The following is a 54,527-nucleotide window of genomic DNA, read 5'->3' as shown; positions in this document are numbered from 1 at the left end:
TGCTTCTCGTCTTTCTTCATCAGCGCGATCAGCTCGGCCACGCTGTTGACGCCCAGGCTGGTCGACACCAGCAGCACGTTGGGCAGGAAGCCGATCAGCGAGACCGGCTCGAAGTCCTTGACCGGGTCGTAACCCAGGTTCTTGTAGAGGCCGGCGTTGATGGCGTGGGTGCTGATGGTGCCGCCCAGCAGGGTGTAGCCGTCGGCCGGCTGCTTGGCCACGTGGGTGCTGGCCAGGCCGCCGCCGGTGCCCGGCCGGTTGTCGACGACGAAGGTCTGCTTCAGGCTCTCGGCCAGCTTGGCCGTGATCGTGCGGCCGACCACGTCGGTGGTGCCGCCGGCCGTGAAGGGCACGACATAGGTGATCGGCTTGGCCGTGGGCCAGGCGGCCTGGGCACGGGCGCCGGTGGGCAGGGCGGTGCCGAGGGCGGCGGCCAGCGGGGCCAGGCCGAGGCCCTGCAGCAGGTGGCGGCGGGTGGTCATGGGTGTCTCCTGTGTTCTGTCGTCTGGGAAAGGGCGCGCGTCGCGCGGGGTTCAGCGCCCGGTGCGCTCGCGCCAGGCGGCGAAGTCCTGGCGTGCGGCCTCGGTGGTCGGCGGGTACAGGCCGATGACGGCGCGGCCCTTCATCACCTCCTCCTGCACGAAGTCCTCGAAGGCGGTCATCTCGACGGCCTCGGCGGCGATCTCGTCGGCCAGGTGGGCGGGGATCACGACCACCGCCTCGGCATCGCCGACGACCACGTCACCCGGCCACACGGCGACGTCGCCGCAGCCGATGGGCAGGTTCATGTCGACGGCCTGGTGCAGCGTGAGGTTGGTCGGCGCACTCGGACGCTGGTGGTAGGCCGGCATCTCGTAACGCGCGATGTCAGGCGAATCGCGGAAGCCGCCGTCGGTGACGATGCCGGCCGCGCCGCGCTGCATCAGGCGGGCGACCAGGATGCCGCCGGCCGAGGCGGCACGGGCGTCCTTGCGGCTGTCGATGACCAGCACCGCGCCGGCCGGGCACTGCTCGACGGCCACGCGCTGCGGATGGTCGGCGTTCTGGAAGACGGCGATGCCGTTCAGGTCCTCGCGCGCCGGGATGTAGCGCAGCGTGTAGGCCGGGCCGACCATGTTGGGCAGGCCGGGGCGCAGCGGCCGCACGTCCTGGATGCACTGGTTGCGCAGGCCGCGCTTGAACAGCGCGGTGCACAGCGTGGCGGTGCTCACGCCCATCAGCTGGCGGCGGGTCTCGGGGTTCATGTCGTGGGTCATCGGGGGTCTCGGGTCGGGCGGCGGGGGCGTGGGATGTGACGGTGCGCGGCGTCAGAAGATGTCGGGCTCGGGCACCGGCGGGCCGAAGGTGGTCTCCAGGAAGTCGAAGTCACAGCCCTGGTCGGCCTGCAGGATGTGCTGTCCGAACATCCAGCCGTAGCCGCGCTGCCAGCGCGCGGGCGGTGGCGTCCAGGCGGCGCGGCGCTCGGCCAGCGCCTCGTCGCTGACGTGCAGGTGGATGGACCGCTCGGGCACGTCCACGCTGATGCGGTCGCCGGTGCGCACCAGGGCCAGCGGGCCGCCGACGGCCGCCTCCGGCGCGCAGTGCAGCAGGCAGCCGCCGTAGCTGGTGCCGCTCATGCGGGCGTCGCTCAGGCGCAGCATGTCGGTGACGCCTTGCTTGAGCAGTTTGGTGGGGATCGGCAGCATGCCCCACTCGGGCATGCCGGCGCCACGCGGGCCGGCGTTGCGCAGCACCAGGATGTCGTCGCCGGTGATGTCCAGATCGGGGTCGTCGACGGCCTTCTTCAGGCTCGGGTAGTCGTCGAAGACGACGGCGCGGCCGGTGTGGCGCAGCAGGTGCGGCGCGCAGGCGCTCGGCTTGATGGCCACGCCGTCGGGCGCCAGGTTGCCGCGCAGCACGGCCAGCGCGCCCTCGGCGTAGATCGGGTTGTCGACCGGGCGGATGACGTCGTCGTCATGCACCTCGGCGCCCTGCAGGTTCTCGCCGAGGGTGCGGCCATTGACCGTCATGACGTCGGTGTTCAGGTGCGCCCGGATGCGCGAGAGCAGGCCCGGCAGACCGCCGGCGTAGTAGAAGTCCTCCATCAGGTACTTGTCGCCGCTGGGCCGGATGTTGGCCAGCACCGGCACGCGGCGGCTGAAGGCGTCGAAGTCGTCGAGGCTGACCGGGTGGCCGGCGCGGCGGCTCATCGCGATCAGGTGGATGACGGCGTTGGTCGAGCAACCCATGGCCATCGCGCAGGCGATGCCGTTCTCGAAGTGGGCGCGGCTGAGCAGGCGCGCGGGGCTCAGGTCCTCCCACACCATCTCGACGATGCGGCGGCCGCAGGCCGCGCTCATGCGGATGTGGTTGGCATCGGGCGCGGGGATGCTGCTGGCACCGGGCAGGGTCAGGCCGCAGGCCTCGGCGATGCCCATCATGGTGGCGGCGGTGCCCATGGTCATGCAGGTGCCGTGGCTGCGGGCGATGCCGGCCTCCATCTCCTGCCAGGCCTGCTCGCCGAGCTGGCCGGCGCGGCGCTGGTCCCAGTACTTGAAGGCATCGGAGCCGGAGCCCAGCACCTGGCCTTTCCAGTTGCCGCGCAGCATCGGGCCGGCGGGCAGGTAGATGAAGGGGATGCCCATGGACACGGCGCCCATGACGAGGCCGGGCGTGGTCTTGTCGCAGCCGCCCATCAGCACGGCGCCGTCGACGGGGTGGCTGCGCAGCAGCTCCTCGGTTTCCATCGCCAGGAAGTTGCGGTAGAGCATGGTGGTCGGCTTGACCATGCTTTCGCTCAGGGAGATGGCGGGCAGTTCCAGCGGGAAGCCGCCGGCCTGGAGGATGCCGCGCTTGACGTCATCGACGCGCTGCTTGAAGTGGCTGTGGCACTGGTTGGCATCGCTCCAGGTGTTGACGATGGCGATCAGTGGCTTGTTCTTCCAGTCGTCCGCGGCGTAGCCCATCTGCATGACGCGCGAGCGGTGGCCGAAGGAGCGGAAGTCGTCGGGGGCGAGCCAGCGGGCGCTGCGCAGTTCCGCCGGGGTCTTGCGGTGGGTCGGGGAGCTCATGGGGCGAGAGTAAAGCACTAATGTATTAGTGCGTCAATGCGGGGTGGCGCTGGGGGGGTGTGGGGGCGGGGTGGGGGAAGATGCCGACGGGTGGGGGTGTCGGGTGGGGTGTTTGAGTGCGTGGTTTCGGTCCTGCGGGTGGGGGTGTGCTTGGGCTTGGGTGTTGAGGGGATTGAGCGTGGGGATCGGGCTTGGGGTGGCCGGCCTCCTCCTACGGAAAAGTCGTCGGCCGGCCACCCCAAGCCCTCACCCCCTGCCACCGCTCTGGCAGCGTGTGGTGTGGCGGCACGTGGGCGGCCAGGGGTGACGGAGCCGATGCGGATGCAGGTGCTGCTGCCATGCCGGGCCGGTGTTGGCGGATGTGATGAGCGTCGACGTGCGCGGTGCTCTGCGCGCACCGGCCGCGTGCCGGTCAGCGGGGGTGGGGGGGGGGCCCCGACGACTTTTCCGTAGGAGGAGGGGCCCCCACCCCACCCCCGATGACCCCGCGGAGATCCCACTGTCGAAATGCGCGGCCAGCTCGGGCGCGCCCTTCCCCCAACCCCAGCCGATCACCGACCAACCCAAGCCCGAGGGACGGTTCCTAGAATGCAGCCCGTCATGCCGTCGCTTCCCACCTTCAAGCTCGATCGTCAACGCCACGCCGCCCCGCAGGTCTTCGAACACCTGCGCGAGATGATCGTGCGGCTGGACCTGCCGCCCGGCACCGTGCTCTCCCGCGTCGAACTGGCCGAAGCCTTCGGCCTCAGCCAGACCCCCGTGCGCGACGCGCTGATCAAGCTCGGCGAGGAAGGCCTGGTCGACATCTTTCCGCAGCATGCCACCGTCGTCAGCCGCATCAGTCTGAGCGTGGCGCGGCAGTCGCACTTCCTGCGCCGTGCGCTCGAACTCGAAGCCCTGGCCACGCTGTGCGAGGCGACCGAGGCCGCCCTGCTCGAACGCCTGCTGCCCGTCTTGAGGAGCCTGATCGAGCAGCAGCGCGTGGCCGCCGCGGCGGTTGATACCGAGCACTTCGTCGCCCTCGACCGCGCCTTCCACCAGCAGATCCTGCAGGCCGCCGGTGCGGCCGAACTCGGTGAGCTGGTCCACCAGCGCAATGGCCATGTCGACCGCCTGCGCCGCCTGCACCTGCCGGTGGCCGGCAAGATGGCGCAGATCCTGACCGACCACCTGAGGATCACCGATGCCCTGGCCGCACGCGATGCCGCCGCCTGCCAGGCCGCACTGCGTCAGCATCTGGGCGGCACGCTGCGCCATGCCGACGAGATCCGCGAGCGGCATCCGCAGTACGTCGGCGATTGACGTCGTGAGCCGGCCACCGGCGCGGCCGGCTTTCCGTGGCCGGGGCGGGTGAAGGCGGGTGAAGGCCCCAGCGGCTCAGTCGCTCAGTCGCACTGCCCGCGCGTCAACGCCACACGCATCAGGTGCATGTCCAGCGCCAGGTTGACGAAGCGCCCCTGAGATCCCATGCAAGCGCCGTAGTTCGAGGCGGCCAGACAGGCCAGCATCGCGCACTGCGAGTGCATGCGGATCGCGTCACCGCGGTCATGGCGCTTGCGGAACTGGACCAGCGTCGTGGCCAGGCAGGCCGCATTGACGGCGTTGACGTCAGCGTCCTCGTCCGCCAGTGCGCTCATGCGTGACTCCAGACGGTCGATGCGCTCTTCAAGGTCCATGCAGCCGATGGCGGGTGCGGGTGGCGGCACCAAGCCCAGGCTGACGCTCAGGATGAAGAGCCGTGACCGTACCCAGCGTGCGCGGGTGGATGGGCGGAAGGCGGTGGCGTGACAGGCCATGGTCCTGGACTCCTGGTCGGGGCCCTGGCGGGGCGCCGCGCCGTGCGGGCCGCCACGGCCCTGGCGACCGCTGACGGACGGCGCGCCGGACCGGCCCCCCGCCGGTCCATGTCATCGCCGATCCTGACGCACAGGATGAGCGTGTGCCGCCCGTGCGGCAAGCGCTGGGGCCGGCGGTCGTCCGTCAGGTGTCGGATGGCGCAGCGCCTCAGGCGTCAGGCCTCGGTCCGCAGGCTGTGGCGGCGGTTCAGTGCGGGCCTGGGCGGATGGCCTGGGGGCCTGCCTGGCTCTGCGAGGCCAGCTCCGCCGCCAGCGCCACCAGCCGCGCGATCGCCGGATGCTCGTCCGCATCGCGCGCGCGCCAGACCAGGTGCAGTTCGGAGACCACCTGGGCCGGCAGCGTGATCGGGCGGATGACCGTGCCGTCCATCTGCAGCCGTGTGGCCGAGGTCTGCAGCAGGGCCAGGCCCACGCCGGCCGCCACCAGACCCAGCAGCGCATAGGTCTGACGCACGGACTGCGCGGGGCGCGGTGCGACGCCCGCGGTCTGGCAGGCGCTGCTGATCAGCTCGTAGAGCCGGCCGCCCTGGGCGGGCTCGTACATCACCATCGGCTGCTCGTGCAGGTCCTGCAGCGTGAGCTGCGGGCGGGCAGCCAGCGGGTGATCGGCCGGCAGCACGGCGACGAAGGGCTCGCGGACCAGCAGCTGCCGCTCCAGTCCGGCGTCAGGGATGGGCGGACGCACCAGGCCGACGTCGAGCCGGCCGGCGCGCAGGGCCTCGAACTGCTCGGCCGAGCTCATGTCGCGCAGCAGCAGCTCGACGCCCGGCAGCTGCTGGCGGGCGCGTGCCACCAGCTGCGGCAGCAGCGCGAAGCTGGCGCCGCCGACATAGCCGACGCGCACCGTGCCCAGCTCGCCGCGCAGCGCCCGGCGCGCGGTCAGCTCGGCCTCGACGGCGGCCGACAGCAGGCGTTCGGCCTCGGGCAGGAAGGCACGTCCGGCCGGGGTCAGGCGCACGCCGTGCGGGCCGCGCTCCAGCAGCTGCAGGCCGAGTGCATGCTCCAGCTGCTGGATCTGGCGGCTGAGCGGCGGCTGCGTCATGTTCAGCCGGGCGGCGGCGCGGCCGAAGTGCCGCTCGCCGGCCACGGCGACGAAGCAGCGCAGCTGGCTGAACTGCAGCATCAGGCCGCACCCGGCGGCCGCGCCGCGGGCCGGGCGTGCCGCTGGCTCACGCCTCCTGCACCGTGATGCGCTCCATGCGCACCGGCGTGACCGGGCGGTCGTTGCGGTCGGTGCGGGTCTTCTCGATCTGGCGCAGCACGTCCATGCCCTCGATCACGCGGCCGAAGACCGGGTGGCGCGACGGGCCGGGCGAGAACCAGTCGAGGAAGTCGTTGTGCACGGTGTTGATGAAGAACTGGCAGGAGCCGCTGTTGGCGTCGCCGGTGTTGGCCATCGACAGCGTGCCGGGCTCGTTGGACAGCTTGGCGTCGGCCGGGAACTCGTCGGCGATGGTGCCGTCGGGGCCGTTGCCGGTGCCCGCGCGCGGGCTCTTCGGATCCCGGCTGTGCGGGCAGCCGAACTGCGCCATGAAGCCGTTGATCACGCGGTGGAAGTGCAGACCGTCATAGAAGCCGCTGCGCGCGAGCTGGATGAAGTTGCCCGCGGTCACGGGCATGCGGTCGGTGTAGAGCTCGACGGTGAAGTTGCCGAGGGAGGTCTCGCAAAGGGCGGTGGGATTGGGCATGGGCGCGAGGATAGGCGCTCGGCGGACCTGTCGGCAAGACGGCCGACCGAATCCCCGGTGCCGCGGCCCCTTGGACGCCGTCCTCGTCCGGCCCTCAGCCCGTCGGCAGCGCCACGCCCAGCCGCTGCGCCCAGTCGCCGAGCGCCGCCCAGGCCTGTGGCGAGCACTGCAGCCCGTCGGCCAGCGCCTGCTGGCGGTGCTGCTCGGCCGCATCGCCCGGCAGCCGCACCGGCCGCGCCGGGTCGACCGGCGCATTGGCCCGGCAGGCCGCGGCCAGATGGCCGGTCTGCGTGGCGAAGGCCTCGGCGCCGGCGAAGGCCTCGGGATCCATCACCTGAAGCCAGACGTTGCCACCCCAGCGCGACGGGGCATCGGCGCGGCCGTGGCCCGACAGGCCCTGGCTCAGCGCCTCGATCATCAGCGCCAGGCCGTAGCCCTTGTGGCCGTGGTCCTGGCCGCCGACCAGCTGCAGCGAGCCGCGCGGCTCGGCATGTTCGAGCACCGCCGGGTCGCGCGTCGGGCGGCCGGCGCCGTCCAGCAGCCAGGGGTGCTCGAACTGCTCTCCGCGGGCGTGCAGCTGGCGCGTCATCGAGGTGGTGGTGATGGACGCGCACAGGTCGATCAGCACCGGATGGTCGTCGGCCGGCCAGCCGAAGGCCATCGGATTGGGCGTGAACAGCGCCTCACGTCCACCGTAAGGCGCGACCCGCCGGGCGGCCGGCTCGGAGTTGCTGATCCAGGCGATGCAGCCCTGCTCGGTGGCCAGGCGCACCAGCGTGGCCAGGCTGCCGATGTGGTGGCTGCGGCGGATCGCGAGGCAGGCCACGCCATGCTGGAGCGCCCGCTCGACGCCGCAGGCGATCGCCTGCTCCATCAACCACAGGCCCGGCAGGTAGTGGCCGTCCCAGACGGCGGTGACGCCGCGGTCGCTCACCACCTCGATCTGGCCGCGGCCCTGCAGGCCGCCGCGCGCCATGTCGGCCAGGTACAGCGGCGCCATCGCCAGCCCGTGGGTGCGACGGCCGAGGGTGTCGGTCTGCACCAGCAGCCGGGCGACGCTGGCGGCCTTGTCGGCGTCCATGCCGGCGCGCTCGAACAGGCCGCAGGCGAAGGCCTCGAGCGTGGCCGGGCTCAGGCGGGGGACGGAAGTCGTGTCGGTCATCGGCTACGGTCCTGCTCAGCTGGTGCCGGCGATGGCGCCGCCGGCCGCGCGCACCACGGCGCGCCAGCGTTCGCGCTCGCGGCTGATGTGGGCATCGGTCTCGGCCGGCGTGCGCGTCTGCACCTCCAGCCCGGCCTGCACCAGCGGTGCGCGCAGCGCGGGCGAGCGGATCAGACCGACCACCAGCGCATTGAGCTTGTCCAGGTGCTCGCGCGGCATCGAGGCCGGCGCCATCAGCCCCTGCCAGGTGCCCGACTCGAAGCCCTTGAGCCCCTGCTCGGCCAGCGTGGGCACTTGCGGCAGCAGCGGGCTGCGCGTGGCCCGGCTCACGCCGATGGCCTTGAGCCGGCCGGCCTGCACCAGCGGCAGCGTGGCCGGCATGCCGTTGAGCACGGCCTGCGTGGCGCCGGCGGCCGTGTCGGCCACGGCGGGCGCGCCGCCGCGGTAGGGCACCGGCGTCCACTGCAGGCCGGTGGTCTGGGCGATCTGCACCGTGGCCAGGTGGTTGGGCGTGCCGCCACCGGGGATGGCCACCGACACCGGCGTCTTCTTCGACAGCGCGACCAGCTCCGCCAGCGTGGCCGCCGGCACGCCCGGGCTGACCACCAGCAGATGCGGCGCACTGGCCAGCAGCGTGACGCCCTTGAGGTCCCGTTCGGGGCTGTAGCCCAGGTTGTCGAAGATCACCGGTGCGATCGCCAGCGAGCCCACGTCGGCCAGCAGCAGCGTGTGGCCGTCGGTGGCCTGTGCCACCGCCTGGGCGCCCAGATTGCCGCTGGCCCCGCTGCGGTTGTCGACCACCACCGGCACGCCCAGCGCGTCCTGCAGCGGCTTGCTGATCAGCCGCGCGATGATGTCCGACGTGCCTCCCGGCGCATTGGGCACGACGATCTTCAGCGGCCGCGACGGCCAGGCGGCGGATTGGGCACGGGCCAGGCCGGAGGCCAGCCCGGCGGCCCCGGCCAGCAGGCCGAGCGCCGCACGACGGCGGTGGGATTGCATGCAAGTCTCCTGTCGATGGCGGACGTCATCACGCGTCCTGACAGGCATTGCAGCAGAGGGGGACGATGCGCGTCCAATGCGCATCGGGGATGGGGTGATGCGGGGATTGGATCGTCAGGACGCTGTGGCTTTGGCGTCGGCGGGAGGTGCCGGTGGGTGATTCAGGCCCATGCACCACGGCGGGTCTCCAGCTTGGCCACCCAACGGGTCATCGGCCACAGCAGCAGCAGATACAGGCCAGCGGCCAGCACGATGGGCGAGGGGTTGTAGACCAGCGATTGGGTGTCGCGCGCGGCGCGCAGCAGTTCGGGCATCCCGACCACGCTGGCGATGGTCGTCATCTTGACCACCTCGATCGCGTTGCCCACCAGGTCGGGCGCCACCTGCCGTACCGCCTGTGGCAGCACCACCCAGCGCAGCGATTGCGCCAGTGAAAGACCGGTGGAGCGGGCTGCCTCCATCTGGCCTTGGGGTACCGCCTGGATGCCGGCGCGGAAGACCTCGGCGAAGTACGAGGCGCTGTTGAGCACGAAGGCCAGCACGATGGCCACCAGCTTGGGCACGTCGCCGCCCAGGAAGGGCAGGCCGAAGTACAGGAAGATCAGCAGCACCATTGGAGGGAAGGCGCGCAGGAAGTCGATCGCCGCGATCACGCTCCAGCCCAGGCCGCGGCGATGCGTCTGGGTCTGCACCAGGGCCAGCGCCAGGCCGCCGGCGGCCCCCAGCGGGATCACCAGGGCCGACAGCCACAGCGTGGTCCAAAGGCCGCGCAGCAGGTAGGGCAGCACCTGCTGGTAGACGGCGAGGTTGAAGAAGTTCTCGAGCAGGGCATCCATGTCGGGACTCTCAGTGCGTGCGCGCGCGGCGTTCCAGCCAGCGCGCCAGGGCGACCACCGGCACGAACACCGCGAGGTAGGCCACCGCCGCCAGGGTCAGCGGGGTGGGGTTGCCGGCGGTGGCCGAGGCCGCCTGGGCGTTGCCCAGGATCTCGCTGAGCGCCACCACCGAGCCCAGCGCGGTGTTCTTGGTGGTGGAGATGATGCGGTTGGTCAGCGGCGGCGTGGCGTGGCGCAGGGCCTGCGGCAGCAGCACCAGGCGCATGGCCTGCCACCAGCTCAGGCCGGTGGAGCGGGCCGCTTCCATCTGGCCTTTGGGCAGGGCGTTCAGGCCGGCCCACAGGCTTTCCTGCGCATAGGCGGCCAGCACCAGCGACAGCGTGGCCCAGGTCGCGGTGAACGATGACAGCGGCCAGCCGAGCGAGGGCAGGCCGAAGTACAGCACCATCAGGATGACCAGCGGCGGCAGCGAGCGCAGCACGTCGCTGTAGATCACCACGGGCACGCTCAGCAGACGCCGGCCGCCGGCCCGGGCGATCGCCAGGCCCAGACCGCACAGCACGCCGGTGATCACCACCGCCAGGCCCACGCCCACGGTGACCAGGATGCCGGCCGCCACGTCCGGGCCGTACTGCAGGGCCATGGCCGGGTTGAAGAAGGTGAACCACAGGCCCGATGGGGCGCTGGCGTCGGCGCTCATGCGGCCACCGTGCGGGGTGAGGCCAGCGCGCCGGTGCGGGTGTCGGTGTAGCGCCCGATGAAGGCGCGGGTGCGCGGGTGGCGGGGCTGCTCGAAGATCTGCTCGGCGCTGCCTTCCTCCGCCACCACGCCTTCGTCCATGAAGACCACCCGGTCGGCCACCGCGTGGGCGAAGGCCATCTCGTGGGTGACCACCAGCATGGTCATGCCGCGCTCGCGCAGCTGGCGCATCACGCGCAGCACCTCGTCGACCAGCTCGGGGTCGAGCGCACTGGTGGGTTCGTCGAACAGCATGATCCGGGGCTTGAGGGCGACCGCGCGGGCGATGCCCACGCGCTGCTGCTGGCCACCCGAGAGCTGCCCCGGAAAGGCGCCCGCCTTGTCGGCCAGGCCCACCTGCGCCAGGGCGGCCCGTGCCAGCTCCTCGGCCTCGCGGCGGTCGAGCCGCTGCACATGGCGCAGCGCGAGCGTGATGTTGTCCAGCACGCTCAGGTGCGGGTAGAGGTTGAAGTGCTGGAACACCATGCCCACCCCCTGGCGCACCGCGTTGATGTCGACGTCGGCGCGCAGGATGTCCCGTCCGTCGATCACGACCTGACCGGCGGTCGGCACCTCCAGCCGGTTGCAGCAGCGCAGCAGCGTGCTCTTGCCCGAGCCCGAGGGGCCGATCACGCAGACCAGCTCACCCTCGCGCACGCGCAGGTCCACTCCGCGCAGGACCTCGTGGGAGCCATAGGCCTTGCGCAGGCCCACCAGTTCAAGCAGAGGAGCACTCATCGTCGATTCGGCCAAAGGTCACACGGTGCGTGCTCAGGAGCACTTGGGGGTGACGGGCGTGGGGTCGTAGTGCTCGGTGCCCGGCACGCCGTGGCCCGGCGACACGGTGCGTTCGACGCTGCCGGCGGCAGGCTCGTAGCCGTACCACTTGAGGGCCAGCCTGGCCAGGGTGCCGTCGAGCTTCATGCACTTCAGCGCGTTGGACACCTGGTCGCGGCCGGCCTTGTCGTTCAGGCGGAACGGGATCGCCCACACCAGGCCGGTCTTGATCGTGTGGCCGGCCACCAGCTGCGGGTTCTGCTTGGCGGCCCAGCCGGCCACGGTGCTGCCCGCCAGGTTGAAGTCGGCGCGGCCGGACAGCACGGCCTGCAGCGCGTCGGCATTGCTGCCGTAGACCTCGAACCTGAAGCCGTACTTCGCCATGTTGTCGCGGGCCCAGCCTTCGTAGTTGGAGCCCTTGTTCACGGCCAGGGTCTTGCCCTTGAGGTCCTCCAGCGCGGCGAAGGCCGGCACGCCCTTGCGGCCGATGAAGGTGTAGTTGGTCTCGGTGTAGCCCTCGGTGAACAGCAGGGCCTTGGCGCGCTCGGGCGTCACCGTGACCGGCGCGAGCAGGAACTCGTACTTGCCGCTGTTCAGGCCCGGGATGAGGCCCGAGAACTCGGTGGTCTCGACGTCGAGCTTGCGGTTCAGGCGCCTGGCCAGTTCCTCGCCCAGGTCGACGTTGAAGCCCTGCACGCCGCCACCGAGCTTGATCATGGCCTGCGGCGCGAAGGTCGGGTCCAGGGCGGTCCTGATCGGCGCGCCCGGCTGGGCGCCGGCACCGCAGGCTGCCGCTGCCAGGGTCAGGGCGAGCAGCGGAGACACGAAGGGACGGGTGGCGTTCACGGTGGGCATGCGAGGGGCTCCGGTCAGGGTGGGGTCGATGGCTGGATGTTCACGGACGGCCCCCCGGCCTGTCGCTTGCCAAATCACATGCACCCCTTAACCGGCGGTTAATGGCGTGAGTCGCCCGTGTGCATCGGCGCCTGGGTGCACCCGGCCGAGACACGGTGCGGCATGTGGTGAGGCACGGCACCGACCCATAACCTGTGGACACGGGTGACGCACATGTGCGCAATGGCGCCCGCCCGCGCCGACTTCTAGACTGGACTTCATCCGGGCCCGCCGCACCGACCCTGATGGACGTGATCCAGGTGGGCGCCTTCCTCCACCTGTTTCACCGAGTCCTTGACCATGAACCGTACCCTCACGGTCGCCGCCGCCCAGATGGGGCCTCTGCAGAAGTCCGATGGCCGCGATGTCGCGGTGGCCCGCATGGTGCGGCTGCTGGAGCAGGCTCACCACCGCGGTGCCGAGGTCGTCGTCTTTCCCGAGCTGGCGCTCACCACCTTCTTTCCCCGCTGGTACCACGAGGACCTCGACGAGGCTGACCAGTGGTACGAATCGGCGCTGCCGTCGCCGGCCACCGCGCCGCTGTTCGCCGCCATCCGTCGCCTGCGGCTGACGGTCTACCTGGGCTACGCCGAGATCGCCCACGAGCCCGACGAGCACGGCGTGCTGCGCAAGCGCCGCTTCAACACCTCGGTGGTCATCGGCCCGGACGGCGAGATCGTGCTCAAGTACCGCAAGATCCACCTGCCCGGCCATGTGGAGTACGCCCCGAACCGCCGCGTGCAGCATCTGGAGAAGCGCTATTTCGAGGTCGGCAACCTGGGCTTCCCGGTGGTGCGGGCGCCGGCGGGGCGGCTCGATGGCGTCAACATGGGCATGCTGATCTGCAACGACCGGCGCTGGCCCGAGTCCTGGCGCGAGCTCGGCATGCAGCAGGTCGAGCTGGTCATGCTGGGCTACAACACGCCCAGCCTGAACATGGAGAACCGCGGCTTCGAGGCCCATCACCTGCGGGTCTTCCACTCCGAGCTCTCGGTGCAGGCCGGCTGTTACCAGAACGCCTGCTTCGCCGTCGCGGTCGCCAAGGCCGGCAGCGAGGACGGACACGAGCTGCAGGGGCACTCCATCATAGTCAACCCGCAAGGTGAGGTGATGGCCCGCACCACCCGCTGGGTGGACGAGCTGGCCGTGGCCGACTGCGACCTCGACATGTGCCGCCTGGGTCGCGAGACCATCTTCAACTTCGCCGCCCACCGCCGGCCCGAGGCCTACACCCACCTGACCGCCCATGCCGGCAGCGTGGCCCCCGCCGTTTGGTCCCCGAAGTGAGGAGCTGCCATGTCCACCATGTCCGCCACCCTGGTCAGTGGCCTGTCGGCCAGCGAGCGTTCGGGCACCCGGGGCGCCTTGCCCGAACGCATCGACCATGAACTGCTGGGCCGTCTGCGGGTGCCCGACCTCGACGACGTGCAGCGCGCCGCGAGGGCCATCGCCGGACAGGTGCGCCGCACGCCGCTGCTGCGTTCCGAGGCGCTCGATCAGGTCGCCGGTGCGCCGGTGTGGCTGAAGACCGAATGCCTGCAGGTCACCGGCTCGTTCAAGGCCCGCGGGGCGCTCGCCGCCTTGCTGGCGCTGTCACCGCAGGCGCGCGCCCGTGGCGTGGTGGCCTACTCCACCGGCAACCACGGCCAAGCCATCGCCTGGGCGGCCCGGAGCCTGGGCGTGCCCGCCACCGTGGTGATGCCGGCGGATGCGCCGCGCAACAAGGTCGCCCGGGCCCTGGCGCGCGGCGCCCGGGTGGTGCACTACGACCGCCGCAGCGAGAGCCGCGAGGCCATCGGCATGCGCCTGCTGGCCGAGACCGGCGGCACCCTGATCCCGCCGGGGGACCACCCCGACGTGCTGGCGGCCCAGGGCACGGTGGCCCTGGAAGCGCTGGAGGACCTGCCGGCGGACGCCCGCGCCCGACTCGGGACCTTCGCGGCGCCGTGCGGCGGTGGCGGTCTGATGGCGGGCTGCGGCCTGGTGCTGGGCGCGCTCGCCCCGCAGGTGCGTCTGGTGGCGGCCGAGCCGGCCGGCTTCGACGACACCGTGCGTTCACTGGCCGATGGCCGGCGGCTGACGAATCCGCCGGGCGCCAGCTCGCTGTGTGACGCGCTGCAGGCGGTGACTCCGGCCGAGCTGCCCTGGAGCATCAACGGTGCGCTGCTGGACGCGGCCGTGGCCGTCAGCGATGCCGAGGTGCTGGCGGCGATCCGCTTCGCGCTGGAGGAACTGCACCTGCTGGTCGAACCCGGCGGCGCGGTGGCCCTCGCCGCTCTGCTGCACGGCCACCTGAGGCTGGAGGGGCGCGACGCGGTGCTGGTGCTGTCCGGCGGCAACGTCGACCTGCCCGTCCTGGCGCCGCTGCTGATGCCCGCGGCCTGAATCCCGACCGGGCACGCCTTCTGCGTGGGTGTGCCCGGCACCCTTGATGTTGGATGTTGTCCAGGAACCCTGCCATGAGCAAGAAGCCCCTGTCTGCTGCTGTCGATCTTCGTCTGGCCCGTGGTCTGAGTCGCCTTGGCGCGGCCGTGCTGTCCCTCGGCATCGCGCTGCCTGCGCTTGCGGCCTACCCTGAGAAGCCGATCACCCTGATCGTGCCCTTCAACACCGGCACCACGCCGGACATCGTCTCGCGCCTGCTGGCCGATGCCATGGGCCGGGAGCTGGGCCAGACCGTGGTGGTGATCAACAAGGTGGGCGCTTCGGGCCTAGTGGGTACCCAGGCCGTGGCCACCGCGGCGCCGGACGGCTACACCATCGCCTACGCCAACGTGGCGACCATGGCGATCAACCAGTCGCTCTACAAGAAGCTGCCCTACGACGCGGACCGCCAGTTGGTGCCGATCGCGCTGACTGGCTCGGTGCAGAACGTGCTGGTGGTGCGCAAGGAACTGGGCGTGAAGTCGGTCGCCGAGCTGGTGGCGCTGGCGCGCAAGCAGCCCGGCAAGTTGACGGTCGGCTCCGGCGGCAAGGGCACCACGGGGCACCTCAGTGCCGAAATGCTCAAGAGCATGGCCGGCATCGACCTGCTGCATGTGCCCTACAAGGGCGGCGCCGAGGCCGACTTGGCCCTGGTGCGCGGCGAGGTGGACATGGTGTTCGAGAACATCACCTCGATCAAGCCGCACCTGGCCAGCGGCAAGCTGCTGCCGCTGGCGGTCACGGGCGTGCAACGCGATCGCCGCATGCCGGAGCTGGCCACCATGGCGGAGCTGGGCTTCCCGCGCTATCACGCGGTCGCCTGGAACGGCTATGTCGCCCCGGTCGGCACCGAGGCCGCACGCATCGCCGTGCTGAACAAGGCCTTCAACAAGGTCCTGGGCACGCCGGAGATCGCCAGCCGCCTGGAGACCATGGCCTATGAGCCCACCCAGTCGAAGCCGGCGGCCCTGTTCGAGCTGGCCGTCAAGGAGCGGCCGGTGTGGGCCGAGGTGATCCGCGCCGCGGGTCTCGAGAACGACTGACGCGCGGCCTGTACCCTGGCGGCCAGCTGGCGTGGGCCCGCCGGTCGCTGTCCTTCCACGGGCCGTGCGCCCACCCTTCAACCGCCTCGACCATGAACGCTCCCACCTCCGCCCTGTTCCACTTGGCCTTCAACGTGACAGACCTGAACCTGGCGCGCCGCTTCTACGGCGATGCCCTGGGCTGCCGCGAAGGCCGCAGCACCGAGACCTGGGTAGACTTCGATTTCTTCGGCCATCAGATCTCGTTGCACCTGGGTCAGCCTTTCGCCACCGCCGCCACGGGCAAGGTCGGTGACCACCTGGTGCCGATGCCGCACTTCGGTCTGATCCTGGCGCAGCCGCAGTGGCAGGCCCTGGCGGACCGCCTGACGGCCGCGGGCATCGACTTCGTGCTGCCGCCGCAGCTGCGCTTCGCCGGTCAGCCGGGCGAGCAGTCGACGATGTTCTTCCTCGACCCGTTCGGCAACCCGATCGAGGTCAAGGGCTTCGCGCGTTGGGAACAGGTCTACGAGGCCTGATGCCGGCCGTCAGGGCCTCCGTGGTCCTGGCGGTGGCTCAGTCGGCGAGCTCGGGCAGCAGACGGCGCATCCAGGCCGGCTTGCCGGACGTGGGTGCCGGCAGGGCTCCCGGGCGACCGCGTACGATGAACCGGCCGCTGCCGGGCGCCACCTGCAGCGCGGCGTCGCGCACCACGCAGCGCCCGCGGCTCCAGACCTGCACCGGCCAGCCGGTCAGCTCGCGGCCTTCGTAGGGGCTGTAGCCGACGCGGTCGTGCAGCTGCTCGGCACGCACGGTGGTGCGGCGCGTCGGGTCCCACAGGGCCAGATCGGCGTCGGCACCGAGCACGATGTCGCCCTTGCGCGGCGCCATGCCGTAGAGCTCGGCGTGGCGCGTGGCGGTGAGCTGCACGAACTGCTGCGGGCTCATGCGCCCGCCGACCACCGCGTCCGAGAACAGCAGCGGCAGCCGCAGCTCCAGCCCCGGCACGCCATTGGCCATCTCCTTGAAGTGGGTGGCCGGACCCTTGGGTAGCTTGCCGCTCTCGTCGAAGCGGAAGGGCGCGTGGTCACTGCTGTAGAGGCTGAGCGTGCCGTCCATCAGACCATCGAAGACGGCGGCCTGGCCGGCGGCGTCGCGTGGCGGCGGGCTGCAGCAGAACTTGGCGCCCTCCAGGCCGGGCCGGGCGGTGTCCTCCGCGGTCAGGTAGAGATACTGCGGACAGCTTTCGCCGTAGACCGGGGCCCCCAGGCGGCGGGCGCTGCGGATCATCTCGATGCTCTCGGGGGCCGAGACGTGCACCAGCATCACCGGCACCTCCAGCAGACGCGCCAGGGCGATGGCGCGGTTCGTGGCCTCGCCCTCGGCGCTCGCGTCGTGCGCCACGGTGTGGAAGCGCGGCGCGCGGTGGCCATGCCTGAGCAGCTGCTCCGCGATCCAGCGGATCATGTCGTGGTTCTCGGCATGCACCATCACCAGCGCGCCGTGCTCGTCTGCGCAGGCCAGCACCTGCAGCATCTGGTAGTCGTCGAGCTTGAGCTTGTCGTAGGTCATGAAGACCTTGAGCGAGGTGATGCCGTCGCGGATGGCCTGCGGCAGATCGGTGCTCAGCGCCTCCTCGGTCGGGTCGGCCAGGATCAGGTGGAAGCCGTAGTCGATGACCGACCTGGCCGCCGCGCGGCGGTGGTAGTCGGCCAGTACCTCGGGGATGGCCATGCCGCGGTGCTGGGCCGCGAAGGGCACGATGGTGGTGGTGCCACCGAAGGCCGCCGAGACACTGGCCGACTCGAAGTCGTCGGCGCACATCACGCCGGCGCTGCTGAGCTGTTCGACGTGGCAGTGGCTGTCGACACCGCCGGGCAGCAGCCACAGGCCGGTGGCGTCGACATCCTCGCGGCCGGGCGGCAGGTCCGGGGCCAGCGCGACGATGCGGCCGTCGCGCACGCCGACATCGACCCGCAGCGCGGAGCGCGAGGTCTGCACCAGGGCGTTGCGGATGGTCAGATCCAGGGTCGGAAGGGGCGTCTCGTGGGGGGCACTCATGAGGGGCTCTCGCAACAGGGGGTGGGACTCAGCCGCGAGGGCCGCCGAGATCGATCGTCTGGGGGCCGCTCACGTCCAGCCGCAGGCCGACGCGGGCCACGGTGGCTTCCAGTTCCTGCCGGGTGATCGGATCGAGCGTCATGCCGGGCGCGCGCAGGTGGTCGCTGCCGAGTACGCCGCGGCGCAGGTAGACGTGCTTGCGCAGCGCCAGGCCGATGCGCGGCTGGAACTCGTAGCGGATCAGCGGCAGGTAGCGGTCGAACAGGGCGGCGGCGCCGGCCACGTCCCCCGCGGCGTGGCAGCGGTGGATCGCCACCAGCACCTCCGGAAAGGCGAAGCCGGTCATGGTGCCCACGGCGCCACGCTGCAGCTCCTCGAAAAAGTAGACGCCGCCCAGGCCGCCGAAGATGCGCACGCGGTCTCCCGACAGGGCCCGGATGCGGCTGATCTTCTGGCCCACGGGGGGCTCTTCCATCTTGATCAGGTCGACGCCGCCCTCGAGGGCCAGCCGGGCCACGACCTCGGGACGGATCTCGGTCTCGAAGGAGGCCGGGAAGTCGTGGATCACGACCGGGATCCGGACCGCGCGCGCGATGGCCGCATAGTGGTCGAACTGCAGCGCGTCGCTGGCGCCGTCCAGCGGCGCGGCGAACACGGCGGCTGCACCCACGTCCTGCGCCTGCATCGCCTGCTCGACCACACCGGCGGTGCCGAGTGCGCGCACGCCCACCCACACCGGAAGGCTGCCGGCGGCGGCCAGGTAGCGGTGGATCACCGCCTCGCGCTCGGCGTTCGAGAGCTTGTGGGCCTCGCCCAGGAAGCCCAGCACCGCCAGGCCGGCGACGCCGATGGCGGCCTGCAGGGCGACCAGGCGGTCGATGGCCTCCAGGTCCACGTGGCCGTCCTCGGTGAACGGGGTGGGGCAGATGGTGAACACGCCGCAGGCGTCACGGGCGCTGGCGACGTGCGAAAGGGAAGGGATCAAGGCAGTGGCTCCGCGCCCGAACAGGCGTCAACAGGATGGGTCCATGTTGAGCGCAGGCCCGGGGGGCTGTCGCGTGCCGATTCATCGCGAGGGCATAACCCCTCGTTAACGCCTGCTGCGTGATCAGCCGCAGGCCGCGGCGAGCGCGGAGGCGCTGGCCGGCGCCTGGCCGTACCGGTCCGACGGGGCGAATCCCTCCGCCCGCAGAAGGCGGCCGAGGATGTCCACGAAGGCTTGGGCACGCTGCGACAAGGGCTCGAAGCGCGAGTGCAGCAGGTTGGCCGGGAAGGTCGGCGCATCGGCCAGCGGCCGCACCACGAACTCGCCGCTGGGCCAGCTGTAGGCCGAGAACTCGTCGACCAGTGCGATGCCCACGCCCGCCTCGACCAGCGCGCAGGCGTTCTGCGGTGAGCCCACGGACACGGTGGTGCGGAGCTCCAGACCGGCCTGCTCGTACATCGTGCCGAGCATGCGTCCGAACGGCGTCTCGCGGTCGTAGCCGATCAGGCCATAGGGTGCGAGGTCGTCCAGCCTCAGCGTGGCCTTGCGTGACAGCGCGTGGTCGTAGGGGCACAGGCAGACCATGCGCCCCTCGCCCAGGGCGCGCACCTGCAGGTTCGGGTGGTCCACCGGCATGATCAGCAGGCCCAGGTCGGCCTGCTGCTGGGCGACGCGTTCGAGCATGGCGGCATAGGGCACGAACTCGAAGGTCACCTGGGTGTCCGGGTGGGCGGTGCGGAACTCGGACAGTGCCCTGGGCACGAGCCGCTGCCCGAGGCTGGGGCTGGCCAGGATCTGCAATGCACCACCCTGGCGCAGCGAGAGGTCGTGCGCCAGCTCGTTGACGCGCTGCACGCTGAGGTAGACCTCTTCCACGCTGATGAACAGGCGCTTGGCCTCGGGCGTGGCGAACAGGCGTCCCTTGACGCGGTCGAACAGGGCGAAGCCCACCCGGGTCTCGGTGTGCGCCAGCAGACGGCTGACCGCCGGTTGGGAGACGTGCAGCAGGCGCGAGGCGCCGCTGATCGACCCGGTGCTCATGACGGCCCGGAAGACCTCGATCTGTCGAAGGTTGATGCTCATGCGCAGGTCTCTTGGGAAACTGGCGGACGACCTCGCACGGGTCGTCCGTTCGTGGAACGACGGTCAGACCCTAGGCAAGATCGGGACCCGATCGGCGCCCGCACCCATAACCGAAGGGCAAGTGCGACCCACGAACCGGCACTGCGCAGCGGGGGGCGCGCTGCCTAGACTGGGCCATGCCCAAAGATCACGCACCGCCCACGCTCTACATCCTCAATCCGAACAGCACGGCGGCCGTCACCGCCGGGCTGGATGCGGCGCTGGCGCCGATGCGGGGGCACAGCCACATCCCCATCGTCTGCCTGGACCTGCCGGGTGGCCCGCCCGGGGTGCAGACCCAGCAGGACATCGCCCGGGTGACGCTGCCGCTGCTGGCGCAGGCCCAGGCCCTGGTACCGAGCGCGGGGGCCTTCGTGATCGCCTGCTTCAGCGACCCCGGGCTGGCGCTGCTGCGCGAGCAGCTGCCGCGGCCGGTGCTGGGCATCGGCGAGGCCGGCGTGCTCACCGCGCTGACCCTGGGCCAACGATTCGGGGTGGTGGCCATCCTGCCGGGCTCGATCCCGCGGCACCACCGGCGCTGGGCCGAGATGGGCGTGGCCGCCCGGCTGGCCGGCGAGCGCGCCCTGGGTCTGGGCGTGACGGAGCTGGGCGACCGTGGCCAGACCCTGGCGCGGGCCCTGGCCGTGGGCCGGCAGCTGCGCGACGACGATGGTGCCGAGGTGCTGGTGCTGGGCTGTGCCGGCATGGCCTGGCTGCGCGAGCCCCTGCAGCAGGCCCTGGGCATGCCGGTGGTGGAGCCCACGCTGGCCGCCGCCGCCATGGCTCTGGGCCGCATCAGCTGGCGTGATGCCGCATGACGCCGGCCCATCTCGATGCGCTGGTCGCTCTGGTGGGGCCGGCAGGCCTGAGCGTGCAGGACGTCGGTGGCCGGGCTGCGGCCGTGGTCGCCCCTGCCGACCGGGACCAGTGTGCGGCCGTGCTGCGCTGGTGCCACGAGACCCGCACTCCGCTGGGCCTGCCGGCATCGGCCCGGGACGCCGGCGAGCCCGCCCCGCAGCTGCGGCTGCGCATCGACCGCATGCAGCGGCTGCGTGCCGTGTCCGCCGCCGACGGGCAGCTGGTGGCTGACATCGGTGCCCCGCTGGCCACCCTGCAGGCCGCCGCCGCCGAGCGGGGCTTGGCCCTGCCGCTCACCCTGACCCGCACGGGCGCCATGACGCTGGGCGAGGCTCTGCACGCGGCCGCCTGGGGCTCCGCGGTGCTCGCCCTGGAGGTGGTGCTGCCGCATGGCCGGATCTGGCAGGGTGTTGCCGATGCGCAGGCCAGCGCGAGCAGCGCCGCCCTGGGCGCGCTGTTCCTGGCAGGGCAGGGATCGCTGGGCGTGGTCACCGGCGTGACGCTGCATCTGGCGCCACCGGAGGCGGCCGGGCCTGCGGATCGCACCGGCCCGGTGGTCCCCGGGCCGCGTCCGCTGGCGCAGCCGCCGGTCGATGACGTGGCCCTGCTGGCCCGCATCAAGCGCGCCCTGGACCCCAACCACCTGCTGGATCCGGGGCGCTGGCTCTGAGTCGTGGGTGATCCCGTCACGCGCCCGGATGGCGCGCCAACTTCGCCGGAAGGGTGGCAAGGACGCGTGCACGGCAGGGCCTTTGCCCCCGAGGCCCGCGGGCCCACGCATCCGACCGGATAATGGTTGACAATAACAACCATATACCCGCGAAGCCTGCCATGTCCACCAGACCGGAACACCTCAAGGGCGACCCTGCCGCCCCCACGACGCCACCACCCAACCTGCCCCTGATCCTCTCCGGCCTGATGCTGTCGATGGTCCTGGCCTCGCTGGACCAGAGCATCGTCAATACCGCGCTGCCGCGCATGGCCAGCGAACTGGGCGGTCTGTCGCACCTGTCGTGGGTGGTGACGGCCTTCATGCTGACCTCGACCATCGGCACGCCGATCGTCGGCAAGCTCAGTGATCTGTATGGCCGGCGGCGGCTGTTGCTGGCGGCCATCGCGCTGTTCGTCGTGGCCTCGGCGCTGTGCGGGCTGGCGCAGTCGATGGGGCAGTTGATCGGCTTCCGGGCGCTGCAGGGCATCGGGGCCGGCGGCATCATGACGCTGGTGCAGACGGTCATCTCCGACGTGGTCGGTGCCCGTGAACGTGTGCGTTATCAGGGCATCTTCACCGGGGCCTTCGCGCTGTCGGCCGTGGCCGGTCCGTTGCTGGGCGGCGGGCTGACGACGGCCTTGAGCTGGCGCTGGGTGTTCTACGTCAACCTGCCGCTGGGTCTGCTGGCGTTGTGGCTGGTGTGGCGCGCGTTGCCGCGCTCGGGGCCGGTGGCCCGGCACCGCATCGACGTGGCCGGTGCGCTGCTGCTGTCGGCCGCGGCCTCGCTGGCGCTGCTGCTGTGCAGCTTCGGCGGCAGCGCCTTTGGCTGGTGGTCATGGACGGCGCTCGGCGGCGTGGCCGCGGTGGCGGTGCTGATGGCGCTGTTCATCGCGCAGGAGCGGCGGGCGAGCGAGCCGCTGCTGTCGCTGGCCCTGTTCCGCATCCGCTCGTTCACCGTCGGCTCGGTGACGATGGGCTGCATGGGCTTCGCGATGATGAGCGCGATGGTGTTCCTGCCGCTGTATTTCCAGCTGGTGCTGGGGCTGGATCCGGCGCAGGCCGGCTACATGATGCTGCCGCAGATCGCCACCATGCTGCTGAGCTCCATCCTGGGCGGCAAGCTCTCGGCCGACAGCGGCCGGCCCAAGGTCTTCATGGCCACCGGCATCGCGCTGGAGGCGGCCAGCCTCAGCGCGCTGGCCCTGCTGGCGCACCAGGGCGCGGCCATCCCGTGGTTCCTGGCCGCGCTGGCGCTGCTCGGTCTGGGCATGGGCATCGCGATGCCCAACGCCACGGCCATCGTGCAGAACGCGGTGCCGCAGGCCGAGATGGGCGTGGCCACGGCCAGCATGTCCTTCATCCGCTCGCTCGGCGGGGCGCTGGGCGTGGCGGTGTCGGGCGGGGTGATGGCCAGCCGGCTGGCCGAGGACATGGCCCGGCATCCTCAACTCGATGCCCAGGCCATTCTCAGCGGCGGCATGGACGCGATCCAGGGCCTGCCCGCCGCGCTGCTGCCGGTCGTCCACGACGCCTTCCGCGACGCCATCACCGCCAGCTTCGAGATCGGCGGCGGGGTGATGGCCGTCGCGCTGCTGGTGGCGTTGACGCTCAGGGGCACGGCGTTCGAGCCGCAGGAAGCGGCCGTCCGCGAGGCGATCTGAACACCGGCAAGCTGTCGCGATGGACGTTCAAGCGGCCGGCGTGACAACGGCCAAGCCAATACCAATACCCAATACCGAGGCCGAGCGCTCCGTCCAGGTGTCCAGAACAGCCAGGGCGTTTCACGGCGCCGCGCATACCCAGGTTGGATGAGCGTTGCGACGGCGCGTTTGACGCAGCGCAGCGGCACCGTCGTCGATCGGTGGCTTGATGGCGTCGCGGGGGCGTCGCCCCCCTGCGCGGGGCAGGGGCGGTCAAGAAGCGTCCGTGACCACCAGGAGTGAACATGAACCGTTCGTGGACCACCGTGGGCTGTGTGGGGCTGGTTGCCTGCTTGGCGGGTGTGCCGGCGCTGGCCGTGACACCGGATCCTCCCGCACCGCCGCAGGTGACGGTCGGCGACCCGGTCTGGAGTCCGGGTCTGAAGCAGTGGAGCTGGTCGATCCAGGTCGGTGGCGAGCCCGGAATCGCCAGCATCCATGTCACGCCAGTCGGCGCGGTGGGCCCGATCATCCCCATGGATCTGCCGGATTTCGAGTACCGCTACATCGAGGATCTGCTCGGCGAGCAGCCGCCTTACAACTGGCAGACGCCGGGTGCCACGCCGGAGACCGGGAACTTCCACGGTGATTTCGACCTGCGCTTCCGCTCCCCACAATTCAACGGCGGGGAGCGCTTCACGCTGAGCTTCGACTACCTCTGGCCCTACGATGACCCGCAGACCGGCCAGACCACCGTCTACCGCACCGAGTTCCTGCCGCCGGCCTCCATCCTCTCCACATCGGTGGTGCCGGAGCCGGCCGGTGCGGCACTGCTGGCCTTGGGGGCGCTGTGCCTGGTGCCCATCGTCAGGCGCCAGCAGGCTCGCGCCTGAGGCGCGGGTACGACCTTGCCCGCGACCCCGGCCGCAGGCGTGCGGCGGCCTTGTCGGTGCCGCGGGTGCGACTCAGCGCACCGGGATCGGCGTTGCGCGGTCCACCGGCACGGCCGTCACCGCGTTCTGCGGCGAGCCTTCGATCAGCTTGTCGGTGTAGGTCAGGTAGACCAGCGTGTTGCGCTCGCGGTCGACCATGCGGATGACCCGCAGGCGCTTGAACAGCAGGCTGCGGCGCTCGCTGAAGACCTCGTCCTGCTCCTTGAGTGGCTCGGCGATGCGGATCGGGCCGACCTGGCGGCAGGCGATCGACGCGTCCGACTTGTCCTCGGCCAGGCCGAGGGCGCCCTTGATGCCGCCGGTGCGGGCGCGCGAGACATAGCAGGTCACGCCCGTGACCTTGGGGTCGTCGTAGGCGTCGACGACGATCTTGTGGTCGGGGCCGATCAGCTTGAAGACGGTGTCGACCTCGCCGATGGTCTCGGCCCGGGCGCAGGGCAGGGCGCAGAGGGCGGCTGCGGCCAGCAGCGCGCAGGCACCGGTGCGACGGAGGAGGTGGGCGGGCGTGCGGACGGCGGTGGACAGCGGCTTCATGGTGCGGGTCGGGTTGAGGGACGGGTTGGGTGACGGGCTCGGTGGCGGTGCCGGGGGGCGGCAGCCGGTGGCCGGTGGCCGCGGCGGGACGGCGTCAGCTTACCCAAGCGCGGCGGCGAGAATCGCCACGGCAGGCTCGCGGGTGTGCAGGAGCGGGCGTTCGCCGGGCTGGCGTCGCCCGTCCCGTCCGTTCTGTCCGGGCGCTCTTCCCGTCCTGCCCGCCCGTCCTGCCGACCCACTCCTCGCCGACCATGACCGCCACCCGTCTGCCCTGCCTGCTCCGCGACCTGACCGGGGCCCGCCGATGAACGCGGCCCTGCTGCGCCTGGTGATCTGCCAGGGCCTGTTCCTGACCAACAACGTCACCTTCATCGCCATCAACGGCCTGGTCGGCCTGCATCTGGCCCCCGTGGCGTGGATGGCCACCCTGCCGCTGATGGGCTATGTGGTGGGCGGGGCCCTGGCCACGCCGCTGGTCGCCCGCCACCAGCGGGCCTGGGGCCGGCGCCGGGCCTTCCAGGCCGGCCAGGCGGTCGGCATCCTCAGCACCCTGGCCTGCGCCGCGGCGGTGACGATCGACAGCTTCGGCCTGCTGCTGGCGGCCACGCTGTCGGCCGGTTATTACAACGCCCATGCGGGGCTCTACCGCTTCGCCGCGGCCGAGCTGGTCGGGCCCGAGGCCCGCACCCGCGCGATCTCGTGGGTGATGACCGGCGGCCTGATCGGCGCCGTGGCCGGCCCCAATCTGGCCAACGCCGGCCGGGATCTGCTGGCCATCCCGTTCGCCGGGGCCTACTACGCGCTGGCGGTGCTGGCGGCCGTCGCGCTGCTGATCCTGGCCACCATCCCCTTCCCGCCGCTGGAGGCGCCGGATCCGCAGCGCCCCGGCCGCAGCCTGCGCGAGATCGCGCGCCAGCCGGCCTTCATCGTCGCGGTGGTCGCCGCGGCCATCGGCTACGGGATGATGAACCTGCTGATGGCCGCCACGCCGCTGGCCATGGCCGGTTGCGGCCATCCGTTCGAGCGCACGGCCCTGGTGCTGGAGGTGCACGTGATCGGCATGTTCGCGCCCGGTTTCTTCACCGGCGCGCTGATCCGGCGGTTCGGCACGCTGCCGGTCATGGCCACCGGCGGCGTGCTCTACGCCCTGTGCGTGGCGGTGGCGCTGTCGGGCGTGCAACTGCCGCACTTCCTGATCGCGCTGGCCCTGCTGGGCGTGGGCTGGAACTTCATCTACACCGGCGCCACCACGCTGCTGACGCAGACCTACCGCCCCGAGGAGAAGACCCTGGCCCAGGGCGCGATGGACTTCTGGGTCTACGTCACCATGGCCTTCACCTCGCTGGGCGCGGGGGCGCTGGTCACCTCCAAGGGCTGGACCTGGCTGAACCTGGGCTCGATCGGCCTGCTGCTGGTGCTGGCTGCGGCCTTGTGGTGGCTGGCCCGGCGGGGGGCGCCTCAGCCGGCCTGACGCAGGGTGCGCACCAGCAGATCGTGCAGGCGTGCGGCGGCCGGGTTGGCGCGCGCCTCGCGGCTGCGGTAGACGGCGACTTCCATCGGCGCCAGCGGCCCCAGCCCCTGGGCCGCGCCCAGGACCTGCAGATGCGGCGGCACGCTGCAGCGGGTCAGCGCGGCCACGGCCAGGCCGCTGTCGACCGCCGCGATCTGGCCGGCCAGGCTGGAGCTGTTGTAGACCGTGCGGTAACGGCGGCCCTGGCGGGCCAGCGACTCGATCGCGCCGCGGCGCGCCAGGCTGGCCTCCTCGTAGACGGCGATCGGCAGCGGATCACGCCGCCACAGCTCGAACTGCGGTGAGCCCACCCACACCATCGGCTCGTGGAACAGCAGGCTGCCGCGGCGGGCGTGATCGCGCGAGACCAGGGCCAGATCGAGCTCGCCGCGGGCCACGCGCGGGATCAGCGCGGTCGACTGCTCGCAGTCGAGCTCGATCTGCACCCCGCCGTGGCGCGCGGCGAAGCGCCTGAGGACGGGCGTCAGGTAGGTGGCCGCGTAGTCGTCCGGCACGCCCAGGCGCACATGGCCCGACAGCGCCGTGCCCTGCAGCGCGTCGCGCGCCTCGGTCTGCAGATCCAGCATGCGGCGGGCGTAGCCCAGCAGGGTCTGGCCATCGGCCGTGAGCTGCAGCCGGCGTGGCCCGCGGTCGAGCAGGCGCAGACCGACCGCCTGCTCCAGCTTCTTGATCTGCATGCTGACGGCCGAGGGCGAGCGGTGCAGCTCCAGCGCCGCGGCCGCCAGCGAGCCGGCATCGACCACCGCCACCAGGCAGGCCAGCCAGTCGATCTGCAGGTCGTCTCGTGCCATCGGGCGGCCGTCCTCGCCGGGGTTTCCGCCGCCGGGCGGGCGACGCATCCTCGCGATTATCGAATGGCTGCGTGCCGCTCCTTGCGCTTGTCGCCGGGCTGGCGGGCGGGCACAGTGCGCGCCATGTCCTCTTCTCCTGAACATCGATGTCCCGGCCCGGCCGTGGCCGATCCCGCGGCCGTGCTGGCCACCGACCGCCACGCGCTGTACGCCGGCTTCCGGCAGATGCTGCCGATCAGCGTCTTCGTCGCGGTCTTCGGTGCCGCCTTCGGTCTGGCGGCCACGCAGCACGGGCTGGCGGCCGGCTGGGCGGTGCTGATGAGCACGCTGGTGTTCGCCGGTGCCGCGCAGTTCGCGGCACTCGACCTGTGGCAGCCCCGCATCCTGCTGCCGCCGCTGCTGCTGACCGTCTTCGCGATCAATGCCCGCCATCTGCTGATGGGCGCCAGTCTGTATCCGTGGCTGCGCCACCTGCCGCCCGCCCGGCGCTACGGCGTGATGCTGCTGGCCTCCGATGCCAACTGGGCGCGGGCCCAGCAGGCGCTGGAGCGCGGCCAGCCCGGCTTCGGCCTGCTGGCCGGCGGCGGGCTGGCGCTGTGGCTGGGCTGGGTCGTCGGCACCTGGCTCGGTGCGTTGGCCGGCGACCGCCTGCCCGATCCCCACCGCCTGGGTCTGGACATGGTGATGGGCTGCTTCCTGCTGTCGATGGCGTTCGGCGGGCGCATCGATCTGCGCCGCGTCGTCATCTGGGCCGTGGCGGCCGCGGCCGCGCTGGCCGCGCTGCGCTGGCTGCCACCCAACAGCCACGTGGTGGCCGGTGCGCTGGCCGGTGGTCTGACCGGGTTGTGCTGGCCGGAGGAGGCCGACGATGTGGCTTGAAACCTCGGGCTGGGGCCTGGCCGGGCTGATCGCGGCCATGGCGCTGGTGACGCTGGCCACCCGCTGGGGCGGCGTCTGGCTGATGCGCTGGGTGCCGTTCGGGCCGCGGGTGCGGCGCTTCATCGCGGCGATGTCGGGCTCGGTGCTGGTGGCCGTGCTGGCGCCGGTGGCGCTGCGCGGCGATGCCGCGGCCCGCCTGGCCCTGCTGACCACGGCGGCCGTGCTGCTGATCTCGCGCCGGCCGCTGCCGGCGATCGCGGCCGGCATCGCGATGGCGGCGGCGGTGCGGATGTTCTGAGCGCGGTGCGTCGCGGGGCTCGGCCGTCATGGCCTGCGGTGACAATCCGCCCCCCTTCGTCATCGCCACGCGAGCGTCCCCATGAGCACCCTGCCGCCCTGCCCGAGCTGCGCCTCGACCTTCACCTACACCGACGGCACGCTGCTGATCTGCCCCGAGTGCGCGCATGAGTGGACGGCCGGCGGTCCGGAGGCCGCGGTGGCCGACAGCGGCGAGCGCGTGATCCGCGACGCCAACGGCCAGGTGCTGCAGGACGGCGACACCGTGACCGTGGTCAAGGACCTGAAGCTCAAGGGCTCGTCGCAGGTGGTCAAGGTCGGCACCAAGGTCAAGAACATCCGCCTGACCGACGGCGACCACGACATCGACTGCCGCATCGACGGCATCGGGGCGATGCAGCTGAAGTCGGCGTACGTCAAGAAGGTCTGAGCGCGGGGCCTTTCAGGCCCGAGCCGGCCCGAGCCGCTGGATGCCCGGATGATCCCCGTGCCGGCGTCCCTGGGTGGCACGGGGGCTCTGGTGGGGTGGGCCTTGCCATCCGTGCAGCCCTGGAGCCGGCCCGGGCCCGTGTCGTGACGCCGGCCGAGGTGCCTCACCCGCACGGGCTGCACCCCATCACGCCGAACCCGGACCCGCATCCCATCGCGCTGTTGCCCAACGCCCGGTGCCCGGTGCCCGGCGCGGTCAGTGCGCACCCGTGGCCACTGTGGGTCAACGTGGTGACGGTCCGGTAGCCGCTGGGTCAGCCCGCGTCGACCTTCCGCCCCACGATCACCGTGTCGGCACGGCCCTTGACATCCAGCCGCCCCTGCGCCTCCAGCGTCACGTCCTGTCCCAGGATCTCGATGCGGCCGTCGTGGTGCAGCACGATGCGGGCGGCGCCGCAGCGCAGCTCCAGCCGCTCGGTGGCCTGGACGGTCACGGCCCTGGCCTCCAGGTGCAGGTCCTGGCCGACCACGGTCCGGGCCTGACCCTCGATCCGCACGGCCTGGCTGCCGCCCACGCTCAGCGTCAGCTGGCTGCCGATCCGGGTGTCACTGGCGCCACCGATGCGCAGCTGTTGGCCGCCGGTGATCAGCAGGGCGTCCTGCCCCTGGATGGTCTGCTTGCGGTCAGGCATCGGCGGCTCCGGTGCGCGGCGGGGCCGCGGCGAACAGGCCCCCGTCGGTCAGCAGCACCGCCGCCGTGCGCCGGTAATGCCCCTGCAGCAGCGCCACCGCCTCGTCGGCCTGGCCGGCCAGGGCGGCATCGCAGATCGCGCGGTGCTCGTCCAGCACCGGGCGCTGGCTGGCCGAGCGGCTGGCGGCCAGGCGGCGATAACGCTGGTGTTGATCGGTCAGCTGCTCGCAGAAACCCAGCAGCCAGCGGGAGCGGCAGCCGCTGATCAGTGCGCGGTGGAAGGCGCGGTGCATCGTCTCCCACTCGGGGTTGAAGGCGTAGCCGGCCTCGGAGGCCGAGCGCGGTGTGCGCTGCAGCCGGTGCAGGGCCAGCACCAGGCCTTCCTCCCAGGCCACGTCGCGGTGGTGGATGGATTCGCGCAGGGCGGTCTCCTCCAGCCAGCAGCGGGTGCGGGTGATCTCCTCCAGATCGGCGGCGCTGATGCCGGCCACGGCGAAGCCGCGCTGTTCGCGGCGTTCGACCAGGCCGTCGGCGATCAGGCGGTTCAGCGCCTCGCGCAGCGGGGTGGCGCTGGTGGCGTAGCGCTCGGCCAGGGCCTCGATGGCGAGTTTGCTGCCGGGGCGCCACACGCCGTCGAGCAGGTCGTTGCGCAGTTCGTCGGTCAGGCTGGTGGCGCGGGTGGCGGCCGGGGCGATGCCGGGGGCGGTGTCGGCGGCGGGCAGGGCGGTTCGGGATGGGCGGGCCATGGTCGCGCGAATGTACACAGCCGCGGGAGCCTGTCAATCATGTCAAAGACTGGTGTTGAATCATGTTTTGTATATAAACTGAGCTGCAACACGATTTCGCATCAGGAGTGACGATGAGCGGACTGACGCTGGCCCAGGCCCGGGCGGTGCTGGACGGGGCGCTGGCGGCGGCGCGCGCGGCGGGCTTCCGGCCGATGGGCGTGGTGGTGGTCGATGCGGCGGGCCAGCCGGTGGCCAGCGCGCGGGAGGACGGCGCCACCGCGCTGCGGCTGGAGATCGCGCTCGGCAAGGCGGGCGCGGCCATCGGCATGGGCGCGTCCAGCCGCACGCTGGCCGAGCGGGCGCAGGGCCTGCCGGCCTTCTTCCAGGCGGTGGCGGCCACCGCCTCGCAGCCCTTCATCCCGCAGACCGGCGCGCTGTTGCTGCGCGATGCGCAGGGCCGCGTGCTGGGTGCGGCGGGCGCATCCGGCGGCACCGGCGACGAGGACGAGCAGATCGTGCGCGCCGGGGCCGAGGCAGCCGGGCTGGGCACGGCCTGAACGGAGCCCGCAGATGGCCACCGCTTCCCCGCCCGTTCCCCCGTCCGTTTCCCCGCCCGCTTCCGCCCTGCGGCCGGTGCCCGCCGCCGGGCTCGGCGCCGGCCTGGCCGACGGGCCGGCGCCGTGCGCCTGCGGCCTCGACATCCATGCCCATCTGGTGCCGGCGCGCTTTCCGGCCGACGTGGCGCGGCTGGGCACGGCCGACGCACCGCCGGCCCGCGGCCTGTGCCAACGCCAGATCCTGGTGGACGGCCGCCACTACCGCACGGTCGACGAGCGCTGCTGGTCGGCGCCGCGGCGGCTGGCCGATCTGCCGGCGATGGGGCTGGGGGCGCAACTGGTCTCGCCGATGCCCGAGCTGCTGTCGTACTGGCGGGATCTGGCCGAGGCCGCGCCGCTGATCCGCTTCCTCAACGCCCACACGGCCGAGGTCTGCGCCGATGGCGGCGGGCGGCTGCTGGGGCTGGCGGCCGTGCCCTTGCAGGCGCTGGATGCGGCCGTGGCCGAGCTGCGCCGCGCCGTCGAGGATCTGGGCCTGGTCGGCGTGGAGATCGGCAGCAACGTCAACGGCCGTCCGATCGGCGATCCGCACTTCCTGCCCTTCTTCGAGGCCTGCGTGGCGCTGGATGTGCCGGTCTTCGTCCATGCCCTCAAGCCGACGGGCATGGACCGGCTGCTGGGCCCGGCGCCGCTGCAGCAGGTGCTGGCCTACCCGACCGACGTCGGCCTGGCCGCGGCCTCGGTCATCACCGGCGGCCTGCTGGCCCGCTGGCCCGGCCTGCGCCTGGCCTTCAGCCATGGCGGCGGCACGCTGGCGGCGCTGCTGCCACGGCTGCAGCAGGGCTGGCAGGTGTTCCCGGCGCTGCGCGAGACCATGGCCGAGCCGCCGGTCGAGACCGCGCGCCGGCTGCACGTGGACACCCTGGTCTTCGATGCCGCACAACTGCGCCTGCTGGCCGAGCGCTTCGGTGTCGAGCGCCTGCTGCTGGGCACCGATCACCCGTTCAACTTCCACGAGCCACGGCCGGTGCAGCGCCTGGCCGAGGCCGGCTTCACGGCGGCCGGGCAGGCGGCGATCGCGTTCGGCAATGCCGCGCGCTGGCTGGGCCCGCGCGGCCGGGCCCGCCTGCCGGCCGATCTGCGCGGCCTGCTGGCCGACCGCGGTGCGGGCTGACCTGCGTCCCACCGTCTCCTGACTTTCGTTGTTCGACACCTTCCGGAGCCCCACCACGATGAAATCCCCGTGGATCGAAGCCCTGCGCAGCGTCGCGCTCACCGTGCCCGACCTGGCCGCGGCCGAGGCCTTCTACACCGGCACCTGGCAGCTGACCGTGGCCGACCGTGCCGACGGCGTGGTCTGGCTGCGCGGCAGCGGTGCCGACCACCATCTGCTGGCCCTGCACCAGGCGCCCGGTGTGCCGCGCATCCTGAAGGTCACGCTGCGCGCGCGCAGCGCGCAGGCGCTGGCCCATGTGGCGCAGGCGGCCGTGGCCGCCGGTGGTCGGGTCGAGGCCACGGCCGGCCCGGCGGCGGATCCGGCCGGCGGCCAGCGCGTGCTGCTGCGCGATGCCGATGGCCGGCGCTACGAGGTGGTGCACGGCGACGCCCGTCGCCCGGCCGACGTGCCGCCGCCGCCCGACCAGCCCCAACGCCTGGCCCACGCGGTGCTGAACGCGCCCTCGGTCGACGCCGCGCGCGCCTTCCTGGAGCCGGTGCTGGGCTTCGTGCTGGCCGACCGCACCCGGATCATGGCCTTCATGAACTGCGACCGCGACCACCACACGCTGGCGCTCGGCGATGCCGACAACGCCGCCCTCAACCACATCGCCTTCGTCATGCCGACGCTCGATGCGGTGATGCGCGGCGGTGGTCGCATGAAGGATGCCGGCCTGCCGCCGCAGTGGGGGCCGGGCCGCCACGGCCCCGGCGACAACGCCTTCAACTACTTCGTCGATCCCTTCGGCATCGTCATCGAGTACACGGCCGAGGTCGAGCAGATCGACGACAGCTACGTGCCCGGCGGCCCCGCCGACTGGACCTGGCCGCCCGGTCGTGTCGACCAGTGGGGGCTGTCGGCGCCGCCGAGTGCCGCGCTCAAGGCCGCCCAGCGTGCGGTCGTCTTCCAGGACGACATCGGCGCGCTGCGGGTCTGAGCGCCGCTCGAAAGAGCGATCCAGCGGAAATTCCGATCACCTCACACAACCCGTCATCTGAACGGACCATCTTCATGCGCTACACCACCTTCATCGATCAGGGCGAGGCCCGTCTGGGCGTCATCAGCGGCGACGAGATCGTCGATCTGGCGGAGGCCGTGCCCGGCGCGCCGTCGGACCTGCGCACCGCGCTGGCCCAGGGCGCCGATCTGGGCGCGCTGGCCCGCCGCGCGCTCGAGAACGCCGATGCCCCGCGCCACGCGCTGGCCACGGCGCAGCATGCGCCGCTGCTGCCCGAGCCGGGCAAGACCATCTGCCTGGGCCTGAACTACTTCGACCATGCCAAGGAAGGCGGCCGCGAGAAGCCCGAGTACCCGTGGTTCTTCTACCGCGGCAAGAGCTCGCTGATCGGCCACGGCCAGGCCGGCGTCTGCCCCAAGGTCTCCACCCGCTTCGACTACGAGGCCGAGCTGGCGGTGGTCATCGGCCGCACCGTGCCGCGCCACACGGCCGAGGCCGATGCGCTGCAGTACGTGGCCGGCTACAGCTGCTTCAACGACATGTCGGTGCGCGACTACCAGAAGCGCACGCCGCAGTGGACGATCGGCAAGAACTTCGATGCCACCGGCGCCTTCGGCCCGTTGCTGGTGACGGCCGACGAACTGCCGCCCGGGGCCACCGGCCTGCGCATCCAGTCGCGCCTGAACGGCCAGGTGATGCAGGACGCCGACACCACCGACATGATCTGGGGCGTGGCCGAGACCATCGCGCTGCTGTCGCAGTGCATGACGCTGGAGCCGGGCGACGCCATCATCATGGGCACGCCGGCCGGGGTCGGCCAGGCGCGCACGCCGCCGGTATGGATGAAGCCGGGCGACGTGGTCGAGATCGAGATCGAGCGCGTCGGCCTGCTGCGCAACCCGATCGTGGCGGAGGCCTGATGCCGGCCGCCGCGCAACCCGACTACGACGTCGCCATCGTCGGCTACGGGCCGGCGGGCGCGGTGGCGGCCGCGCTGCTGGGGCAGGCCGGCCACCGCGTCCACGTCTGTGACCGGCTGACCGACGTCCACGAGATCCCGCGCGCGATCGCGCTCGACCACGAGATCCTGCGCGTGTTCCAGGGCCTGGGCATCGCCGATGCGGTGGCCGCACACTGCGAGCCCTTCACCGACAGCGTCTACCACGGTGTCGATGGCCAGGTGATCCGCCGCATGACGATGCTGGACAAGCCCTGGCCGCAAGGCCATGTGCCGTCCATCGTCTTCACCCAGCCGCCGGTCGAACGCCTCCTGCGCCAGCGCATCGCGCAGATGGCCAACGTGACGGTGGCGCTCGGCGTCGAGTGCACGGCCGTCGAGCAGCACGGCGACGAGGCCCCCGGCGGGCCTGGCGTGACGCTGACCGTCGATGGCCGGCCGGTGCGCGCTCGCTGGGCGATCGCCGCCGATGGCGGCAGCTCGGGCCTGCGCGCGCTGCTGGGCCTGAGCCTGGAGGATCTGGACTTCGACGAGCCCTGGCTGGTCGTCGATGCCCTGGTCAACGAACGTGGCCTGGCCCGCCTGCCGGCCACCAGCGTGCAGTACTGCGAACCGGAGCGGCCCTGCACCTTCGTCATCGGCCCGGGCCACCACCGGCGCTGGGAGATCAGCCTCAAGCCCGGCGAGGATCCGCGCCAGGCCGCCACACCCGAGGGTACGTGGGCGCTGCTGCAGCGCTGGATGGGGCCGGAGGACGGCACGCTGTGGCGCCAGTCGTCCTATCGTTTCCATGCGCTGGTGGCCGCGCAGTGGCGCGCCGGCCGCGTCTTCCTGGCCGGCGACGCGGCCCACATGCAGCCGCCCTTCCTGGGCCAGGGCATGTGCCAGGGCGTGCGCGACGTGGCCAACCTGGCCTGGAAGCTGGACGCCGTCCTGAGGGGCACGGTGCAGGGTGCAGCGGCCGATGCGCTGCTCGACAGCTATGGCGCCGAGCGCAAGGCCCATGTGCGCGAGCTGACCACGCGCATCAAGGCGGTCGGTGCGGTGATCTGCGAGCGCGATGTCGAACGGGCCCGGGCCCGCGACGCGCGCCTGCTGGCCGAGGCCGGCGGCCCGGTGCGGCCACAGCCGCGCCAGGACGTGCTGCCGCCGCTGACCGGCGGCCTGTGCGATGGCTCGGCCGGCGCGGGCACGCTGTTTCCGCAACCGCGGCTGCAGGCGACCGCGACCCGGCCCGAGGCCTGGATGGACGCGCGCCACGGCAGCGGCTGGCGCCTGGTCAGTGACGGCAGCCTGCCCGTCGACGTGCCGGCCGGCCTGTGCCACATCGACCTCGCGCGCGAGCCCGAGGCCGAGGGCGTGGTCGCCGCCTGGCTGGCCCGCCACGGCGCCCGGGCGGCGCTGCTGCGGCCCGACCACTACACGCTGGGCAGTGCGGCCGATGCCGCCGGCATCGAGCGCCTGATCGCCGCCTGGCGGCGCGGCGGCGTGCCGGCGGCCTGAGCCCGCGGCCTGATCCTGACGGCGGGTGCCCCGGGTGCCTGCCGGACGCGCCCCGCGTCACACCGCCCCGCGCCCGGGCGCCGATGCGGATGTCTGCCCAGAGACCGGCTCCAGCCGGCCGGCAGCGTCCGTGCCCGGGCGATCCGTCCTTCCCTGACCCGACGAACGAGGAGACACCATGCGTCGTCGTCATCTGCTGCAGGCCCTGCCGGGCTGTGCCTTGCTGCCCGCCCTGTCCACCCTGTCCAACGGGTCGGCCCGTGCCGCCACGGCATCCGCTCCGGCCGGCTGGCCCCAACGCCCCGTCACCTGGATCCTGTCGCAGCCGCCGGGCTCGGGCCCGGACAATGTCGCCCGGCTGCTGACCGAGCGCCTGGCCCGCCACTGGGGCCAGGCCGTGGTCGTCGACAACAAGCCCGGTGGCCAGAACACCATCGGCGCCCAGGCCGCGGCGCGGCTGGCACCGGATGGCCACGGCTTCTACTTCGCCACCACGGCGGCGCTGGTCACCAACCCGCTGCTGTTCAAGAGCCTGCCCTATGACCCGCAGCGCGATTTCACGCCGGTGGCCTTCGTCGCCCGCAGCCCGTTCGCGGTGCTGGTGGCCGGCGATTCGCCGGTGCGCACGCTCGATGAGCTGATCGCCCGCGCCAAGGCCCGGGGCGGTGCGCTGGCCCTCGGCAACGAGGGGCCGCGCACGTTCAGCGGCATGATCGCCCGCCTGCTGAACGCCCGCAGTGGCATGAACGCCAACCTGGTGCCCTATGCCAGCGTCGGCGTCGGCACGCAGGACCTGATGGGCGGCCATGTCGATGCGATGGTGGCCGATCTGGCCGCCACCGCCGCGCTCGCCCGACAGGGCCGGCTGCGGGTGCTGGCCACCACCGCCGGCCGCCGCGTCGCGGGCTGGGAGTCGGTGTCCACGCTGGCCGAGCGCTGGCCGGGGCTGGAGATGGTCGGCTGGTTCGCGCTGGTGGCGCCGGCCGGCAGCCCGACGGCCGTCATCGAGCGCGTCAACCGCGACGTGCAGGCGCTGCAGGGCGACGCGGAGCTGGCCACCCGCATCGCCGCCATCGGTCCGTTGGTCGAGCCGGGCCTGGATCTGGCGCAGACCGCGGCCGTGCTGCAGACCGAGCGCCAGCGCTGGACCGCGCTGGCGCGCGAGATCGGCGTCCTGCCCGAATGAGGGGCCGGCACGCGAGCCCGTGCCACCCGACGCGATGCCCGAGGCGTCGCCCTCGCATTCCCGATGCGAGTCCCTTGCATCACCCTTGAGGAGACTTCAGATGCCTGTCCTGCCCGGCGCCGATGCGCTGTTGCGCCGCCTGTCCGATGCGGCCCACGCCGTCACCGGCTGCACCATGACCCTCACGACCACTCCGACCTCCGCGGCCGACGGCGCCTTCGCCGTCAGTGCCTCGACACCCACCGATGCGGCGCGCCGCCACTGGCTCAAGACCGGCGTGGCGCTGGCGGCCGGCCTCGGCCTGGGCGGCTGTGGTGGTGGTGACGATGGATCGTCGGCCGACGCCTGGTCCTGGCCGGCCGGCCTGGACGGCGGACGCGACTGGCTGCCGGCCACCGGCACCCTCCGGCCGACCGCCGTGGCCGGCAGCGGCGGTGCCGTCTCCGGCGCGGACGGCCTGCTGACCGACGGCAGCTGCACGCTGAGCGTGGCCGAGTCCGGCCCCGGCCACGTGCTGCTGGACTTCGGCCGCGTGGTCGGCGGTCTGCCGGTGCTGGAGGTGGTCAGCTACACCGGTCAGCCGGTGATCGTGCAGGCCTTCAGCGAATCGTCGGCCTGGGCCGAGACCGGGGACGCGACGCTGGTCTTCTCCATCGCCAGCGAGCCGGATCGCCGCACGCGCTGGCCGGTCGAGGCCACCGGCGTGATGCGCGGCCGCGTACTGCAGGGCGGCCAGCGCTGGCTGCGACTGTCGGTCGAGGGCAGCGGCAGCGTCACGCTGCGCGCGGTGGGCTGCGAGGCGGTGACGGTGGCCGCACCCGCCAACCCCGCGGCCACCGGCTGGTTCCGCTGCAGCGATGCGCTGCTGCAGCGGATCTGGACGGCCGGCGCCTACACCAGCGCGCTCAACGAGATGGCCGCCGGCAGCCAGCCCATGCCCTGGCTGCTGGAGGCGGGCGGCGCCGACATCGGCCCCTCCGGCCTGGCGCTGCATCAGGGCGGCAGCGCCTGGACCACGGGCGAGATGCGCTTCACCGTGACGGTCAGGCGCGGCGGCATCGGCTGGGTGGTGCGCGGCTCGAAGCTGACGCGGCTGAGCTTCACGCTGTGCGCGGCCGATGATGCCGACCATCCGGACACGCTGCTGATCGAGACCGGCAGCATCTTCATCGGCGGTGCCCGCACGCTGCAGCGCGTGGCCCTGCCGGCCCCGCTGGCGGTCGGCGCGACGGTGGGGGTGCGCACGGTGGTGGGCGCCAGCACGGTGGACGTCGAGATCGACGGGCAGGCGGTGGCCAGCGTGGCGGTGGCCGCCATCGGCTTCCTGCCGCCGGGCAGCATGGGCTTCTTCAACCGCAGCGGCTGCTCGGCCCTGGTGCGGGATCTGAGCGTGACGGCGGGCGACGGCAGCGTGCTCTACACCTCGACGCTGGGTCTGGCCGCGGCCGACGAGGTGCGCCGCAGTTTCCCCGTCGGCACCAACCCCCGCGCGCTGATGACCGACGGGGCCAAGCGCGAGCGCCAGGTCTTCTCGATGGACCTGGTGGCGGCCGCGCCGACCCTCTGGTGCACCAGCGGTGCCGCCGATCATGTGGCCGGCACCTTGCGCCTGCTGACCGATCATGTGACGACGGGTGGCCAGATCGCCTCCTCGGTCGATCCGGCCGTCAGCAGCCCGCCGCTGGACGGCAGCACGGCACCTCAGATGCGCTGGTATTCAGCGTCCTATTCCACCCACGCCATCATGGGCCTGGCCGAGTACTGGCGCCAGACCGGCGACCTGAGCCTCGCGGCCGAACTGTGGGACCGTGTCACCGGTGAGCTGGCCTGGGTCGCCACGCTGGTCGGCAGCAACGGGCTGGTGCAGACGGACACCAGCAATGGCCTGGACTGGCATCCGCAGTTCGGCGGTCCGCTGGCCGGTTCGGTCAGCCTGATGAACCTGGTCTACGTGAAGGCCCTGCGTGATGCGGCCGCGCTGGCCACCGCCCGCGGCGTGGCGGCCCAGGCCACGGCCTGGACGGCCCAGGCGGATGCGGTGCAGACCGCGCTCGACGCCGTGCTCTACAACACCCGCACCGGCGTCTACGACATCAGTGACAGCCTGCGCGGCAGCATCGCCCAGGACGTCAACGCGCTGGCCGTGCTGTGGGGCCTGATCGACGCGGCACGTGTGCCGACGGTGCTGGATGCGCTGGACAGTGCGCTGGACACGACGTACGGCCACCGCGCGTTCTCGGTCGACAGCGGCTGGTCGACGGTGATCAGCCCGATGGTCAGCGGCTTCGAGGTCGGTGCGCTGCTGCGGGCTGGCCGCGGTGAGGCGGCGCTGGCGCTGATCCGCAAGGGCTGGCGCATGATGATCGAGGACAGCACCCATGCCTGCGGCACGGTCTGGGAATCGATGACCGATGCCGGTGTGCCATCGGAGGCCAGCGTGAGTCTGGCCCATGGCTGGTCGGCCGCACCGACCGCGCTGCTGTCGCGCCATGTGATGGGCCTGCGGCCGACGGCCGCCGGCTGGACACGCTGGCTGTGCAAGCCGGTGCTGGCCGATCTGCAGTGGGCCGGCGGCCAGTTGCCGACGCCGCTGGGCGCCTTCGGTGCCCGCTGGCTGCGGGCGCCGGCCAGTGGCCTGGCCTGGGTGCTGCAGCTGGAGGTGCCGGCCGGCAGCCAGGGCGTGGTGGCCGTGCCGCGTGCGCTCGGCCTGGGCGCCGTGCGTGTCAATGGCCGCATCGCCACGCTGCGCGATGCCGATGCCGCCGACAGCGATCTGGACACCAGCGCCTGGCGTTATCTGGATGTCACGGCCAGCGGCAGCGTGCGCATCGAGCTGGCGACGGCCTGAACGACCGCAGCGCCGGCCTGACGGTCGGCGCGTTCCGTACACAGATGCTTTGCAGGTCCGCCGCTTGCCGGCGGACCCGCGGGGCCGCACCATCACCGTCCATGAGCATGAGCCCCGACATCGCCGACGCGCTGCGCGCCCTCGGCACCGGATTCAACCTGCCGCAGGTGCAGGCCCTGTACGCCCCCTTGCTCGCGCAGCAGCCGCGCGAGGGCGTCGAGCGGCTGGCCGACCAGGCTTACGGCCCGCATGAGCGGCACCGCTGTGATGTCTACCGGCCGCAGGCCGCCCCCACGGCCGCACCGGTGGCCGACCGCCCGGTGCTGGTCTGGCTGCACGGCGGCGGCTTCATCCGCGGCGACAAGGCGGCGCGGGCCAACATCGGCTGGTGGGGCGCGGCCCAGGGCTTCGTCACCGTCGTGCCCAACTACCGGCTGGCGCCGGACGGCCGCTGGCCTTCGGGGCCGGAGGACGTGGTGCGGCTGTGGGCCTGGCTGCAGGACGCGGTGGCCGCCCACGGCGGTGATCCGCGGGCCATCGTGCTGGCCGGTGAGTCGGCCGGCGCGGCCCATGTGGCCGCCGCGGTGCTGATGCGCCGCTTCCAGCCCGCGCACTGGGCGCCGGCCGGCGCCGTGCTGTGCTCGGGCCCCTATGACGCGCGGCTGGAGGGCCTGGCCCGCGAGGCCTTCGGCATCGAGACGCCCGACCCGCGCAACGAGGCCTACTTCGGCCCCGAACCCGCCGCCTGGGATGCCGCCAGCATCGTCGACCACATCGACGCCGCGCCGCTGCCGCTGTGGATCAGCTGGGCCGAGCGGGACCTGCTGCAGATGCAGGTGCAGGGGGCCGAACTCTATGCCCGCCTGGTCTCGCGCCACGGCTGGCAACCGCAGCTGCGCTGGGTCGCCGAGCACAACCACTATTCCGGCGGCTTCAGCATCGGCACCGCCGACGACGGCATCAGCGCTCCGCTGGCCGATTTCGTGCGGACGTGCGCCCGGGCCGTGCCGCGCTGATCGTCAGGCCAGCCGCTCCTGCCAGCGCTGCAGGCGCGGACGGATCACGAAGGCCATCAGCAAGGCGATGCCCAGGCCCACCGGCAGCGCGCGCAGCGCGGCATGGGCGACCTGGCCGGGCAGGTCGGTGCTCAGCCCGTGCTGTCCGATGACGACGATGCCGCCGATCAGCGTTTCCATCACCAGCGCCGTCACCAGCGCCAGCGTCAGCTTGAGCAGCAGCGGCGAACGCGGGCCGAGCACCGGGGCCAGCACGCGGTTCATCCGGCCCATCACGATCATGCCCACCGGCAGCACGGGCAGGGCGGACAGGAAGTTGCGTGCCCAGCGGGCGCCGAAGTCCGGTGCATCGGGCGCCACCAGCCAGGTCAGCACGCCGCTGAGGATGCTGCAGATCACCGGCGGCACGATCAGCAGCGGCAGGTAGCGGCGCCAGCGGCGCGCGGTCGGGGTCCGAGGGTTCTTCATCTGTGCGTATTGGTTGACAAGATCAACAATGTAGATCTGGATGGTTGTTGATGTCAACCAGTCGCCCGTCAGGGCCGACATGGCCGCCGACCGTGTCCCGCCCCGGGTGAACCGCGGGCCGGGGCCAGGGCCGGGGTCAGGGCTGTCGGCCCGCAGGCCGTCGCCCGCTCCGGCCGGCGGTCGGTCTTCAGACCGGCTTCAGCTTCGTCCGTACGCTCGCGCCGATGCCCTCCGCACGTCCTGTCGCTGCCCCTGCCGCCGCCGCCCGCCCGGCCCGTCTGCTGCTGTCCGTCGAGGCCCTGTGCCTGATCGTCGCGCTGTTCTGGCTGGCCTCGGCCAACCTCGGTTTCCTGCGCGCGGCGATGGCCGCCTCCGGTGGCTTCGGCCTCGCCACGCTGCCGCTGGCCGTGGGCCTGTGCGGCGTCGTGTTCGCGCTGCATGCGCTGTTGCTGCTGCTGCTGGCCACGCGCCGTACCCTCAAGCCGCTGCTGTGGCTGCTGCTGCCGGTGGCCGCCGCGACGAGCTGGTTCGCCGGCCAGTTCGGCGTGCTGATGGATCCCGGCATGGTGCGCAACGTGCTGCGCACCGACACGGCCGAGGCGCGTGAGCTGCTGAGCCCGGCCCTGCTCGTCCATCTGGCGCTGTTCGCCGGCCTGCCGCTGCTGCTGCTCAGCCGCGTCGAGCTGCGCGCCCGGGGCAGGGGGCGGGCGCTGCGTCAGCGGGCGCTGGCCCTGCTGGCCGTGGTGGTGGTGCTGATCGGTGCGCTGCTGGCGGTGTTCCAGCCCCTGTCCTCGCTGATGCGCAACCACAAGGGCCTGCGCTACCAGATCACGCCGGCCAATGCGGTCTGGTCGACCGGCTCGGTGCTGGCGCAGCAACTGCGTGGCGCGGCGCGGCCGCGTGAAGCCATCGGTCTCGACGCGCGACCAGGCCCGTCGTGGGCCACCGCCCCGCGGCCGCGGGTGCTGGTCCTGGTCGTCGGTGAGACCGCGCGGGCGGCCAACTGGGGCCTCAACGGCTACACCCGCCAGACCACGCCCGAGCTGGCCGCGCTGCCGGTGATCAACTTCGGCGCCGTGCAGTCCTGCGGTACCAACACCGAGGTCTCGTTGCCGTGCATGTTCGCGCCGGTGGGCCGCCGTGACTACGACGAGGACCGCATCCGCGGCCAGCAGTCGCTGCTGCACGTGCTGGCGCGCGCCGGCGTCGGCGTGGACTGGCGGGACAACCAGAGCGGCTGCAAGGGCGTGTGCGAGGGCCTGCCCGCGACCACCGTGACGGCCCAGGACTTCCCCGCCGCCTGCGAGGGTGGCCGCTGCCTGGACGAGGCCCTGTTCGCCGACCTCGGCCAGCGGCTGGACGCGGCCCAGGGCACGCAGATCTGGGTGCTGCACATGCTGGGCAACCACGGCCCCAGCTACTTCCGACGTTATCCGCCCGGCTTCGAGACCTGGCAGCCGGCTTGCGCCAGCGATGACCTGCGCCAGTGCAGTACCGCCCAGATCACCAAGGCCTACGACAACGCGCTGCGCTACACCGACCACCTGCTGGCCGCTGCGATCCGGCAGCTGCAGTCGCGTGCCGGGCGCGTCGATTCCGCGCTGATCTATGTCTCCGACCACGGCGAATCCCTGGGCGAGATGAACCTCTACCTGCATGGCGTGCCCTATGCGATGGCCCCTCGTGAACAGCGTCAGGTGCCGATGGTGTTCTGGCGCAGCAGCGGCTTCGAGCAGGGCGCCGGCCTGAAGCCGGCCTGCCTGGAGCCGACCTTGCGCCGCCATGCCCAGATCGGCGACGTGCGCCACGACCACCTGTTCCACACCGTGCTGGGTCTGCTGGATGTGCGCACCGCGCTGCATGAGCCGGACTGGGATCTGACCCATGGCTGCCGCGACGCGACGGCGGGGCCGGCGCCAGGGCCGGCAGGGCTTGCGAGTGCCCCGGCCGCCGGCACCGGGCGCTGAGCCCTGGCTGTACCCGCACCCGCACCCGCACCCGTACCGGATGCCCGCCCGATGACCGCTCCTGCCGTGCCCCGTGCCGTGCCTGACCTCCCGGCGCTGCAGATCGCGCGCCGTCGTGCCGACCTGCGCCGGACGCTGCTGAGCCTGCTGGCCATCGGCGCCTGGGAGCTGTCGCGGCTGGACCTGCGCGTCAGTGCGCTGTTCGCCACCGCCCAGGGCTTCGCCCTGCGTGACCAGTGGTGGCTGTCGGTGGTACTGCACGACGGCGTGCGGCAGGTCTCGCTGGCGATGCTGGTGGCCGCGCTGCCGCTGGCGCTGCGGGCGGCCCGTCCGCTGGCCGTCCCGGTGGCGGCGGATGTCGGCCTGTGGGCCGCGCTGCAGGCCCTGCCGCAGCGCCTGCGCCTGGGCTGGTGGGGCGTGACCCTGGCGCTGGCCTTGCTGATTCCGGGGCTCAAGCGCTTGAGCCACACCAGCTGTCCCTGGGATCTGCAGGCCTGGGGGGGCCGTCTGGCCTGGGTGCCGCACTGGCAGCTCGGCCTGCGCGATGGCGGCCCCGGCCACTGCTTCCCGTCCGGTCATGCCGTCAGTGCGGCGGCCTGGTTCACGCTGTACTTCCTGCTGCGCGGCCTGCACCCGGCGACCGGTCGTCGGATGCTGATCGGCGTGCTGCTGGCCGTCGCCGTCTCCGGCCTCGTCCAGGTGCTGCGGGGCGCGCATTTCGTCAGTCATGTGCTGTGGAGCGCCTGGCTGTGCTGGGCCGTCTGCGTGGCGGCCGATCGTGCGCTGGCCGGCGTGGACGGCCGCGGTGCCGCGGACCACGGCCCGGCGCTGCAGCCGCTGCGCTGACGCCAGGGCCGCGAGGCTGGCGAGACCGGCCGGCCCCGGCTCGCCTACCATGGCCCCGGTCTGCCCCACCCGTCCCGCCGATCCGTGATGAGTGATCCCGCTCCAACCACCCTGCAGCCCTTGTGTGCGTCCCTGTGCGAGTCCTTGGCCGCGCTGGAGCCGCTCTACCACGCCGCCTGTCCGCAGGCCAGCCTGGCCGACTTCGACCGCTGCGTGGCCGACGGCTTCTGGGAGATCGGCGCCAGTGGCCTGCGCTACGACCGGGCCTGGGCCCGCCAGGCGCTGGCGCAGCGGCCCGGCGTGCCCCCTGACGCCCACTGGCGCTGCGAGGACTGGCAGCTGCAGGCGCTGACGTCCGACCTGATGCTGCTGAGCTACCGGCTGATCCAGCCCTGGCGCAGCTCCGAGCGCATCACGCTGTGGCAGCGCTGCGGCCCGCCGGCACAGCCCTGGCTGGCCGTCTTCCACCAGGGCACGCCGGTGCTGTCCGGCACCTGAGGTTCACCGTCAGGGTGCAGCTCGGGCGCGTCAGTCGAAGCGCGGCGTGCGCTTGTCCAGCCGGGCGCTGATGCCCTCGGTCTTGTCGGCCGTGCCGAACAGCGCGGCGAAGCGCTGGCGCTCATATGCCAGGCCGGCGGCCAGCGGCATCTGCGCACCGGTGCGCACCGCATCCTTGATCGCGCGGATGGCGGCCTGCGGGCCGCCGGCCAGGCGGCCGGCCCAGGCCAGGGCCTCGTCCTCGACCGCCGCGTCGGGCAGCACCGCACTGACCAGGCCCAGGCTCAGCGCCTCGGCCGCGGGCACGGGCTGGCCGCCGAGCAGCAGGCGCATCGCCGCATACGGGCCGATCGCCCGCGGCAGGCGCTGCGTGGCGCCGCCGCCCGGCATCAGGCCGATCAACACCTCGGGCTGGCCGAAGCGGGCGGTGTCGCCGGCCAGGATCAGGTCGGCATGCAGGGCCAGTTCACAGCCGCCACCCAGCGCATGGCCGCGCACGGCGGCGATCACCGGCTTGCGGCAGTCGGCGATCGCGTCCCACAACCGGCCCATGTCGCGGGCCTGGATCTCGGCCGGCGTGGCGTCGCGGTACTCGCCCAGATCGGCGCCGGCGCAGAAGGCCCGCTCACTGCCCGCCAGCACCACCACCCGCACGCCGTCGTCCGCGTCGGCGGCGCGGAAGGCGTCGGCCAGCGCGTGGCGCAGGCGCAGGTTCAGCGCGTTGAGCACCGTCGGGCGGTGCAGCCGCAGCAGGCGCACGCCCGGGGCCGGGTGCTCGATCAGCAGCGGGGCTTCGGCAGCGGTGGGCGCGTCATGGGGGAACGGTGCGGTCGACATCGGGGATCCTCGAAGGGGGCGGGGGTGATCGGCGCTGCGCGCGGCGTGGTGACGGCGTCAGCGCCCCGTCCACACCGGGGCGCGCCTGGCGAAGAACGCGGCCAGGGCCTCGTGGTGATCCTCGGTCTGGTGGGCATGGCCCTGCAGTGCGGCCGCGGCCTCCAGCGCCTCGTCCAACGTGCCGCTGCGCGCCTGCCACAGCAGCTGGCGCGTCCAGCGCAGCGCCTGTGGCGGGTTGGCGGCGATGCGCTGGGCCAGTGCCAGAGCCTGCGGCAGCAGGTCCTCGGCCGCCACCACGCGGCTGACCAGGCCGATGGCCAGCGCGCGTTCGGCGTCGATGGTGTCGCCGGTCAGCGCCAGCTCGGCGGCGGCGCTGGCGCCGATCACGCGCGGCAGCAGCCAGCAGCCGCCGTCGCCCGGAATGATGCCCAGCTTGACGAAGCTCTCGGCGAACTTCGCCTGCGGGCTGGCGATGCGGATGTCGCACAGGCAGGCCAGATCGTTGCCCGCGCCGATGGCCGGGCCGTTGATCGCCGCCACCATCGGCACGCGGCAGCGGGCGAAGGCGCGCGGGATGCGCTGGATGCCGGCGCGGTAGCGGGCGGCGATCTCGTCGGGCGTGCCGCTGAACATGCCGGTACGGTCGCGCATCTCGGCGATGTTGCCGCCGGCGCAGAAGGCGCTGCCGGCGCCGGTCAGCACCGCGGCGCGCACGTCGGTGTCGGCGTCGAGCGCGGCCAGCACGGTCTCGAAGGCACTGAACAGGTCCTCGCCGGACAGCGCGTTGCGGGTCTCGGGGCGGTTGAGCGTCAGCAGGGCCACCGGGCCGTGGCGTTCGACGAGCAGGGGGGCGGTGTCGTTCATGGGGTGGGTACGGAGGTGTGTGCGGATTCAGACCCGCTCGATGGCCAGCGCGATGCCCTGGCCGACGCCGATGCACATCGTGCACAGCGCGCGCCGCCCGCCGGTGCGCTCCAACTGGCGCAGCGCGGTCAGCACGAGGCGGGCGCCGCTCATGCCCAGCGGATGGCCGTAGGCGATGGCGCCACCCTGGGCGTTGACCTGAGGCGCATCGTCGGGCAGTCCGAGCGCGCGCAGCACGGCCAGTGCCTGCGCCGCGAAGGCCTCGTTGAGCTCGATGACGTCGAAATCGGTGATCGCCAGCCCGGTGCGTGCCAGCAGCTTGCGCACCGCCGGGACGGGGCCGATGCCCATCACGCGCGGCGCCACGCCGGCGGTCGCCAGGCCCAGCACGCGGGCGCGCGGTTGCAGGCCATGGCGCTTCAGCGCCGCATCGCCGGCCAGCATCAGGGCGGCCGCGCCGTCGTTGACGCCGGCCGAGTTGCCGGCCGTCACGCTGCCGCCCTCACGGAAGGCCGGGCGCAGCGCGGCGAGCGCCTCCAGCGTGGTGCCGGCGCGCGGGTGCTCGTCCTGCGCCACGCGCGGTCGCTCACCCCGGCGACCGCCGTCGACCGTCACCGGCGTGATCTCGACCTCCAGCCAACCGGCGGCCTGAGCGGCCGCGGCGCGCTGCTGGCTGCGCCAGGCGAAGGCGTCCTGGTCGGCGCGGGCGACGCCGTGCTCGTCGGCGACGATCTCGGCCGTCTCGCCCATCGCGTGGGTGCCGTGCAGCGCATCCATGCGCGGGTTGACGAAGCGCCAGCCGATGGTCGAGTCATGCACCTCGGCATGGCGCGAGAACGCGGCCGTCGGCTTGGGCATGACCAGCGGCGCCCGGCTCATGCTCTCGACCCCGCCGGCCAGCACCAGATCCAGCTCGCCGCAGGCGATGGCGCGTGCGGCGCTGCCGATCGCGTCCAGCCCCGAGCCGCACAGCCGGTTGACGGTCGAGGCCGCCACCGTCACCGGCAGGCCGGCCAGCAGCGCGGCCATGCGGGCCACGTTGCGGTTGTCCTCACCGGCCTGGTTGACGCAGCCCAGCGTCACCTCGTCGAGCGCGTCCCAGTCCAGGCGGGGATGGCGGGCCATCAGGGCCTGGATCGGCAGCGCGGCCAGGTCATCGGTGCGCACGCCCGACAGCGCGCCGCCGTAGCGGCCGATCGGGGTGCGGATGCCGTCGCAGATCCAGGCGGAAGAAGGGTGCATGGACGCCATCATCAGGGGCTCCGGTGGGTGGCGATGGGATGGACCGTGGCGATCACAGGCCCAGCACGCGTTCGGCGTTGCCGTGCATGATCTTCTCCATCACCGCGTCGCTGTAGCCCAGCTCCTGCCATTCACGGAAGATGCGCTCGTAGGGCAGGCTGGGGTAGTCGCTGCCGAACATGATCTTGTCCTGCAGCCGTCCGCGGATGTCGACCTTGAGGTTGCCGGGGAAGTGCTTGGGCGCCCAACCCGACATCTCCCAGTAGACGTTGCCCTTGTGCAGCGCGACGGCGGTGGTCTCCTCGACCCAGGGCCAGCCGGGGTGGGCCATGATGATCTTGAGGTTCGGGAAATCGGCGGCCAGGTCGTCGATGGCGCCGGGGTGCGCATGGCGGATGCGTGCGCCGTGGCCGCCGGGCATGCCCGCGCCCATGCCGGTGGTGCCGACGTCGATCATGACGGCCGCACCCAGCGAGGCGATCTCCTCGAACAGCGGGTAGTGGCGGGTGTCGTTGACCGCGAAGTGCTGCATGATCGGATGGAAGTGGAAACCCACGAATCCGAGCTCGCGCACCGCATGGCGCACCTGGCGGATCGCGATCTCACCCTTGGCCGGCTCGACCGCGCCCCAGCACTGGATGATCCGGTCCGGATGCCGCTTCCAGATGCCGTGCACGTGGTCGTTGTCGCACGGCGGCGTGGCGATGGTGGTCTCCAGATCCAGCGCCACCAGGCAGGCCTGGACGTTGAACTGCGTGAACTCGGCGATCACCTCGTCCTCGGTCTTGGCGACCCAGTCCTTCTTCCAGTAACGGGCGAGTTCAGCCGGATACGGCCCCTGGGCGTCGATCCAGCGTTGGGTACCGGGATAGCAGTGCAGGTCGATGATGCGCATGATGTGTGTGCTCTCGTGTCGGGTTCAGTTCAATTCACGTCCGCTCGTTGATGGCGTGCTGTCTGGCGGTAGGGAGGGGCGCCCGGCGGAGCGTTCGCGGCGGACCGGGGTGTCGTGTTCCGCTCATGTCCCCCGGCGGGCTGCGCCCGCCTCCTCCTTGACTTCGCTGCACACGACACCCCGATCCGCCGCTCGGCCACCACCGCCCACCGCCGTCGCTGGCGCTTTCTTCGCGTGCGGATGGGGTGGCAGACGGCGTGGGGCGTGGCATGCCCTGGGGCGAGGTAAAGGAGGAGGAGGCCGTAGGCCGACGGGGGACACGAGCACCAGGGCATGCCGCGCCCCGCGTCGTACGCGCAGATCGCAGCGAGCCCAACCCCTCCCGCCCGATCACGATGCGACCGCAGGCGCGGAAGCAGCAGCCGACGCCGAAGCCGCCGCCCGCTCCGCCTCCACCATCGCCGCGATCCGCTCCGCCAGCGCCTTCTTCGACACCTTGCCGAAGGTCGACACCGGGAAATCGGCCACCACCTCCAGCCGCTCCGGCAGCTTGAATTTCGCGATCTCCTGACCCATCAGGAACGCGACCAGCTCCTGCAGCGACAGCGCCTGACCCGCCCGCAGGATCACCCACGCGCACATCTTCTCGCCCATCGCCTCATCGGGCATCGGCACACAGGCCACGTTCTGCACCGCCGGATGCTGCAGGATCAGGTTCTCGATCTCCTCCGCGCTGATCTTCTCGCCCCCGCGGTTGATCAGATCCTTCTTGCGCCCCTCGACGATGTAGTTGCCGCTGGGGTGCCGCCGCATCAGATCGCCCGAACGGTAGAAACCGTCCGCCGTGAACTGTCGCGCGTTGTACTCCGGCACCGCGTAATAGCCCCGCAGCGTGTACGGCCCCCGGCAGGCCAGCTCGCCCACCTCACCGTCCGGCACCTCACGTCCCTCGTCATCGATCAGCCGCACCTCGTCGTCCGCGCACACCGGGCGGCCGCAGGTCTCCAGCTGCACCACCTCCGGATCGCCCGTGCGCACGAACATCAGCAGCCCCTCGCTCATGCCGAAGTTCTCCTGCACGAAGGCATTGCGGAACAGCTGCCGCGTGCGCAGACGCACCTCCGGCTGCATGCGCTGGCCGCCGCTCTGGATCTGCCGCACCGACGACAGATCCGCCTGCTGCACCGCCGGATCGTTGATCAGGCGGATCAGCAGCGCCGGCACCACCTTGATGTGCGTGACCCGATGGCGCGCGATCAGCGCCGCCATCTCCGCAGGCCGCGTGTTGGCATGCACCACCACCGTCGCACCGTTCAGGATGAAGCCCTGGATGCCCGGGCAGGCCAGCGGCAGGTTGTGCGCGATCGGCAGCACCAGCAGCAGCACCGAGTCCTGCGCCACGCCGGCCACCTCGGACGCCACCTTCGAGTTGTAGGCGTAGTCGTTGTGGGTGCGCGGGATCAGCTTGGGGATGCCCGTCGTACCGCCCGAGAGCTGGAAGATGCAGGGATCGGTCGGCCCGAAGGCCAGCGTGGCCAGATCGCTGCGCGGGCGGCGTGCCGGGCGCTCGATCAGGTCCAGCAGGCTGTGCTCGCCCGGACCGGCCTGGCCCAGCACGATGCGCAGCTGCAGGCAGGCGTGCTCGGCCTGCACCCGCTCGATCACCGGACCGAAGCGGAAGCTGCCGCCGCTCTCGCGCACCTGGTCCGGATAGACCGCGCAGCGGGCCTGCGACAGGCGGGTGAACTGGTTGAGCTCGGCATGGCGGTGCGTGACCAGCGCGGCGATCGGGATGCAGCCGATCTTCTGCAGCGCGAAGTACAGGATCACGAACTCGGCCACGTTGGGCAACACCGGCAGCACGCGGTCCAGCGGCTGCAGGCCGATGTCCAGCAGGTTGAGCGCCAGGTTGGTGCTGGCCGCATCGAGCTGGGCATAGGTCCAGCGGCGCTCGCCGTCGATCAGCGCGGTGCGTGGCGCGTGGCGGACGAAGGCGGCGCTGAACTCCTGAGCCAGCGTGCGGTCGGCCCACCAGCCGCGCGCGCGGTAGCGCTCGGCGAACTCGGGCGGGAAGGGGACGAAGCCGTCGAGCATGTTCGTTTCTCCTGTTAGGGGTCCGGGGGCAGGGCGGGCGTCGCCTCAGGTCGAGGCGGTGAAGCCGCCGTCGATCACCACCACCTCGCCGTGCACGAAGCGGTTGGCCGTCAGCAGGTTCAGCATCACCTCGGCCACGTCCTCGGCCGTCACGCAGCGCTTGAGCGGCGTGGCCTTGGCGCGCGCACCCATCAGGCCGTCGTACTTGTCGCCCAGCATGCGTTCCATCCAGTCGCCCTCCATCCAGCCCGGGGCCACCGCGTTCACACGGATGTGCGGGCCCAGGTTCCAGGCCAGGGTCTTGGTCAGGTTGACGACGGCGGCCTTGCTGGCGGCGTAGGGCAGCGGCTGCGGACCCGGGCGCAGGCCGACGATGCTGGCGGTGTTGACGATGGCCGGCTCGCCACCGGCCTCCCGCGACTTCTTCAGCAACGGCACGGCGGCGCGGGTGACCTGGAAGGTGCCGCGCACGTTGACCGCGAAGGTGCGGTCCCACTCGGCCATGTCCAGGCTCTCCAGATCGCGCGGCGTCCAGTTGGCCGTCGTGCCGGCGTTGTTGACGAGGGCGTCCAGATGGCCGAAGGCCTCGCCGATCTCGGCCAGCGTGCGGCGCACGGCCGCGTCGTCGGCCACGTCGCAGGACCAGGTCAGCACGCGGGCGCCGAGGGCCTGGGCATCGGCCGCGGTGGCCTGGGCGGCGGCCGCCGAGCTGCCGTAGACGAGTGCGACGTCGAAGCCGGCGCGGGCCAGGGCCAGCACGGCGGCACGGCCGATGCCGGTGGCGCCGCCGGTGACGAGGGCATGCTTGCGGGGAGTGCTCATGGTGGGGCTCCTGTGGATGGAGGTTGGGTGGATGGCGCGGGCAAGGCTGCGCCGTGACCGGCGGACGGGGCCGTCGGTCAGCAGACGTTCGGGAACGGAAGCGGACGGGGTGGGGCCGGCAGGCGGTCCGGCTGGCGGCTCAGGCGGGCCGATCCGGGGCGTGGTGCCTCACTGGGCCTGCACGCCCAGCTCCGCCACCAGCCGGCGCATCGCCTTCTGCTGGCTGGCGAAGAACTCGCGGGCGCCGGCCACGCTGTCGCGCCGCGGATAGATGCCCAGCTCGCCCAGGCGGCTGACGATCTCGGGCGTGGCCAGGATGCGGTTGACCTCGGCGTTGACCTTGTCGATCACCGGCTGCGGCGTGCCGGTGGGCGCCAGGATCTGGAACCAGCCCACGAGCTCGTAGCCGGGGAAGGTCTCGGCCACGGTCGGGATGTCCAGGCCCGGCAGCCGTTGGCCGGAGGTGACGGCCAGCGCCTTCAGCCGGCCCGCACGGATGTGCGGCAGCAGGCCCGGCAGCCCGTCGGCCGTCAACGTGACGTCGCCGGCCAGCACCGCGCTGACGGCCTGGGGCGGGCCGGGATAGGGCACGGTGTACAGCGCCAGATTGCCGGACTTGGCCATCAGTTCGCCGGCCAGGTGGGGCAGCGAGTTGGGTTGCGGCGCGGCGAAGTTCAGCTGGCCCGGCCTGGCCTTGGCCGCCTTGGCCAGATCGGTCAGCGAGGTGATGCCGCTGCCGGCGGCCGTGACCAGCACCAGCGGGCTGGTGCCCACGGTGGCCACCGAGGTCAGCTCGGTCTCGGGGTTGAACTGCGGGTTGCGGTAGACCAGCGGCGTGATCGTGCCCATGGCCGCCGGCACGAAACCCAGCGTGTAGCCGTCGTTGGCCGAGCGGGCCAGTGCCGACATGCCGGGAATGCCCCCCGCGCCGGGCCGGTTGTCGACGATCAGCGACTGGCCCCAGGCCGCGCCCAGGCGCTCGGCCAGCAGGCGGGCGATCACGTCGGGCGCGGCACCGGCGGCGGCCGGCACGATCAGGCGCACCGGCTTGGCCGGCCAGGCCTGGGCCGCGGCAGGGGCCGGTGCCACGATGGTGGCGGCCGGCACGGCCAGCGTGGCAAGGGTGGACAGCGCGCGGCGCAGCAGGTGTCGGCGGTCGGTCATGGTCAGGTCTCCTGTCGGGGCGGCCGTGGCCTGCATCGGGCCGGGCTCGGTCGTTTCGGGGGCCGGTGCGGTGGACCGGAGCGCCACCGCATGGAGATGCAGTGTGTCCACCCCGGTGATGACCGGATAGATCGCAAGATGATCGGACCGATAACATTCCAGTCATCGGGACAACCCGGACGCCATCGGCGTGGCCCGGGCCATCACTGGGTCATCACCGAGCGTCAGAGGGCAGGACAGGGCAGGACACGATGAAGCTGTCGCAATTGCGCGATCTGGTGGCCGTGGTCGAACACGGTGGCCTGCGCGCGGCCGCGCGCCAGGCCGGAGCGGCCCAGCCACTGCTCACCCGCAGCATCCGGGCGCTCGAGCACGAGCTCGGCCATCCGCTGTTCGACCGCAGCGCGCGCGGCATGACGCTGACCCCGGCCGGCACCGCCTTCTACCGCCGCATCCAGGCGGTCATGCGCGACCTGCAGCGGGCCGAGGACGCGCTGCGCCAGGCCCATGGCGAGGACAGCGGCGAGGTGGTGGCGGGCCTGTCCATCATGCCCCACGTGGGCATGCTGCCGCGGGCCTTGCCGGCCTTCCGCCAGCGCTGGCCGGCGGTGCGGCTGCGCCTGATCGAAGGCCTGCTGCCGGCCCTCGAACCCGGCCTGCGCGAGGGCCGGCTGGACTTCTATCTCGGCGCCAGCCCGCAGCAGGCGCCCGGTGGCGGCCTGGTCGTGCGCGAGCGCTTCCACAACCGGCGCACCGTCGTGGCGCGGCGGGGCCATCCGCTGGCCGGTGCGCGCCGTCTGGCCGATCTGGCCGACCAGGACTGGGCCACCACCTCGGTCGACTACCGCGCCGACGACGATCTGGCCGCGCTGTTCGAGCGTCAGGGGCTGCCCGCACCGCATGTCGTGCTGCAGGCCGGCAGCGCGCTGTCGCTGATGGTGGCGCTGGCGCGCACCGATCTGCTGGCCATGCTGCCGCAGCAGTGGGCCGGCTTCGAGCTGACGGCCGGCGCGCTGGTCACGATCCCGCTGGACGACGACCTGCCGGCGCCCGACATCGTGCTGGTGCACCGGGCCGACCTGCCGCTGACCCCGGCGGCCGAGCATCTGGTGGATCTGATGCTGCGCGAGGCACCGCAGGGCTGAGCGGCCGCTGCGGTGCGAGCGCTCAGCGGGTGTCCTGGGGCGCGTCGGCGGTGGACTGCCCGGCCACCATCTGCCACGGCAGGATGCGCTGCTGCCCCATCACCGGCTGCGCCTGACCCCTCAGGATCAGGTCCACCGCTTCCCAGCCCATCTCGTGCAGCGGCTGGCGCACCGTCGTCAGCCGCGGTGTGACGATGCGGGCCACGTAGGAATCGTCGAAACCGGCGACGGACAGATCCTGCGGCACCCGCAGGCCCAGCTCGGCCGCCACCTGCAGTGCGGCGGCGGCCATGTCGTCGTTGGCGCAGAAGACCGCGGTCGGGCGCTGGCGACGGCCGAGCATGGTGCGCAGCGGCTCGATCGACTCCTCGAAATGGAAGGAGCCGCAGGCCAGCAGACCGGCGTTCGGACGGATGCCGGCTTCAGCGAGCGCGCGCAGGTGGCCTGCGCGGCGCTCGTCGGGTTGCGGATGCCCCTCGGGCAGACCGGCCAGAAAGCCGATGCGCCGATGGCCGGCGGCCAGCAACTGGCGCGTCATCGCCGCGGCGGCCGTGTTCTCGTCGAAATAGACGCGCGCCGACGGATCGTCCAGCCCCTGCGGCGCGATGCGCACGAAGGGTGTGTCGCGGGCGCGCAAGGCCTCGCACAGCGCGGGGGAGATGCTCAACGGCAGCGTCAGCACCAGGCCGCGTGGTTGCAGCTGGTCGACGATGCCCAGCACCTCGTCGACCAGCGCGTCACCCGTGTGCTGGCAGGCGTGGACCGACAGCAGATGACCGTCCTGCCGGCAGCGTTCGACCGCGCCCTGCTGGATCGGGTGGATGTAGTGGATGACCGGGTTCTGGTAGAGCAGGGCCACCCAGCGTGAACGCCCGCTGCCGGTGCTGCGCGCCGACAGGTTGGGCCGGTAGCCGATGGCGGTGATGGTCGCCAGCACCGAGTCGCGTGTCTGCGGCTTGACCGCCGGATCGTCGTTGAGCACGCGAGAGACCGTGGCGATGGACACGCCGGCAGCCTTGGCCACGTCGTAGATGGTGGGCTTCTTCATCGGAGGGGCAGTGAGGAGCGGTACCCCGTGTCTGTTCCCCGAGCCTGCGGATCACGGGTTTTCACGGGCTGTGTAAGCGCTTTCGGGCTTCCAGAATGTAAGCGCTTTCTGTAAGAACTTTCGGTAGATGCTAGCGCAGACGGCGCTGCACCGGCCCCACGGGTGAACCCGTGATCGCCGCCGCCGTCCGCCCGGCCGTACCGCTCGGGCCGCCCCTTGCACCGGGCGCGCCCCAGACACCCGGAGTGAGACCATGACCCATCTGAACACCTGCCCGATCCCGACGTCGATCCCGTCGCACCTGACGGGATCCATCTTCCGTACACGGGCTCATGCGATGAGCCAGCCGGTGTGTGCCGTCGTGGCCCGCCTGGCCGTCACCGCGGCCCTGCTGGGTATGACGGTGGCCGTGCAGGCCGCCGAGGCGGCGAAGATCGCCGTCGACAACCCCTACGGCCTGCAGGCGCTGTGGACGCAGAGCGATGCGGTGGCCAAGGCCGTGCTGCTGATCCTGCTGGTGATGAGCATGGGCAGCTGGTACGTGATCATCACCAAGCTGCTGGAGCAGGCGCGCATGAACCGCCAGGCGCGTCAGGCCGAGAGCCAGTTCTGGGGTGCCGGCACCGTCAAGTCGGGCTCCGAGCAGCTGGCCGACGGCTCGCCCTTCCGCTACATCGCCGAGGCCGGTCTGGATGCCTCGCACAAGCACGCCGGCCTGCATGCCAAGGTCGACTA

At 72.2% G+C, this 54,527-nt stretch carries 53 protein-coding genes and 1 pseudogene (1 of these 54 running past the window's edge); 26 read left to right on the top strand and 28 right to left on the bottom strand.

Annotation, left to right across the window (positions count from 1 at the left end; genetic code table 11):
* The 3 genes from AACH11_RS11575 to araD all read right to left on the bottom strand — a co-directional run.
* Positions 1-482, bottom strand: the 5' end (the start) of a protein-coding gene (locus AACH11_RS11575; protein WP_341374386.1) for a Bug family tripartite tricarboxylate transporter substrate binding protein. The gene continues 517 nt to the left of window position 1, outside the view; the window shows 482 of its 999 coding nt (coding positions 1-482); the start codon lies at positions 480-482; the stop codon falls past the left edge of the window.
* A 51-nt stretch (positions 483-533) separates the two neighbouring features.
* Positions 534-1,244 (bottom strand): ribonuclease activity regulator RraA, encoded by a 711-nt coding sequence (locus AACH11_RS11570; RefSeq protein WP_341374535.1) that lies wholly within the window; start codon positions 1,242-1,244, stop codon positions 534-536.
* Between the two features lie 63 nt (positions 1,245-1,307).
* On the bottom strand, positions 1,308-3,050 hold the full coding sequence (araD, locus tag AACH11_RS11565) for an L-arabinonate dehydratase (RefSeq protein ID WP_341374385.1): 1,743 nt from the start codon (positions 3,048-3,050) through the stop codon (positions 1,308-1,310).
* 600 nt (positions 3,051-3,650) lie between these two features.
* Here araD and AACH11_RS11560 point away from each other — a divergent pair.
* Entirely contained in the window at positions 3,651-4,352 is a 702-nt protein-coding gene (locus AACH11_RS11560) for a GntR family transcriptional regulator (RefSeq protein WP_341374384.1), read from the top strand.
* An 83-nt stretch (positions 4,353-4,435) separates the two neighbouring features.
* On the opposite strand, the gene AACH11_RS11555 is transcribed toward AACH11_RS11560, so the two are convergent.
* From AACH11_RS11555 to AACH11_RS11515, 9 genes are all read right to left on the bottom strand, one after another.
* Positions 4,436-4,846, bottom strand: a complete 411-nt coding sequence (locus AACH11_RS11555) for a hypothetical protein (protein ID WP_341374383.1) — start codon at positions 4,844-4,846, stop codon at positions 4,436-4,438.
* A gap of 247 nt (positions 4,847-5,093) precedes the next feature.
* On the bottom strand, positions 5,094-6,029 hold the full coding sequence (locus tag AACH11_RS11550; RefSeq protein ID WP_341374382.1) for a LysR family transcriptional regulator: 936 nt from the start codon (positions 6,027-6,029) through the stop codon (positions 5,094-5,096).
* A gap of 46 nt (positions 6,030-6,075) precedes the next feature.
* Positions 6,076-6,594: a peptidylprolyl isomerase gene (locus AACH11_RS11545; protein ID WP_341374381.1), complete on the bottom strand. Its 519-nt coding sequence runs from the start codon at positions 6,592-6,594 to the stop codon at positions 6,076-6,078.
* A gap of 94 nt (positions 6,595-6,688) precedes the next feature.
* Positions 6,689-7,756: an Ldh family oxidoreductase gene (locus AACH11_RS11540; RefSeq protein ID WP_341374380.1), complete on the bottom strand. Its 1,068-nt coding sequence runs from the start codon at positions 7,754-7,756 to the stop codon at positions 6,689-6,691.
* 15 nt (positions 7,757-7,771) lie between these two features.
* Entirely contained in the window at positions 7,772-8,758 is a 987-nt protein-coding gene (locus tag AACH11_RS11535; protein ID WP_341374379.1) for a Bug family tripartite tricarboxylate transporter substrate binding protein, read from the bottom strand.
* Positions 8,759-8,919: 161 nt separating this feature from the next.
* On the bottom strand, positions 8,920-9,594 hold the full coding sequence (locus AACH11_RS11530) for an amino acid ABC transporter permease (protein WP_341374378.1): 675 nt from the start codon (positions 9,592-9,594) through the stop codon (positions 8,920-8,922).
* A gap of 10 nt (positions 9,595-9,604) precedes the next feature.
* The gene (locus AACH11_RS11525; RefSeq protein WP_341374377.1) at positions 9,605-10,294 is read right to left on the bottom strand and encodes an amino acid ABC transporter permease; all 690 of its coding nucleotides are present in this window, start codon (positions 10,292-10,294) and stop codon (positions 9,605-9,607) included.
* The gene (locus AACH11_RS11520; protein WP_341374376.1) at positions 10,291-11,070 is read right to left on the bottom strand and encodes an amino acid ABC transporter ATP-binding protein; all 780 of its coding nucleotides are present in this window, start codon (positions 11,068-11,070) and stop codon (positions 10,291-10,293) included. The genes AACH11_RS11525 and AACH11_RS11520 overlap by 4 nt, the downstream gene beginning before the upstream one ends.
* Positions 11,071-11,103: 33 nt before the next feature.
* The gene (locus AACH11_RS11515) at positions 11,104-11,964 is read right to left on the bottom strand and encodes a transporter substrate-binding domain-containing protein (protein WP_341374375.1); all 861 of its coding nucleotides are present in this window, start codon (positions 11,962-11,964) and stop codon (positions 11,104-11,106) included.
* Between the two features lie 339 nt (positions 11,965-12,303).
* On the opposite strand from AACH11_RS11515, the gene AACH11_RS11510 reads away from it, so the two are divergent.
* From AACH11_RS11510 to AACH11_RS11495, 4 genes are all read left to right on the top strand, one after another.
* Entirely contained in the window at positions 12,304-13,290 is a 987-nt protein-coding gene (locus tag AACH11_RS11510; RefSeq protein ID WP_341374374.1) for an N-carbamoyl-D-amino-acid hydrolase, read from the top strand.
* Between the two features lie 9 nt (positions 13,291-13,299).
* Complete coding sequence (locus tag AACH11_RS11505) at positions 13,300-14,388, top strand: threonine ammonia-lyase (RefSeq protein ID WP_341374373.1); 1,089 nt, start codon at positions 13,300-13,302, stop codon at positions 14,386-14,388.
* Between the two features lie 74 nt (positions 14,389-14,462).
* Entirely contained in the window at positions 14,463-15,470 is a 1,008-nt protein-coding gene (locus AACH11_RS11500; RefSeq protein WP_341374372.1) for a Bug family tripartite tricarboxylate transporter substrate binding protein, read from the top strand.
* 92 nt (positions 15,471-15,562) lie between these two features.
* Entirely contained in the window at positions 15,563-15,988 is a 426-nt protein-coding gene (locus AACH11_RS11495) for a VOC family protein (RefSeq protein WP_341374371.1), read from the top strand.
* A gap of 37 nt (positions 15,989-16,025) precedes the next feature.
* On the opposite strand, the gene hydA is transcribed toward AACH11_RS11495, so the two are convergent.
* The 3 genes from hydA to AACH11_RS11480 form a co-directional block, all read right to left on the bottom strand.
* The gene (hydA, locus tag AACH11_RS11490) at positions 16,026-17,510 is read right to left on the bottom strand and encodes a dihydropyrimidinase (RefSeq protein WP_341374370.1); all 1,485 of its coding nucleotides are present in this window, start codon (positions 17,508-17,510) and stop codon (positions 16,026-16,028) included.
* Between the two features lie 28 nt (positions 17,511-17,538).
* A complete protein-coding gene (locus tag AACH11_RS11485) occupies positions 17,539-18,495 on the bottom strand; it encodes a dihydrodipicolinate synthase family protein (RefSeq protein WP_341374369.1) in 957 nt (318 codons plus the stop codon).
* A gap of 123 nt (positions 18,496-18,618) precedes the next feature.
* Entirely contained in the window at positions 18,619-19,578 is a 960-nt protein-coding gene (locus AACH11_RS11480) for a LysR family transcriptional regulator (protein ID WP_341374368.1), read from the bottom strand.
* A gap of 176 nt (positions 19,579-19,754) precedes the next feature.
* On the opposite strand from AACH11_RS11480, the gene AACH11_RS11475 reads away from it, so the two are divergent.
* The 4 genes from AACH11_RS11475 (at position 19,755) to AACH11_RS11460 (ending at position 23,720) form a co-directional block, all read left to right on the top strand.
* Complete coding sequence (locus AACH11_RS11475) at positions 19,755-20,435, top strand: aspartate/glutamate racemase family protein (RefSeq protein WP_341374367.1); 681 nt, start codon at positions 19,755-19,757, stop codon at positions 20,433-20,435.
* On the top strand, positions 20,432-21,145 hold the full coding sequence (locus AACH11_RS11470) for an FAD-binding oxidoreductase (protein WP_341374366.1): 714 nt from the start codon (positions 20,432-20,434) through the stop codon (positions 21,143-21,145). The genes AACH11_RS11475 and AACH11_RS11470 overlap by 4 nt, the downstream gene beginning before the upstream one ends.
* Positions 21,146-21,306: 161 nt before the next feature.
* Entirely contained in the window at positions 21,307-22,848 is a 1,542-nt protein-coding gene (locus AACH11_RS11465; protein WP_341374365.1) for an MDR family MFS transporter, read from the top strand.
* A 284-nt stretch (positions 22,849-23,132) separates the two neighbouring features.
* Positions 23,133-23,720 carry a hypothetical protein gene (locus AACH11_RS11460; protein ID WP_341374364.1) on the top strand — a complete coding sequence of 196 codons (588 nt, stop codon included), beginning with the start codon at positions 23,133-23,135 and terminating at the stop codon, positions 23,718-23,720.
* A 72-nt stretch (positions 23,721-23,792) separates the two neighbouring features.
* Here AACH11_RS11460 and AACH11_RS11455 read toward each other — a convergent pair whose 3' ends face one another.
* A complete protein-coding gene (locus AACH11_RS11455) occupies positions 23,793-24,314 on the bottom strand; it encodes a CreA family protein (RefSeq protein ID WP_341374363.1) in 522 nt (173 codons plus the stop codon).
* Positions 24,315-24,618: 304 nt separating this feature from the next.
* Here AACH11_RS11455 and AACH11_RS11450 point away from each other — a divergent pair, with 304 nt between their 5' ends.
* A complete protein-coding gene (locus AACH11_RS11450; RefSeq protein ID WP_341374362.1) occupies positions 24,619-25,785 on the top strand; it encodes an MFS transporter in 1,167 nt (388 codons plus the stop codon).
* On the opposite strand, the gene AACH11_RS11445 is transcribed toward AACH11_RS11450, so the two are convergent.
* Positions 25,773-26,636, bottom strand: coding sequence for a LysR family transcriptional regulator (locus AACH11_RS11445; protein WP_341374361.1), 864 nt, complete (start codon positions 26,634-26,636; stop codon positions 25,773-25,775). The genes AACH11_RS11450 and AACH11_RS11445 overlap by 13 nt on opposite strands.
* Before the next feature lie 162 nt (positions 26,637-26,798).
* Between AACH11_RS11445 and AACH11_RS11440 the strand changes: the two genes are divergently transcribed.
* The 3 genes from AACH11_RS11440 (at position 26,799) to AACH11_RS11430 (ending at position 28,242) form a co-directional block, all read left to right on the top strand.
* Positions 26,799-27,515 (top strand): AzlC family ABC transporter permease, encoded by a 717-nt coding sequence (locus AACH11_RS11440; protein WP_341374360.1) that lies wholly within the window; start codon positions 26,799-26,801, stop codon positions 27,513-27,515.
* The gene (locus tag AACH11_RS11435) at positions 27,505-27,813 is read left to right on the top strand and encodes an AzlD family protein (protein WP_341374359.1); all 309 of its coding nucleotides are present in this window, start codon (positions 27,505-27,507) and stop codon (positions 27,811-27,813) included. Before AACH11_RS11440 ends, AACH11_RS11435 begins: the two co-directional genes overlap by 11 nt.
* Positions 27,814-27,894: 81 nt before the next feature.
* Positions 27,895-28,242 carry a zinc ribbon domain-containing protein YjdM gene (locus AACH11_RS11430; protein ID WP_341374358.1) on the top strand — a complete coding sequence of 116 codons (348 nt, stop codon included), beginning with the start codon at positions 27,895-27,897 and terminating at the stop codon, positions 28,240-28,242.
* Between the two features lie 313 nt (positions 28,243-28,555).
* On the opposite strand, the gene AACH11_RS11425 is transcribed toward AACH11_RS11430, so the two are convergent.
* Together AACH11_RS11425 and AACH11_RS11420 are read right to left on the bottom strand one after the other, a co-directional pair.
* Positions 28,556-28,933, bottom strand: coding sequence for a hypothetical protein (locus AACH11_RS11425; RefSeq protein ID WP_341374357.1), 378 nt, complete (start codon positions 28,931-28,933; stop codon positions 28,556-28,558).
* Complete coding sequence (locus AACH11_RS11420) at positions 28,926-29,678, bottom strand: GntR family transcriptional regulator (protein WP_341374356.1); 753 nt, start codon at positions 29,676-29,678, stop codon at positions 28,926-28,928. Before AACH11_RS11420 ends, AACH11_RS11425 begins: the two co-directional genes overlap by 8 nt.
* 113 nt (positions 29,679-29,791) lie before the next feature.
* On the opposite strand from AACH11_RS11420, the gene AACH11_RS11415 reads away from it, so the two are divergent.
* From AACH11_RS11415 to AACH11_RS11380, 8 genes are all read left to right on the top strand, one after another.
* Positions 29,792-30,217: a GlcG/HbpS family heme-binding protein gene (locus AACH11_RS11415; RefSeq protein WP_341374355.1), complete on the top strand. Its 426-nt coding sequence runs from the start codon at positions 29,792-29,794 to the stop codon at positions 30,215-30,217.
* Positions 30,218-30,230: 13 nt separating this feature from the next.
* Positions 30,231-31,391, top strand: a complete 1,161-nt coding sequence (locus tag AACH11_RS11410; RefSeq protein WP_341374354.1) for an amidohydrolase family protein — start codon at positions 30,231-30,233, stop codon at positions 31,389-31,391.
* A gap of 58 nt (positions 31,392-31,449) precedes the next feature.
* Entirely contained in the window at positions 31,450-32,370 is a 921-nt protein-coding gene (locus AACH11_RS11405) for a VOC family protein (RefSeq protein ID WP_341374353.1), read from the top strand.
* Between the two features lie 74 nt (positions 32,371-32,444).
* Entirely contained in the window at positions 32,445-33,311 is an 867-nt protein-coding gene (locus AACH11_RS11400; protein ID WP_341374352.1) for a fumarylacetoacetate hydrolase family protein, read from the top strand.
* The gene (locus AACH11_RS11395) at positions 33,311-34,852 is read left to right on the top strand and encodes a bifunctional 3-(3-hydroxy-phenyl)propionate/3-hydroxycinnamic acid hydroxylase (RefSeq protein ID WP_341374351.1); all 1,542 of its coding nucleotides are present in this window, start codon (positions 33,311-33,313) and stop codon (positions 34,850-34,852) included. The genes AACH11_RS11400 and AACH11_RS11395 overlap by 1 nt, the downstream gene beginning before the upstream one ends.
* Before the next feature lie 178 nt (positions 34,853-35,030).
* The gene (locus AACH11_RS11390; RefSeq protein ID WP_341374350.1) at positions 35,031-36,038 is read left to right on the top strand and encodes a Bug family tripartite tricarboxylate transporter substrate binding protein; all 1,008 of its coding nucleotides are present in this window, start codon (positions 35,031-35,033) and stop codon (positions 36,036-36,038) included.
* Between the two features lie 100 nt (positions 36,039-36,138).
* Positions 36,139-38,886 carry an alpha-L-rhamnosidase-related protein gene (locus AACH11_RS11385; RefSeq protein WP_341374349.1) on the top strand — a complete coding sequence of 916 codons (2,748 nt, stop codon included), beginning with the start codon at positions 36,139-36,141 and terminating at the stop codon, positions 38,884-38,886.
* Positions 38,887-38,987: 101 nt separating this feature from the next.
* On the top strand, positions 38,988-39,902 hold the full coding sequence (locus tag AACH11_RS11380; protein ID WP_341374348.1) for an alpha/beta hydrolase: 915 nt from the start codon (positions 38,988-38,990) through the stop codon (positions 39,900-39,902).
* Between the two features lie 3 nt (positions 39,903-39,905).
* Here AACH11_RS11380 and AACH11_RS11375 read toward each other — a convergent pair whose 3' ends face one another.
* The gene (locus tag AACH11_RS11375; protein ID WP_341374347.1) at positions 39,906-40,370 is read right to left on the bottom strand and encodes a hypothetical protein; all 465 of its coding nucleotides are present in this window, start codon (positions 40,368-40,370) and stop codon (positions 39,906-39,908) included.
* 224 nt (positions 40,371-40,594) lie between these two features.
* Between AACH11_RS11375 and AACH11_RS11370 the strand changes: the two genes are divergently transcribed.
* From AACH11_RS11370 to AACH11_RS11360, 3 genes are all read left to right on the top strand, one after another.
* Positions 40,595-42,337, top strand: coding sequence for a phosphoethanolamine transferase (locus AACH11_RS11370; RefSeq protein ID WP_341374346.1), 1,743 nt, complete (start codon positions 40,595-40,597; stop codon positions 42,335-42,337).
* Positions 42,338-42,388: 51 nt separating this feature from the next.
* Entirely contained in the window at positions 42,389-43,183 is a 795-nt protein-coding gene (locus tag AACH11_RS11365; protein WP_341374345.1) for a phosphatase PAP2 family protein, read from the top strand.
* Positions 43,184-43,270: 87 nt separating this feature from the next.
* Positions 43,271-43,681 (top strand): DUF4440 domain-containing protein, encoded by a 411-nt coding sequence (locus AACH11_RS11360; RefSeq protein ID WP_341374344.1) that lies wholly within the window; start codon positions 43,271-43,273, stop codon positions 43,679-43,681.
* A gap of 30 nt (positions 43,682-43,711) precedes the next feature.
* Here the strand turns inward: AACH11_RS11360 and AACH11_RS11355 are convergent, their stop codons facing one another.
* From AACH11_RS11355 to AACH11_RS11325, 7 genes are all read right to left on the bottom strand, one after another.
* Positions 43,712-44,518, bottom strand: coding sequence for an enoyl-CoA hydratase-related protein (locus tag AACH11_RS11355; RefSeq protein WP_341374343.1), 807 nt, complete (start codon positions 44,516-44,518; stop codon positions 43,712-43,714).
* A 57-nt stretch (positions 44,519-44,575) separates the two neighbouring features.
* A complete protein-coding gene (locus tag AACH11_RS11350; RefSeq protein WP_341374342.1) occupies positions 44,576-45,382 on the bottom strand; it encodes a crotonase/enoyl-CoA hydratase family protein in 807 nt (268 codons plus the stop codon).
* A 27-nt stretch (positions 45,383-45,409) separates the two neighbouring features.
* Positions 45,410-46,624: a 3-oxoadipyl-CoA thiolase gene (gene pcaF, locus AACH11_RS11345; protein ID WP_341374341.1), complete on the bottom strand. Its 1,215-nt coding sequence runs from the start codon at positions 46,622-46,624 to the stop codon at positions 45,410-45,412.
* A gap of 52 nt (positions 46,625-46,676) precedes the next feature.
* The gene (locus AACH11_RS11340; RefSeq protein ID WP_341374340.1) at positions 46,677-47,519 is read right to left on the bottom strand and encodes an amidohydrolase family protein; all 843 of its coding nucleotides are present in this window, start codon (positions 47,517-47,519) and stop codon (positions 46,677-46,679) included.
* Between the two features lie 390 nt (positions 47,520-47,909).
* Positions 47,910-49,613: a (2,3-dihydroxybenzoyl)adenylate synthase gene (locus tag AACH11_RS11335; protein ID WP_341374339.1), complete on the bottom strand. Its 1,704-nt coding sequence runs from the start codon at positions 49,611-49,613 to the stop codon at positions 47,910-47,912.
* 45 nt (positions 49,614-49,658) lie between these two features.
* Positions 49,659-50,435, bottom strand: coding sequence for an SDR family NAD(P)-dependent oxidoreductase (locus AACH11_RS11330; RefSeq protein ID WP_341374338.1), 777 nt, complete (start codon positions 50,433-50,435; stop codon positions 49,659-49,661).
* A 168-nt stretch (positions 50,436-50,603) separates the two neighbouring features.
* Positions 50,604-51,599, bottom strand: coding sequence for a Bug family tripartite tricarboxylate transporter substrate binding protein (locus AACH11_RS11325; RefSeq protein WP_341374337.1), 996 nt, complete (start codon positions 51,597-51,599; stop codon positions 50,604-50,606).
* A gap of 251 nt (positions 51,600-51,850) precedes the next feature.
* On the opposite strand from AACH11_RS11325, the gene AACH11_RS11320 reads away from it, so the two are divergent.
* The gene (locus AACH11_RS11320) at positions 51,851-52,744 is read left to right on the top strand and encodes a LysR substrate-binding domain-containing protein (RefSeq protein ID WP_341374336.1); all 894 of its coding nucleotides are present in this window, start codon (positions 51,851-51,853) and stop codon (positions 52,742-52,744) included.
* Positions 52,745-52,766: 22 nt separating this feature from the next.
* On the opposite strand, the gene AACH11_RS11315 is transcribed toward AACH11_RS11320, so the two are convergent.
* Complete coding sequence (locus tag AACH11_RS11315) at positions 52,767-53,792, bottom strand: LacI family DNA-binding transcriptional regulator (RefSeq protein WP_341374335.1); 1,026 nt, start codon at positions 53,790-53,792, stop codon at positions 52,767-52,769.
* A gap of 253 nt (positions 53,793-54,045) precedes the next feature.
* On the opposite strand from AACH11_RS11315, the pseudogene AACH11_RS11310 reads away from it, so the two are divergent.
* Positions 54,046-54,527 (top strand): annotated as a pseudogene (locus tag AACH11_RS11310) (hypothetical protein); the annotation flags it as partial.

The organism is Pseudaquabacterium rugosum (assembly GCF_038066575.1).
GTDB lineage: Bacteria > Pseudomonadota > Gammaproteobacteria > Burkholderiales > Burkholderiaceae_C > Pseudaquabacterium > Pseudaquabacterium rugosum.
The sequence above is the reverse complement of the archived record's forward strand: the minus strand, read 5'-3'. Positions and strand labels throughout refer to the sequence as shown.

Bases quoted from the DNA above. Each gene is read 5' to 3' on its own strand.
- AACH11_RS11570 (WP_341374535.1), bottom strand. From the start codon at position 1,244: ATGAACCCCGAGACCCGCCGCCAGCTGATGGGCGTGAGCACCGCCACG.
- araD (WP_341374385.1), bottom strand. From the start codon at position 3,050: ATGAGCTCCCCGACCCACCGCAAGACCCCGGCGGAACTGCGCAGCGCC.
- AACH11_RS11560 (WP_341374384.1), top strand. From the start codon at position 3,651: ATGCCGTCGCTTCCCACCTTCAAGCTCGATCGTCAACGCCACGCCGCC.
- AACH11_RS11555 (WP_341374383.1), bottom strand. From the start codon at position 4,846: ATGGCCTGTCACGCCACCGCCTTCCGCCCATCCACCCGCGCACGCTGG.
- AACH11_RS11550 (WP_341374382.1), bottom strand. From the start codon at position 6,029: ATGCTGCAGTTCAGCCAGCTGCGCTGCTTCGTCGCCGTGGCCGGCGAG.
- AACH11_RS11545 (WP_341374381.1), bottom strand. From the start codon at position 6,594: ATGCCCAATCCCACCGCCCTTTGCGAGACCTCCCTCGGCAACTTCACC.
- AACH11_RS11540 (WP_341374380.1), bottom strand. From the start codon at position 7,756: ATGACCGACACGACTTCCGTCCCCCGCCTGAGCCCGGCCACGCTCGAG.
- AACH11_RS11535 (WP_341374379.1), bottom strand. From the start codon at position 8,758: ATGCAATCCCACCGCCGTCGTGCGGCGCTCGGCCTGCTGGCCGGGGCC.
- AACH11_RS11530 (WP_341374378.1), bottom strand. From the start codon at position 9,594: ATGGATGCCCTGCTCGAGAACTTCTTCAACCTCGCCGTCTACCAGCAG.
- AACH11_RS11525 (WP_341374377.1), bottom strand. From the start codon at position 10,294: ATGAGCGCCGACGCCAGCGCCCCATCGGGCCTGTGGTTCACCTTCTTC.
- AACH11_RS11520 (WP_341374376.1), bottom strand. From the start codon at position 11,070: ATGAGTGCTCCTCTGCTTGAACTGGTGGGCCTGCGCAAGGCCTATGGC.
- AACH11_RS11515 (WP_341374375.1), bottom strand. From the start codon at position 11,964: ATGCCCACCGTGAACGCCACCCGTCCCTTCGTGTCTCCGCTGCTCGCC.
- AACH11_RS11510 (WP_341374374.1), top strand. From the start codon at position 12,304: ATGAACCGTACCCTCACGGTCGCCGCCGCCCAGATGGGGCCTCTGCAG.
- AACH11_RS11505 (WP_341374373.1), top strand. From the start codon at position 13,300: ATGTCCACCATGTCCGCCACCCTGGTCAGTGGCCTGTCGGCCAGCGAG.
- AACH11_RS11500 (WP_341374372.1), top strand. From the start codon at position 14,463: ATGAGCAAGAAGCCCCTGTCTGCTGCTGTCGATCTTCGTCTGGCCCGT.
- AACH11_RS11495 (WP_341374371.1), top strand. From the start codon at position 15,563: ATGAACGCTCCCACCTCCGCCCTGTTCCACTTGGCCTTCAACGTGACA.
- hydA (WP_341374370.1), bottom strand. From the start codon at position 17,510: ATGAGTGCCCCCCACGAGACGCCCCTTCCGACCCTGGATCTGACCATC.
- AACH11_RS11480 (WP_341374368.1), bottom strand. From the start codon at position 19,578: ATGAGCATCAACCTTCGACAGATCGAGGTCTTCCGGGCCGTCATGAGC.
- AACH11_RS11475 (WP_341374367.1), top strand. From the start codon at position 19,755: ATGCCCAAAGATCACGCACCGCCCACGCTCTACATCCTCAATCCGAAC.
- AACH11_RS11470 (WP_341374366.1), top strand. From the start codon at position 20,432: ATGACGCCGGCCCATCTCGATGCGCTGGTCGCTCTGGTGGGGCCGGCA.
- AACH11_RS11465 (WP_341374365.1), top strand. From the start codon at position 21,307: ATGTCCACCAGACCGGAACACCTCAAGGGCGACCCTGCCGCCCCCACG.
- AACH11_RS11460 (WP_341374364.1), top strand. From the start codon at position 23,133: ATGAACCGTTCGTGGACCACCGTGGGCTGTGTGGGGCTGGTTGCCTGC.
- AACH11_RS11455 (WP_341374363.1), bottom strand. From the start codon at position 24,314: ATGAAGCCGCTGTCCACCGCCGTCCGCACGCCCGCCCACCTCCTCCGT.
- AACH11_RS11450 (WP_341374362.1), top strand. From the start codon at position 24,619: ATGAACGCGGCCCTGCTGCGCCTGGTGATCTGCCAGGGCCTGTTCCTG.
- AACH11_RS11445 (WP_341374361.1), bottom strand. From the start codon at position 26,636: ATGGCACGAGACGACCTGCAGATCGACTGGCTGGCCTGCCTGGTGGCG.
- AACH11_RS11435 (WP_341374359.1), top strand. From the start codon at position 27,505: ATGTGGCTTGAAACCTCGGGCTGGGGCCTGGCCGGGCTGATCGCGGCC.
- AACH11_RS11430 (WP_341374358.1), top strand. From the start codon at position 27,895: ATGAGCACCCTGCCGCCCTGCCCGAGCTGCGCCTCGACCTTCACCTAC.
- AACH11_RS11425 (WP_341374357.1), bottom strand. From the start codon at position 28,933: ATGCCTGACCGCAAGCAGACCATCCAGGGGCAGGACGCCCTGCTGATC.
- AACH11_RS11420 (WP_341374356.1), bottom strand. From the start codon at position 29,678: ATGGCCCGCCCATCCCGAACCGCCCTGCCCGCCGCCGACACCGCCCCC.
- AACH11_RS11415 (WP_341374355.1), top strand. From the start codon at position 29,792: ATGAGCGGACTGACGCTGGCCCAGGCCCGGGCGGTGCTGGACGGGGCG.
- AACH11_RS11410 (WP_341374354.1), top strand. From the start codon at position 30,231: ATGGCCACCGCTTCCCCGCCCGTTCCCCCGTCCGTTTCCCCGCCCGCT.
- AACH11_RS11405 (WP_341374353.1), top strand. From the start codon at position 31,450: ATGAAATCCCCGTGGATCGAAGCCCTGCGCAGCGTCGCGCTCACCGTG.
- AACH11_RS11400 (WP_341374352.1), top strand. From the start codon at position 32,445: ATGCGCTACACCACCTTCATCGATCAGGGCGAGGCCCGTCTGGGCGTC.
- AACH11_RS11395 (WP_341374351.1), top strand. From the start codon at position 33,311: ATGCCGGCCGCCGCGCAACCCGACTACGACGTCGCCATCGTCGGCTAC.
- AACH11_RS11390 (WP_341374350.1), top strand. From the start codon at position 35,031: ATGCGTCGTCGTCATCTGCTGCAGGCCCTGCCGGGCTGTGCCTTGCTG.
- AACH11_RS11385 (WP_341374349.1), top strand. From the start codon at position 36,139: ATGCCTGTCCTGCCCGGCGCCGATGCGCTGTTGCGCCGCCTGTCCGAT.
- AACH11_RS11380 (WP_341374348.1), top strand. From the start codon at position 38,988: ATGAGCATGAGCCCCGACATCGCCGACGCGCTGCGCGCCCTCGGCACC.
- AACH11_RS11375 (WP_341374347.1), bottom strand. From the start codon at position 40,370: ATGAAGAACCCTCGGACCCCGACCGCGCGCCGCTGGCGCCGCTACCTG.
- AACH11_RS11370 (WP_341374346.1), top strand. From the start codon at position 40,595: ATGCCCTCCGCACGTCCTGTCGCTGCCCCTGCCGCCGCCGCCCGCCCG.
- AACH11_RS11365 (WP_341374345.1), top strand. From the start codon at position 42,389: ATGACCGCTCCTGCCGTGCCCCGTGCCGTGCCTGACCTCCCGGCGCTG.
- AACH11_RS11360 (WP_341374344.1), top strand. From the start codon at position 43,271: ATGAGTGATCCCGCTCCAACCACCCTGCAGCCCTTGTGTGCGTCCCTG.
- AACH11_RS11355 (WP_341374343.1), bottom strand. From the start codon at position 44,518: ATGTCGACCGCACCGTTCCCCCATGACGCGCCCACCGCTGCCGAAGCC.
- AACH11_RS11350 (WP_341374342.1), bottom strand. From the start codon at position 45,382: ATGAACGACACCGCCCCCCTGCTCGTCGAACGCCACGGCCCGGTGGCC.
- pcaF (WP_341374341.1), bottom strand. From the start codon at position 46,624: ATGCACCCTTCTTCCGCCTGGATCTGCGACGGCATCCGCACCCCGATC.
- AACH11_RS11340 (WP_341374340.1), bottom strand. From the start codon at position 47,519: ATGCGCATCATCGACCTGCACTGCTATCCCGGTACCCAACGCTGGATC.
- AACH11_RS11335 (WP_341374339.1), bottom strand. From the start codon at position 49,613: ATGCTCGACGGCTTCGTCCCCTTCCCGCCCGAGTTCGCCGAGCGCTAC.
- AACH11_RS11330 (WP_341374338.1), bottom strand. From the start codon at position 50,435: ATGAGCACTCCCCGCAAGCATGCCCTCGTCACCGGCGGCGCCACCGGC.
- AACH11_RS11325 (WP_341374337.1), bottom strand. From the start codon at position 51,599: ATGACCGACCGCCGACACCTGCTGCGCCGCGCGCTGTCCACCCTTGCC.
- AACH11_RS11320 (WP_341374336.1), top strand. From the start codon at position 51,851: ATGAAGCTGTCGCAATTGCGCGATCTGGTGGCCGTGGTCGAACACGGT.
- AACH11_RS11315 (WP_341374335.1), bottom strand. From the start codon at position 53,792: ATGAAGAAGCCCACCATCTACGACGTGGCCAAGGCTGCCGGCGTGTCC.